This is a genomic window from Neoluteolibacter marinus, from assembly GCF_014904755.1.
Taxonomy (GTDB): Bacteria; Verrucomicrobiota; Verrucomicrobiia; order Verrucomicrobiales; family Akkermansiaceae; genus Haloferula; species Haloferula marina.
On record NZ_JACZFQ010000013.1, the window covers coordinates 57,672 to 115,342 of the forward strand.

Genomic DNA, 57,671 nt, shown 5'->3' on the forward strand with positions numbered 1-57,671 from the left:
GAAAAACTGGTTCACCTTCAGCCAGTCCTCGTTGTCGGTGTGCGACAGCAGGTGGTGGATCATGTAGTCGATGCCGAGGTTGGTGAAGCGCATCGACGAGTGGTCGTTGTTGAGCTTGAGCGTGCAGACACGGGTGGTGTCGGTCTGGAAAGCCAGCACCAGGATGTCGCACATCAGACGCATGTGCTCGCCGACGTCCTGCGGGATGCCATCGGCGGGGCGGGGGATGTTCGGCTTGTCGAGCGTCGGCCGCCAGCCCCGGAACTCGCCGCGCTTGCCGGCGTTCTCGATCCGTTGTTCGACCTCGCGGACGGAGTTGAGATACTCGTCGAGCTTCTGCTTGTCGCGGTTGCTGACCCCGCGGCGCACGTCCTTGGCATCCTCGAGCACGGCATCGAGGACGCTGCGGTCGCCTCGGCTGACGGTGTCCTTGAAGAGCCGGTCGAAGGCGAGGGCGGGATAGATTTCCAGCGGCGTCGGCGTGGTCGGCGAGGTCCACGAGATGTGCGAGCTGTAGAGCATCGAGTAGTTCTTGTGGACCGACGGATTCGACTTCTCGCAGCCGAGCACCAGGCTGGGGACCTTGGTCTCGCGGCCGTACTGCTGGGCGACGAGCTGGTCGAAGCTGGTGCCCGAGCGGATCTCGCCACCCGAAGCCAGCGGTGCCCCGGAAAGCAGGTTGCCGGTCTGCGAACTGTGGATGTTGCCCTTTTGCGCCTCGGCGTTGGTGAGGCCCTGGATGAACAGCATCTTCTCGCGGTGCGGCATCAAGGGTGAGAGGACCTTACCGAGCTCCATCGACTTGCCCTCGCCCTTGGCCCACCACTCGCGCGAGTGGAAGCCGTTGCCGGCGAACAGGACCGCCATCCGCACCGGGGCCTGGCTGGCGGGCTCCTTGCCGGTAGGCTCGTCGCCCCAGACGGTGAAGGATTCCATCCAGGGCAACGCCATGGTGACGCCGGCTCCGCGGAGAAAGGAGCGGCGGGTGAAGCGGTGGAGCGAACTCATGGGTTGTTGGGGTCGTTGGAGACAAAGTCGCGGCCGCGGATCTCGCGGAACTGCGGGCTGCGCACGATCATCTCGATCGCGATACTGACACGGTGGTCGTTTTCGGCGAGCCGCTCCTGTATTTCATCGAGGAGTGGTTCGTCGCTCAGCATCACGCCGCGGCCGAGCGCGTAGCCGAGCAGCTTCTTGCAGAACTGGCGGACGAAGTCGTCGCCGCGCTTGTTCATCAGGTAGGCGCGCAGGCCGTCGATGCCGGTGAACTCCGCGCCGTCGGGCGTCTTCGCGCTGGCGTCGATCGCCAGCCCGGCGGCGTCCACGCTGCGGAATCGGCCGATGGCGTCGAACTCCTCGAGAGAAAAGCCGAAGGGATCGATCCGCAGGTGGCAACGCGAGCATTTCGGGTCCTCGCTGTGCTGCGCGGTGAACTGCCGCTCGGTCAGGCCGGCCGGGGGTTGCTCGGGCAAGGTGGGCACGCCCTTGGGCGGGCGAGGCAGCTTCTCGCCAAGCAGGGTCTCGCAGATCCAGTTGCCGCGCAGGATCGGGCTGGTGCGCGAGGCACCGCTTTGCATCGCCAGCGTGGCGCCGAATCCCAGCACCCCGCCGCGGCCGTGTTCGCGGAGGCCGTCGACCCGCCGCCATTCGTCACCCTCGATACCAGGGATTCCGTAGTAATTGGCCAGCCGGCCGTTGACGAAGGTGTGGTCGGCGTCGAGCAGGCCGGTCACGCTGCCGTCGTTCTGGAAGAAATCGGTGAAGTAGCGAACCGGCTCCTCGTCGAGGTCGGCGCGAATCGCGGCGAAGCCGGGGAAGTGCGTCTCGCTCTTCTCATCGAGCTGGTCGAAGTCGCGGACGTGGAGCCATTGCGCGCCGAACTCGATCGCCATCCGGCGGACTTCCGGGCCCGAAAGCAGCCGCTTCGCCTGCGCGGCGAGCACGTCCGGATCGCCGAGTTTTCCCTCCGCGGCCAGCGCTTTCAGCTCGTCGTCCGGCGTGCTGCTGGTGAGGAAGTAGCTCAGCCGTGTGGCCAGTTCCAGGTCGCTCACCGGCGTTGCCCGTTCACCCGCGGCCGGCGATTCCAATTTGTAGAGGAAGGCCGGTGCCGCCAGCACCCGGGCGATCAGCAAACGGATCGAGTCGTCGTGCGGCAGCTCCTCGTCGCGCAGCTGTTGATAGAGCCCGCGCAGTTGATCCTTCTCGGGAGCCGCGAGCGGCCGGCGCCAAGCCTTGCCGGCGAAATCCAGAACCCCATCGAGCTGCGCCGGTTCCACCGCGATCCGCTCGGCTCGGAAATCCTCGGCGCGTTTCATGATGGGCTCGCGAAGCGGGTTCAGCGGGTTCTTCGCCGGATCGTTCTCGCCGCCCTGGGTGACGAATTGCCAGACCTGCTCGTAGACATCCACCTGGCGGAGGGCAGACTCGCTGACGAAGTGGAGTTCGTGCCACATCCGTTCGAGTTCGGCGGCCTGCGCGTCGTCGAGCATCAGCCGGCGGAGCTGCTCGTCCTCGCGGAAGTAGAGCAAGAGCGTCACCACGCTGTCGATCGGCACGATCCTTTCGTAGCAGAGCGCGGCAGGGAAGAGTTCGCGGAAGGCGTCGAAGCCGGGCGCCAGGTCGGCCAGTGACATCCCGTCTGGAACCGTCTTGCGCAGGGCCTCGTCCAGCTCGCCGGGCGCGGCGGGTTGTTGCCATTTTTGCGGACCACCCGGGCGGCCGACCCGCTCGATGGTCTCGAAGCGCCACAGCGCCTTCTGCCAAGTGCGGACCGTGGCGGCCGTCTCCGCGGAGCTGTTCGATTCACGCCAACGACGGCGCACCACCTCGAGCAGGGGAGAAGGTGACGGATCGTTCAGGGCGGACCACAAGGTCCGGAGATACTTCGGGCTCAGCCCGCGTTCCCCGGCGATCTCTTCAAGGTCCCCGCCGTCGCGGATCGCGAAGGTCGCTTCGAAGTACTTCTCGAGCGGGATCACCCCGGCGTCCTTCGACTGGAAGCTGACCTCCTGCACGCTGACCCGGGTTGCCTCGCCGATCTCGACGAAGCGGCCGTAGAAGTCGCGGATCGCCTTGAGCTTCTCCTCCGACCAGTCGCGGCGGGTCACTTTCTCCGAAAATCCGATGCCATCCGGCAGCAGCACCGCATGGGCGGCGACCTCCTTGCCGGCGTCGAGGTATTTGGTGAACAAGGCCGGCGACATGACCAGCGCCGCGCCGGCATTGGTGAAGCCTTCGCCTGCCGCGCCGTCGACGGGAAACTCGCGGGCGGGGTCGAGCGAATCAATGCCGGTCAAATCCCGCAAGGTGTAGGTGTATTCGGCGTTCGAAAGCCTCCGCACCACCACCGGCCCCGGATCGCCCGCGCTTTCCCGGGCGATTTCTTTCAAGGTCGCGCGAACCCAGGAACGCAGCGTCTCCTCTTCCCCGGCCAAAGGCTGGGTCTTGTCGCGCGGCGGCATCTCGTCGAGGTCGAGTTGCTCCTCGACGTGTTGCCAAACCCCGGGATCGGCGCGGATGTCCGCGACCGTTGCGAAGCGCTCCAGATCGAGGTCGCCCTTCTGTCGCTTCGCCGAATGGCAGTCGATGCAGTAATCCTCGAGGATCGGCCGGATGGTCGCCTGGAACGCCGCCTCGTCGATCGCCGGGGAAAGCGACGGGGCTCCCAGGGCGAGAAGGATCGGGGCGAGGCGTGGTTTCATTTCGCGATCGCGCTGCGGAGTCCGCGGACGCGTCCGAAACTACGGTCGCGGGCCCGCAGTTCTTCAAGTCGTTCGCCCTCGACGACCGGCATGTCTGTCATCCGGAAGGCATCTTGGAGGTTCGCGACCGGATCGACCATGCTGTAGGTGAGCCACGGCAGCCAGGTGTTCACCCCGCGGCCGCGCGGGGATGCCAGGGACACGGCCTCGGTGCACAGCCCGGTGTGGCCGTAACCGAGCGAGCCGTCGATATCGACACTCTGCCGGGTGTCGTGGAGGAGTTGGCGGGCGAACTCCGCGTAGTGACGGTCACCGGTTTTCAAATAGAGCCGGTAGTAGAGGAAAGGCGCGCCGGCAAGAAACAGGTCGGCCCCGGAGTGGCCGGTGGCAATCACACTGAAGCCGGTGGTCGCCGCGCCTTTCGGGAACACCACGGCGGGGTCGTCCTCCGGCATCGGGACGTTCCAGCAGTAGGCCCAGGTCTCGGTGAAATCCGCGGCCCGTGAAGCCGCCTCCAGCCAGCGGGCGTCGCCGGTTGCATCGTGCAGCGCGAGGAAGGCATCCAAGGCCAGGAAGCCCGCTTCCTTGTCGATGACGTTCGGATTGTCCGCCGTGCCACCGACGTAGGCGAAGGCTTCATGCACGTCCCGCCAGCAGAAGTCCCCGGCCCTAAGCGCGGCAGCGCGATATTTCCCGTCGCCGGTGGCGATGGCGAGTCCGAGCAGGAAGGGGATGGGGTGGCTGGTGTTCTGTTTGCCCCGGTCGACCGGGGTTCCGTCCTGCCGGAACTCGCGGAACCAAGAGCCGTCGGGATTCTGCTGCTTTACCAGCCAATCGCCGAAGCCGCGGCAAAACCGCAGCCACTCCGGCTTCTTGTGATCGTTCCAGGCCATGATGTCCCAGGCCCGCAGCGCACCGGTCATGCCGTCGCTGGCGACCCGGAGGAAGGTGTTGTAGTCCCGCCAGTGCGGCTTCGGGAAGGTGTCGAACCAGGTTCTCGGAAGGCCCGCGGGCGTCCGTGATTCCTTGGCCCAGAAGTCGACCATCGCCTCGCCCTGCCGGGTCATGGCGGCGTCTTGCGTTTCGATCCCGCGGCGAATGAGGTGATAGGCGAGGGGCAGTTGCTGGCCGACAAATCCCATCTGGAAGTTGAGGTGCTCCTTCCCCTCCAGCCGGCCCTCCGGGAGCTTCAGCCGGAACGGCAATCCGTAGTGGCCGTCGTGGGGACCGGCCCATGCGGCGACCAGTTTCATCCCGGCATCGTAGCTCCCGGCAATGTCGGCCCTCGTCGGAGCGGGATGAATGCGTTCGAAAGCGCTGCGCCAGACACTGCGGAGGGCGGCCGGAAAGCCGGCGTGGCCGGCGAGTTCGATCCGCAGCTTGTAGGCATGGTCGATGTCCTTGCGGACCGGGTGGAACCTCTCGCTCCACCCGTGGGTGTCCCGGCGTTGCCCGCGGGGTTTGAGGTAGGTGCGCTGGCCCTCGATACCGGGGTATTTGATGGTCAGGGCTGGTTGCGCTTGGCCGGCGATGCCGAGCGATGCGAATTGGAGGCGGGCATCCACCAGTCGCTCCGGTTTGGCGTCAGCCATGCTGGTCGAGCCATCCGGCGCCAGGTGGATCAGGGCCGCGGTGAAGCCGCTGCCGGGATCCCGCGTCATCACGAGCGGGAGCGGCATCCGGTCCTCGCGCACGACGATGCTTTCCTCCGAAAGATCCGCGGCCAGGGCGTGGGCGGGGACGTGCGCGTTCTTTCGGTAGCAGATCCCCGGGATGAAGAGTTCGCGCTCCGAGAGGCTTCGGTCGCCCGGGAGTCCGAGCTTGAAGCTGGAAACGAAGCCTTCATCGATTGCGGCCACCGATTCCACCGCGACGCGTCGTTCGAGTTCGATGGCCTCGTCCGTGGCCGTGTAGCGGTCGTTGAAAAGAAATACGCTGCCTGCAGGGGTCGTGAGCTGCCCCTGGCATTGCAAACCGGCGTTGTCCGACTCTACGGAATCATAGGTTCCGGAGAGTTCGTGGGTGCTTCCCGTCGTGGAAAGAACGGTCAGCAGCAGGGGGCCGGGCAGGGGACATTCCGCGGGCAAGCCAGCCTGGGGATTGAACCGTAGAAGTGGTGTTTCTCCCACCGTCACCGTGAGAGTGGCGTTGCCAGCCCGCAGTTCGTCGGCGCGGGTCGGGGCGGTCAAAAGACAAAGCCAGGCCGCGAGATTTCGGCATGTTGGCTGGGAAAAGTTGAGGCGGGTTCGGGTCGAGGGCCGGAACATGGGGGCAGTCTACGACCGGCAAAGAGCCACTTTTCATTTGCCCGGATGCCCTTAACCTCGCGGCCAATGGAAAACGCGGGGACGTGGAATGGCATGGGTTTGAGAACGATCCGTCGCGGCGTGGCGGCTCTGGCAGGCGTGACCCTTTTGGCCTGCGGCCTGGTGCGGGCGGAGGGCGAGGAGGCGGCCATCAAAGCGGCGGAGATTGAAGCGCGGATCGAGGCGCTCTCCACCGACCCGGCGGGCGGGGAGGAGAGCCTCAAGGTCATCGAGACCTATAAGCGGGTGCTGGAGCTTTTGGCCGAGACAAAGAAGGCCACCGCGGCGGCCGGCGACTACCAAAAGAAGCTGGCGGGGATCCCCGCGGCGCTTGAGGAGTTGGCGGCACGCAATGCCGAACCGAGGCCCGAGCCCGAGATGCCGGCTTCGGTGGATGGCTCGCTGGACGATCTCGTCCGGCAGACGGAGATCGTCAAGGCGGAGCTGGCCGAGGCTCGCAAGGCCGCCCAGGCGCATCTGGAGCTGGGCAAGAACCGGCTGCTGCGGCAGGCCGGACTTCCCGGGATGATCGCCAAAGCGGGAGCCGATCTCGGCGAATTCGCGGATGCCGAGGCACCGGCGCCATCGGATCCCGAGCTGAAGAAGGCCGAATACCTGGAGACCCTGGCCCGGCGCGAATTGCTGCGAGAGCAGACCAAACAGTACCAGGCGGAACTGCGCTATTCCGAGGCGAGCCCGGCCTTGTTTTCCGCGGAATCCGCGATGCTTGCCCGCCGGGTGGCCGGATTGAACGAATTGGCGGAGCTGCTGCAGGCCCGGGTCGATGCGCGGCGACAGATGGTGGCAAGCGACGAGGTCGAGCGGGCCCGCAAGGATCTCCAGGACGTCGCGGGCAACGCCGAGGCGGAGGCGATCGCCCGCGAGCGGCTGGAGCTGGCGGAGAGGCATGGCGGGAAGGATGGTCTGAGTGTGCGGATGGCCACGGCGGCCGCCGATCTCGCGAATCTGGAAGAATCGGTCGCCCGCGTTTCCCAGCAGTTCCTCGGAGCCCAGCAACGGGTCAATCTCCTGGAGAAGGTCAACTTGCGGATCGATCCCGCGACCGGGCGCCTGCTCCGCTCCCAGCGGCAGTCCTTGCCTTTGACCCGCAGCTTGCGCGACCAGCTGAGAAAAGCGGTCGAGAAGTCGGCGCAGGCGCAGATCGATCTGATCGCGCTCGAGGACCGGCAGTCATCGCTGCTGGCCCAGACGGCGCCCGCCGCGGACTCGGCGCCCGAGCTGAGCCGTTTGTGGAACGAGCGGATGGCCACCTTGCGGACCCTGATAGAAGACCACCAGGGCTACATCAAGACCCTGGGTGCGACGACCACTGCGGTTCGCAGCCTGATCGACGAGTCCGGGGCCTTCGCGCTGTTCGTGGACAAGCGCCTGCTCTGGATTCCCAGCACCACGCCCATCGGGCTCGACGAGCCGGCGATCGAGGCGAAGGCCATCAAGGAGATGTTCGCGCGGCGGCCTTTCGCCCCGCTGTTCCGCGACATGCGGGAGAATTTCTGGCTCTGGCTGCTGGCCGGCTGCTGCGTGAGCTACCTGGTGGTGCGCCGCCGCACCTATCGCGCCCACCTCAAGGAATGCGGGCAGCAGGCGGTCAAACGGAACTGCACCAGCTTCGTGCCGACGGCGAAAGCGATGCTCTACTCGATCAAGCTCGCCGCGCCGATCCCGCTGGCGATGTGGTTCATCTTCCTGCGGTCGGGGGAGTGTCCGGTCGGGGTGGCCCACGGGATCCGCAATGTCGCCGGCTTCCTTTCGGGCGCGATCCTGCTGCGGGTCCTGGCCCATCCCGAAGGGGTGATGGTCGATCATTTCCGCATGGAAGCGGGCCGCTGCGCGCTGCTCCGGAAGGCGTTCGACTGGTTCATCCCGACCTTGCCCCTGTTTCTCTTCCTCGCCATCGCGCTGCCCTTGGACTCCGAGGCGAGCTCCGCCGGACGGCTCTCGTTTATTGCGGTGGTGGCGGTCTTTCTCGGGCTGGTGATCCACCTGCTGCGGCCTTCCAAGGGGTTGCTCCACTGGCACGGGCGGATTGCGGACCGCTTTGCCAAGACCTGGTACATCATCGGTCTGGCGAGCACGATCGCGCTGATCGCGGGGGCGGCGGTCGGCTACTACGACTCGGTCCAGGGGCTCCGGATCCAGGCCCTGATGTCGGTCGGCCTGATCCTGGTGACCCTGTGGGTCGCCAGCATGCTGTATCGCTGGATCCTGGTTTCCCGCCGGCGCTTCGCGGTGCAGCAGGCGCTGAAACGCCGTGCCGCGGCGCTGGAGGAACGGGCGGCCAAGGAGGCGGAACCCGGGGCGAAACCGCAGAACGAGCCGTCGGTCGAGGAGGTCAAGGCGAACGCGCTGAAGGTGGTCGAAGTCGAGGAGCAGACCAACCGCCTGGTGCGCGCGGCGGCGATCACCGCGATTGCGTTCGGGATCTTCGGCATCTGGCGGCCGGCGGTTCCCGCGTTGTCGGCATTGGACCGTGTGACCTTGTGGACCGAGGCGGCCCCGGCGGAGGAAGCCAAGGCGACCGAGAACCCCGTGACCAATCTCACCCGGCCGCTGACATCGACGTCGAAGGCGGCCCCCGAGGCACAGGAAGATTCGCCCGGCGAGGTGACGCTCCAGGATCTGGTGACCGCGATCATCATCATGCTGCTGACCTTCGTCGCGGCAAGGAACATCCCGGGCCTGCTCGAGCTGATGTTTTTCCGGCACATGAACCTCAAGCCGGGGAGCAGCTTCGCCTTCACGACCACAATCCGTTACCTGATCGTGGTCTGTGGTCTGGTCGCGGCCTTCGCCCAGGTCGGAATCACCTGGGGCAAGATCCAGTGGATCGCGGCCGCGATCACGCTGGGGATCGGTTTCGGACTCCAGGAGATCTTCGCCAATTTCGTCGCCGGCCTCATCATCCTGTTCGAGCGGCCGATCCGTCTCGGCGACATCGTCACGATCGACGGGATCGACGGCAAGGTCACCCAGATCCGGATCCGTGCCACGACCATCCGGCAATTCAACAGCCGCGAACTGATCGTGCCGAACAAGGAGTTCATCACCGGCCAGCTGGTGAACTGGACGCTCAGCGACAACATCCTGCGGGTCGATGTGCCGGTCGGCATCGCCTACGGGTCCGACACCGGGCTCGCGCGGGACCTGTTGCTAAAGGTCGCCGGCGAGAACGAACGGATACTCGCGGATCCCGCCCCGATGGCCGTCTTCGACAACTTTGCCGACAGTTCCCTGGCCTTCATCTTGCGGGCCCATGTCGGCTCGGTGGACGACCTGCTCCCGGCCCGGAACGAGCTGCACTTCGCGATCGACGACGCCTTCCGCAAGGCCGGGATCGAGATCGCCTTCCCGCAGACGGATATCCACATCCGGTCGATGCCGGAGAAGCCATCGGATTCCTTGGACGACGCCAAGCCGTGACGTCGGGCCTCAATCAGGAGGGAGCAGGATTCCGTGGCGAACCAGCTCGCGGCACAGCAGCGCGACGCGTGCATGGAACTGATCGGGTGAAAGGGACACGGCTCCGGCCGGTGGAACGGCCATTTCCCCCGGCGTCGCGTCGTCCTTGCAATGGGCAAGCAGCTGGAGGAGGAAGGCATCGACCGGGCCGTCATAGGCGAGCCGGCCGGGGCTGAGCAGGCGGATGGCGATGGCCGACCATTGCTGGTCGAGCTGGGAGACGGTCTCGGCCCGCAGCCCGGGCGCAACGCCGAAGCGGGTGTTTAGGATCATCCGCTCATCGGGCTGATGGCGGGCCAACCAGTTTTCGCCCCGGCAGACGCGCTGGATGTCCTGGCCGGCGTCGGAGCGGATTTGCTCGATCCGGCGGACGTCGGAGCGGGTCCAGCGGGGGCCGTCGGACCGCTGGAGGATGAGGAACCCGGTGTGGACGCGGCGGGCGCCGAGGTCGGCGAGATACGAGATCCAGCGCTCGAGGTCAGCGGCGGGAGGAGGGGCCCCACCGTGGATGTCGCGCAACCATTGGCGGGCGTACTCCGCCGGATCCTGGGTCAGGGTCCGGAAAAGCCAGGCGTTGCACGGCTGGTCGCTGGTCCATTCGAGGGGAGCGGAGGAATTCTCGTCCCGGCCGTCGTCGTACCAGCTCAGCAGCATGATCGCGATCCCGTCCGGCGCGAGGTGATCCGGCAACGAGCGGGCGAGGTTTTCGACGAAGGCCGTGCCGGGGAGTCCTGAATCGCGGAAGGTGAACGTGGACTCCGGGGAGAGGACGAAGGGAGGATTCGCGGTGATCAGGTCGAATTGGCGGCCGGCCACCGGCTCAAGCAGGTTGCCCTGGAGCCATTCGATCGAATCTTCGCCCGCAAGGCGGGCGTTGAAGCGGGCAAAGTCGACGGCACGGCCACTGAGGTCGGTGGCCGTGACCTTGCCGCCGGCTTTGGCGAGACCCAGCGCGATCCAGCCGGCCCCGGAGCAGAGGTCGAGAGCGCGGGTGCCGGTGCCTGCCGCAGCCAGGGCACCGAGAATCCGGGTGCTGCGGCCGATGCCCATCACATGGTCGGGCCGCCCGGTGATCGACCCGGTGTGATCGGAGGCAAACCATCCGTCACCGTCCGGCTCGAGCCGTGCGCAGGAGCGGATCTGTCCCGGATCGCTTTCCACGAGCAGACCCAGTTCGAGCAGCGGTGGCAGGGCGGCTCCGAGCAGCGACTCGGCAGCGGCCCGAGGGATCCCGGCGGGCGAGGAGAACAGGCGGAGGGCAAGATCGATGCCCGGCGTTCCCGGGTCCGCGGCGAGAATGCGGCCGTCGCCGTCGAGCGGCCGGAAGTTTTTTCCCCGGTAGCCGGCCGCCTGCAAAGCCTCGCGGAGCGGCTCGGGGTCCCATGCAGCGAGTTCCTGGGCGGGAAACATCGGAGGGATCAGGGGGCCGAGCCGTGGCGGACGCGGAAGAATCCCGAGGCGAGTTGGCGCGGGACGCTGCGGGTGGTCTGCGGCCCGGTGGCGATCACCGTCGCGTGCGGCGCGAAAGGCGTGGCGAGGTCCGGGCTGTAGTCGATCTGGTATTCCTCTCCGGACACGCTCGGCCAGGTCAGGATGAGCTGGCCGGAGTCCGGATCGAGCTGGCTCGACATGATTTGGAAAAATGAGGTCGCGTCCCGCGGGTCGGTGCCGAGCCGGTATTCGTCGGTGTCCAGCAAGCCGTCGCCATCGGAGTCGGTGTCGTGGTTGCTGCTGGCGGGGTCGAGTCCCACCGAACTTTCGTAGGCATCGGGCAAACCGTCGCCATCGCCGTCAGCGGAAACCAGGCGCTTGATGTCGTAGGGCGCGGCACCGGGTGGATAGACCCGATACGTGACGCTGGCACTTTGCCAGTTCAAGGTCAGGGTCTCGGTCGGAACCGGATCCTCCCCGCCGGCCGCGGCGGGTGGTTCGGCCGACTGATCGCAGGCGACGATGAGCACCTGATGCAGGATGAGCTCCCAGAAATCCTGGCGCACGCCGTCCTGATAGCGGGCGATGTCGACCCGGACCTCGGGAAAGGGGCTGCCATCGGCACAGGCGCCCATCAGCAGCGGCGTCGACTTGTCGATCCGGCGGTGGCAGGTGAGCGCGAAACCGTCGGTGGCGACGGCGGTGGAAAGGGTCTCCACTGCGGTCCATCCCTCGTGACCGGGGTCGGTGGCTTCGCCGGGGATCCCGTCGCCGAAACGGATCCACGCCTGATAAGTCGGGGCTTCGGCCCGGGCGGCGGGCACGACCGCAACCCATGCCGCAACCGCCAGCCCGCCGAGCAGCGATTTGCCGGAAAGGCTCATGACGGATCGGGACTGAAGTCACGGGACACGACGACCGGCGCCGAACCGTCGGCCGGAACGTAGGTCCAGGTGATCTTCTCGTAGTTGAATGAGATCGACTCGGTCGGCAGCGGGTCGCCGCTGGCGCCGCCACCGGTTTGATACGAGGTCACGACGACATCGTGGAACTCGATCTTGTAGTAGTCCTGGCCTTCATTGCGGTTCGGGTCGGCCAGCGCCAGCGTCATCGACAAGCTTTCCCCGGTGGGGCTGCCGCCTCCACAAGCGAGCATCAGGATAGGGCTGGATTTGTCGATTTCCTTGGTGATCGTGATCGGCTTGTGCTGGCGGGTACCGGCCGCAGCTTCGGGGTCGCAGTCGATGCCCCACTTGAAGCTGCTGATTTCGATCCATTCCTTGTGGCCGGCTTCGGTGGCTTCACCTTTGATGTCGCCGATCTTCAAATAGCCGGCGGCATCGACGGAGTCGGTGGCCACCACGGCCGCGACCGGGGCGAACAAGGCGAGTGAGGGGGAAAACTTCGAAAGGGTGCTCATAGCACTTGATGGTGAACAAAACCTAATGGGTTTTGTCAATCGGTAAGTCCATGGAAACCAGTGCTCGAGTGTCTCGGTGCGCTGCTACCGGACGGGCCAGTCGGCGGCGTCTGTTCGGGCCCCGTCCAGGTAGCTTTTGATCTTCTCGACGATTTCCGGGTGTTCGGAGGCAAGGTCCCTGGACTCCCCGAGATCGGCGGCGAGGTCGTGGAGGACGATGGGATTCCGGATACTCTTCGACCGGATTCCCTTCCACCGCCCTTGATGGAGCACGGCTTGATGGAAGCCGCCTTCATGGAATTCCCAGTAGAGGAACTCGTGCTTGAGCTGCTTTTCCGGGGTGCCGAGGAGGGTGGGGGCGAAACTGACCGAGTCCAAGCCGGCCGGCACTTCGGCTCCCGCCACCTCGCAGGCGGTGGCGAAGAAATCCCCGAAGTAGGCGACGTGTCCCGATGCCGACCCCGCCGCGATCTTGCCGGGCCAGCGCGCGATCGCCGGCACGCGGATGCCCCCGTCGGTGAGGTCGCGCTTGATGCCCCGGAGCGGTCCGGCCGGCTGGAAGCGCGCGAGGTTGTGGCTGCTTTCGTTGTGCGGTCCGTTGTCGCTGCTGAAAATGACCAGGGTTTCGCCGGCGATCCCCAGCTCGTCGAGCTTGTCCAATATCCGGCCGACGTAACCGTCGAGGCGGGTGATCATCGCCGCCTGTCCCTTGTCGGGCTCCGGCCAGTCTTCCCCGGCGTAGGGACCGAAGTCGGGCACCTCGGCTCCGTTGTGCAGCGCCCGGTTCCGCTCGTTGTTGGCGTGGGGCATGATGAAGCTCCAGTAGAGGAAGAACGGGCCCGGATGGTGGCGCGAGACGAACTTCAGCGCTTCGTCGGTGCCGAGATCGTCGGCGTAGAGGATGCCGTCCTTTGCATAGCCACCGCCGCGTTCACCGACAGGCGTCACGATGTTGGGCAGCGGGACTCGGGTCTCGTTCCGCCACAGGTGATCCGGGTAATGATTGTGGGCGTGGACGTGGTCGAGGAAGCCGAAGAATTCGTCGAACCCTTGGTTGGCCGGTAACCCGGTGGAGGCGTCTCCGGTGCTGCCCAGCCCCCACTTTCCGATCATCGCGGTGGTGTAGCCCTCCGACTGCAGTACCCGCGCGATGGTGGTGTCCTCTTTTTGCAGGGCCGCCGCCGCGGCATGGGAATCGGGAGAATTTCCGCGGATCCGGGTGTGACCCTGGTGCTGGCCGGTCATCAGCACCGATCGCGACGGCGCACAGACCGTGGCACCGGCGTAGAACTGAGTGAAGGTCATCCCCTCCGCGGCCATCCGGTCGAGATTCGGGGTGTGGATGACTTTCTGGCCGTAGCAGCCCAGCTCCGCGTAGCCGAGATCGTCGGCGAGGATGAAAATCAGGTTCGGCCGCCCCGCCGCCCGCAGCGACGGGAGCATGGCAAGGGAAGCAAGAACAAGGGCCCTGAGCATGAACATGACCGGAATCCTCGCTTCCTGACATGGGCTCGCCAACCCAAACCTCATCCCCCGTTCAGAGGATCGATCCGGGCGCGTAAGCCGCGGCCTGCGGGTGGGCGGCTTCAAGCTCGCCGACGGCGGCGGCAAAGGCCTCGACCTGCGCAAGGGCCGCGCCGGCGTTGCTTTCACCGGCCGCGACGATGGCGGCGAGCTGCTCCTTGGAAAGCGGGATGCGTTCGTCGCCGGCGAGGCGCTCGACGAGATCGTTGACGTTGGTCTTGCCGTTGCGCAGGTCGTTCACCGTGGCGACAGCGTGCTCTTTGATCGCCTTGTGGGCGGTTTCGCGGCCGACGCCGGACTTCACCGCCTCCATCATGATGGTGGTGGTCATCAGGAAGGGCAGGTAGTGGGCGTTCTCCTTGCCGATCACGGCGGGGTAGGCGTCCATCTGGTCAAGGACGGTGAGGTAGGTCTCGAACAGGCCGTCGAGGGTGAAGAAGGCGTCCGGCAACATCACCCGGCGGACCACCGAGCAGGAGACGTCGCCTTCGTTCCACTGGTCGCCGGCGAGGCCCGCGGCCATCGCGAGGTAGCCTTTCAAAATCACGTGGAAGCCGTTGACCCGCTCGCAGGAGCGCGAGTTCATCTTGTGCGGCATGGCGCTCGACCCGGTCTGGCCGGGGGCGAAGCCCTCGCTGGCGGTTTCGTGGCCGGCCATCAGGCGCAGCGTGCGGCAAAACGACGAGGGCGCGCTGGCAAGGTCGGTCAGCGCGGCGACAACCCGGAAGTCGAGGGAGCGCGGGTAGACCTGGCCGACATTGGTCCAGACCGCCGGCATGCCGAGGTGGGCGACGACGCTCTTTTCCAATGCCGCGACCTTGGCGGTGTCGCCTTCGAAGAGGGAAAGCTGGTCCATCTGGGTGCCGACCGCGCCCTTGAGGCCGCGGACCGGGTAACGGGCGATGATGTCTTCCAGCGCGTGGAAGGCGGTCAGCATCTCCTCGCCGAACATCGCGATGCGCTTGCCGAGGGTGGTCGGCTGGGCGGCGACGTTGTGGGTGCGGGCGGTGATCAGCAGATCCGACCACTGTTCCGAGCGCTTCTTGAGGCGCGCCAGCACGGCCACCGACTTGTCGCGGATGGCCAGCAGCGAACGGTAGACTTGGAGCTGCTCGACGTTTTCCGTCAGGTCGCGCGAGGTCATGCCCTTGTGGATGTGCTCGTGGCCGGCGAGGTCGTTGAACTCCTCGATTCGCGCCTTCACATCATGGCGGGTGATCCGCTCGCGGGCCATGATCGAGCCGGGGTCCACGCTGTCCTTGGCTTTTTCGTAAGCGGCGATCGCCTCTTCGGGGATGTCGAGGCCGAGCTCGCGCTGGCCTTTCATCACCGCGATCCAGAACTCGCGCTCCAGCACGATGCGGCCCTCGGCGGACCAGATTGCTTGCAGGGCGGGGGAGGCGTAGCGTTCGGCGAGGACGTTGGGAATCACGGCGGCGAGTAGCGGCTAGCGGGACGTGGGGGGCAAGGGAAAATCGAGTCGTGGAGCGGTCGGGCGCGAGGCGGCGGATGAAGAACGCCCGAATGTCTTCAATCGGGTTTGAAGTGCCAATCCAGCGGATCAACCTTCGTCGCGACCCCTTCTCCGCGCCCGTGAAATCTCCTGCCCTCGCTTTCCTTCCACCGCTTGTCCTCCTCGCTTTCACCGCCGCAGCCGAGCCCGTGACCCCGGCCGTGGCGAATCGCGCGCCGCTGGGCCAGGGCCATTTCATCGCCCTGCCACTTGGCAGCGTGAAGCCACGGGGCTGGCTCGGGCGCCAGCTGGAGATCCAGCGCAAGGGGCTGACCGGGCACGCGGAGGAATTGCTCGACGCGGTGGGGCCGGAAAGCGCCTGGCGCGGCGGCAAGGGCGAGAACTGGGAGAAAGGTCCCTATTATCTCAAGGGTCTGATCCCGCTGGCATGGGCGCTCGACGACAAGGAGCTGCAAGACCAGGTCCGCGCCTGGGTGGATCCGATCCTCGCGAGCCAGCGCGAGGACGGTTTCTACGGTCCGGCCAACAACGATGACTGGTGGCCGCGGATGGTGGTGAACCACCTGCTCCGCGACTTCCAGGAAGTAACCGGCGATGAACGGGTGATCCCGTTCCTCGGTTCCTACTATCGCCACTTGAATGCCGGACTCGATGCCCGGCCGCTGCGGGACTGGGGAAAATCGCGGGCCGGTGATGAGATCGAGACGGTGTTCTGGCTCTACAACCGCACCGGTGACCGTTTCCTCCTCGAACTCGCCGACAAGCTCGCGGATCAGGCGTATCCGTGGACCGACATTTTCACCCGCAACCGCTTCCTGGAATTCGGCGACGATTTCCAGCCGAAGCACAACGTCAACATTCCCCAGGCGCTCAAGATGCCCGCCCTCCATTCGCTCCGCTCGGGCAAGGAAGCCGATCGCAACGCCTACGCGGCGGGCGTCGCGAACCTCGACCGCGACCACGGCACCGCGGTCGGGATCAATGCCGGCAGCGAATTCCTCGCCGGTCCTTCGACCACCCAGGGCATCGAGCTGTGCTCGATCGTCGAGCGGATGCTCAGCGACGCGAGCGTGCTGCGGGTTCTGGGCGCGGCGTCGATCGGCGACAGCCTGGAGCGCATGGCCTACAATGCCCTGCCCGGATCCCTGACCGGCGACATCCACCAGCACGTTTACTACTGCATCAATAACAACGTCGTCGCCAAGCGCGGTGGCAAGGGCTTCAACCAGGACTACGCCAACGGTAGTACCCCATCGCCGGTATCGGGCTTCCCGTGCTGTTGCTACAACTTCCACATGGGCTGGCCGAAGTTCGTCCAGAATGCGTGGGCGGCCACGCCGGACAAGGGGCTCGCGGTCCTTGCCCACGGGCCGATGGAGGTGACGGCGACCGTTGGCGACGGCCGTCGCGTCCGCTTGACGTCGGAAACGGGTTATCCGTTCAGCGACCGCATCCGGATCACCGTGGCAGCCGCCGGAGAGGTGAATTTCCCGCTGTCATTGAGGATTCCGGCATGGTGCAGCGCGGCAGTGCTGTCCGTGAACGGCAAGGCGGAAGCCGCCCCGCGGGCCGGCAGCTTCGCGACGATCCGGCGCCGCTGGCGGGACGGCGATGTGGTGAGCCTGGACCTGCCGATGCAAATCCAACTGCGGCCGGGGGTGAATGGTAGCGTCTCGGTCGAGCGCGGACCGCTGGTCTATTCGCTCGGGATCGCGGAACGCAGGGAGAGTTTCGAGACGGGCAAAGTTGAAGGTTTCGACTCGCTGGAATTGTTCCCAGAGGCGGCGTGGAATTACGGGCTGGTGATCGATCCGGCCGATCCGGCAGCCAGCTTCGAGGCCAAGGTGGGAGATGTGCCGGCGAATCCGTTCGATCGCGCGACGACCCCGGTCATCCTCACTGCCCGGGCCAAGAAGGTCGCGGAGTGGAAGCTCGCGCCCGGCGGACTGGTGGCGCTCGATCCGCCGGTCAGTCCGGTGGCTTCGACGGCCAGCGAAGAACGGATCGCCTTGGTCCCTTTCGGCGCCGGAATGCTGCGGGTGACCAGCTTTCCGGTGATCGGGGACAAGGATGCCACGCCGGCGGCCACATTCTCGGACTCGTTCGCGGCGGGGCACCATGACGGTTGGATTTTCTACGGTGGCGGCTGGTTTGTGCGCGATGGTGCCTTGCAGGCGGCCTCCAACGCCCATTCGGGGAGTTCGGGGCTGGCCGGGGTGAAGGCGGTGAACCCTGCGGCCCGATTCCGCGATCTCGCCTACGAGGGCAAGGTGACGGTGAACGAGTCGGGGGATGCCGGCCTGATCTTCCGCGTCGGTGACGCGGCGATCGGCGCGGACACCTACCGCGGCTACTATGCGGGTATCAGCGTTGAGCGCGGTGAGGTGATCCTCGGCAAGGCGGACAATGCCTGGGCCGAACTTGCGGCGGCCGCCATGCCGCTCAAGGCCGGGGATGACCATGTGATCCGGGTGGAGGCGAAGGGGAGCCGGATCCGGGTCTTCGTCGACGACATGAACCGGCCGAAGATCGAGGTGGAGGACGACAGCTTTGCCGACGGCTGCATCGGGGTGCGGCGCTACACGACCCGCCCGGAGCGCAATCCCGCATCGTTTTCCGGGCTCAAGGCCAGCGGACTCTAGGAGGCGAGGCGCCGGGCCATGCGCGGGAACAACAGCCAGTGGAAGGGGAGCACCGAATACCAGTAGGCCCGCCCGAGCAGGCCCTGGGGCCGGAAGGTCGCGGTCTGGCGCAAGGTGGACGATTCGACCTGGAATTCCAGCCACGCCTCGCCAGGGAGTTTCATCTCTGCATAAAGCATCAGCCGGCCCCGCTCGCGGTCGGCCACCACGACCCGCCAGAAGTCCAGCGCGTCCCCTGGCCGCAAGTCGGTCGGGTGCCGGCGGCCGCGGCGGAGACCGATGCCACCGGCGAGCCGGTCGATGGTCCCGCGGAGGTGCCAGGCCCAGTCCATCGAAGGCCAGCCCCGTTGGCCGCCAAGCGACCAGATGGCGTCGAGGACCTGCTCGCGGGGTGCCTGCAGGGGGACCCGCTGCTCGTCGCGCAGGACGCCGTGTTCCGGGACCTTGATCGCATCGATGAAGCGCGGCTCCAGTGAGCCGTCGTTGAGCGCGTCGAACCAACTCGAAGGCACCCGGTTCTGGGCGATCCGTGCCAAGGCCCTCTCGACCGCCTCCCGGTAACCGATCAGCCGCGGGGTCAGGAAATCCCGGATGGCGGTGTCGCGGCACACCGTTTCATTTTTCATCGAGCTGACCAGGCTGCGGGCGAGCTGGAAGCGGGTCGTCGTCATCAGGTAGAGCCACCACGACGAAAGCTTCGGGCTGAGGAAGGGGACCGGGATGAAGCGGCGCTTCAAGCCGCGGACCTCGGCGTAGCCGGCGAGCAGGTCGCGGTACCGGAGGATTTCGGGACCACCGATGTCGAAGGTCTTGCCGGCGGTTTCCGGGCAATCCAGCAGGCCGGTCAGGTAGTCGATCACGTTGCGGATGGCGATCGGCTGGCAGCGGGTACTGACCCAGCGCGGGCAAATCATGACCGGCAGTTTCTCGGCGAGGTCGCGGACAATCTCGAACGAGGCGGACCCCGACCCGACGATGATCGAGGCCCTCAGGACGGTCAGCGCGATTCCGCTTTCCCGCAGGACGTCCTCGACGTGGAGCCGCGAGCGGAGATGCAGCGAAAGCTCCCGCGATTCGTCGACCAGCCCGCCGAGATAGAGGATCCGCTGGCAACGGGTCGCCGACAGGGCGGTCGTGAAAGCGCGGGCCGTGGCTTCCTCCCGGGCGGCAAAGTCACCGCCGCCGCCCATCGAGTGGAGCAGGTAATACGCGGCGTCGAGGTCGTCGGGAAAGGCAGGCAGGCTCCCGGGTTCCAGGAAATCGCCCTCGATGACCTGGAGACGGTCACCGGCACGCTCGAAGTCACTGGCGGGAAATCTCCGGCGGTCGCGGACCACGGCGGTGACGCGGTGACCGTCGTCCAGCAAGGCCGGCAGCAGGCGCAGGCCGATGTATCCGTTCGCCCCGGTGAGCAGGAGGTGCACCGTGGAGCTTGGCACGGATCGCGGGAACTGCTCCGGAAAAGTGCGTCAGAACTCCAGCTTCCGTGGCTTCGGTGCCGGACGATTCAGCTTGTCGCAGGCCAGCTTGCAGAGCTCGAAGACCATCGGCTCGCAAATCTGGTAGATCACGCTGGTGCCCTGCTTGGTGCGCGAAACCAGGCCGGAATCATGCAGCATCTTCAGCTGCTTCGAGACATTCGCCTGGGTGGTCGGCAGGGCGTCGACCAGCTCGCCCACCGCTTTCGGGCCCTCGCGCAGTTCCTGCAAAAGGGCGAGCCGCGTGGCTTCGGAAAAGACGCGGAACAGGTTGGCGACACGTTCGAGGTCGGAAAGGGATAGCTTGGCGGCCATGGCGGACGATTGGGGGGAGATTGCCACAAAAATCCGCTTGCGCAAGAATAACCATATGGCTATATAACGATAACGAAAGCGGGACGGGCAATCACCGCCAGCGAAACCAATGAAAACGAATCTGAGTCCCCGGGAAGTCCAGGAAGGCCGTGCCGCCGGCACGGTGCAGTTGATTGATGTCAGAACACCCGCCGAGCACGGCGAGATTCACATCGAGGAAGCCACCCTGATGCCACTCGATCGTCTCGACCCGGCGAAGGTCCGCGACGGGTCGAGCGACCGCACCTGCGTGCTTGTCTGCCGCAGCGGCAAGCGGGCCGAGCAAGCACGCCAGAAGCTGGCCGCCGCCGGTTGTGAAAACCTGGCTGTTCTTGACGGCGGCGTCACCGCCTGGGAGCAGGCGGGCCTGCCGGTGGAGCGCGGTGCCGCGGTAATGCCTCTGGAGCGCCAGGTCCGGATTGCCGCAGGACTGCTGGTGCTGACGGGCGTGACCCTCGGGTTCGCCGTGCACCCCGGCTTCTTCGGCCTCAGCGCCTTCGTGGGCGCGGGGCTGGTGTTCGCCGGGATCACCGACTGGTGCGGGATGGGCCTGTTGCTCGCCCGCATGCCGTGGAACCAGCGCAGCCGCTCCTGTTCCCATTGAAGCATCCCCCGGATTAACCTCTATTACCCAATGCCATGTTCCTCCGTCAGATCACCGATTCCGCGCTCGCGCAGAACGCCTACCTGATCGGCTGCCAACGCACCGGCCAGGCGATCCTCATCGATCCTGAACGCGACCTCGACCGCTACTTCGAGGTCGCGGCGGCCAACGGCCTCGAGATCACCGCGGTCGCGGACACCCACATCCACGCGGACTACCTGAGCGGGGCCCGCGAGCTGGTCGAGCGCCACGGCGCGACCGCCTACCTGTCCGCGGAAGGCGGGGAGGACTGGCAGTTCGAGTGGGCGCAAGGCAACCGCAAGGCCCGCTTCCTCCACGACGGCGACACCTTCAAGGTCGGCAACATCGAGTTCAAGGCCCTGCTGACGCCGGGCCACACGCCCGAGCACCTGAGCTTCCTGGTGACCGATCTGGGCGGGGGGGCGGACGAGCCGATCGCGCTGTTGAGCGGGGACTTCATCTTCGTCGGTGACGTCGGCCGGCCGGACCTGTTGGAAAGTGCGGCCGGGCAGACCGGGGCGATGGAGCCGTCGGCGCGCACCTTGTACGAAAGCCTCCGTAGTACCGCCGATCTGCCCGGTCACCTGCAGATCCTGCCCGCCCACGGGGCCGGCAGCGCCTGCGGCAAGGCCCTGGGATCCGTCCCCGTCAGTGTCCTCGGCTACGAGCGCCTTTTCAATGGAGCGCTCCGCGAAGCCCTGGAGGGCGGAGAGGACGACTTCGTGAAGGACATCCTGTCCGGCCAGCCCGAGCCGCCGTTGTATTTCGCGCGGATGAAGCGCGACAACCGGTCAGGCCCGGCGCTGTTGCCCGGTGGCAAGTTGCCGGTGCCCCGCCGGATCAAGGAGGACGAACTCGACGAATGGGTCGCGACCAAGGGCCGGGCGATCCTTGATCTGCGTGGAGACCGCAGGCTCTTCATGTCCCGCCACCTGCTCGATTCCCTCTATGCTCCGCTTGATGGTGGCAAACTGCCGCTGGCGGCGGGCTCCTACGTGGAAGAAAACACCTCGTTGCTGCTGGTTGTGGACGGGGAGTCGCAGCTCGACGAGGCGGTACGCCAATTGGTGCGCATCGGCCTGGATGCAGTGGATGCCTGGATCCCCGCGATCGAAGCGACCCACGCGCATCAAATGACGAGCGCCTTCCCGCGGATCACTACTGCCGAGCTTCGCCACGTCCTGGAGGAAGACCCGGAAGCGGTGGTGCTGGATGTGCGGAGCGCCGACGAATTCGCGGCGGGTCACGTCGAGGGCGCCCTGAACATCGCCTACACCCGGCTTGCCGAACGGGCGGGTGAGATTCCCGGCCGGCGGACGATTTACGTTCACTGCGGCAGTGGCCTGAGGGCGGCGATGGCCACGGCTTTCCTTGGGGCCAAGGGTCACAATGTCGTCCACGTCGACGGCGCCTATGGCGAGATCGGAGCTCCTGCGCTCTCCGTGAAATGAACCCGCTGGCGTGGCTCGGCGCCTGCCTGATCGGCCTGTCGCTGGGGCTCACCGGTGCCGGCGGTAGCATCATCACGCTGCCGGTGCTGGTCTACCTCGCCGGCGTGCCACCCGCCGATGCAGTCGGGTTGAGCCTGTTCATTGTCGGCGTGGCGGCGGCGGCCGCGGCCGTGCAGCGCTGGCGGGCGGGGGACTTCCATCCGCGGGCGGCATTGATGTTCGCGCTTTCCGGGATGGTCGGTGCCTGGCTCGGAGCGCGGTTCACCCGCATGGTGTCGCCGGAGATCCTGATGGCGTCGTTCGCGGTGCTGATGCTGGCGGTTTCCGTCAAGATGCTGCTGGCGCGTGACGGCGACACGACGGAAGCCGCCGTTTGCCAGCCTTTCCGCTGTGTCGGCGCTGGCACCGGGGTGGGGATCCTGACCGGCTTCCTCGGCGTCGGCGGCGGATTCCTGCTGATGCCCGCCCTGATGAAATTCGCGCGCTTGCCGCTGCGGGCGGCGACGGGAACGTCGCTGGCGGTGATCGCCTTCAATGCGGCTGCCGGCTTTGCCGCCCATGCAGGAGAGCAGGATCACACCGACTGGACCCTCGCCGCGACCTTCTCGATCCTGGCTGTGTCAGGCTCGCTGGCGGGCAATGCCCTGGCGTCGCGCTTGCCGGTCCGGCACCTGCGCCGGGGATTCGGCGTGATGGTCCTGCTGACCGGTGGCTGGGTCCTGTGGCGGAATCTGGCGGGCTAGTTCTTCGGGACGATTTGCCAGACCTCGCAGATCTGGTTGCGCTCGGGGAACTTCGAGCCGAAGCGGTCCGTCTGGCCGAGATAGGCGGCCTGCACGCGCTGGCCGGGGCGCTTGGCATTGTCGAGGATGCGCGCCACCGCGGTGGCCCGGTCGGAGGACAGGACGCGGTTGGTATCGACGTTGCCGGTTTCCGAGGCGTAGCCGATCACGATCAGCAGGGCGTGGTCCGGAGCGTCGCCTGCGAAGGCTTCGATTTTGGCGAGGTCGTCGGGCGGGACCTCGGCGGACCCGGTGGGGAAGTCGATCTTGTCGAGGACGTTGGCGCCGAGTTTGACGCCGAACTGGCTGTAGGCCGTGGCTACCTCTGAGTCGGGCTTGTTCTCGAGCGCCCTCAGTCCGCGGAACAACTCGAGAGCTTCCTTGAACATCTCATCCTCGGTGCCGGCGAAGAGCGAGGCCTGGGAAAGCTTGGCTTCGAGCTCGGCCAGCCGGGCGCGGAGCAGGTCGCGGTCGGAGGTGACTTCCATCAGCCGGGCCTGCAGGTCGGCGGGACCTTCGCGGAGGCGCTGGACTTCGTCGCCGAGCTCGATGATGCGCTTGTTGGCGGCTTCGAGCTGGGATCTCAGCGAGGCGGCGTCGGAGCCGTCGATCAGGGCGCGGCTGAGCTTCTCCTCGAGCTTTGCCGCCTGGTCGCGCAGGACGCCCTGGAGCTTGATCGCGTCGGTGAGCTCCTTGCTCCGCTGCGCGAGTTCGGCGTCCTTCTGGATGATCAGGTCCTTCACTCCCTTGGCCATGGCGACCAGCGTGGCGGCGTCGTCGGTGATCCGGGCGGCGACCGCCTCGGCGGACTCGGTGGTTTCACCGTAAAGCGGCGAGAGGCCGAGCTTGGCCCGCTCCTGGTTGACGCTGGACTGGAGCATCTGGATCTTCGCCTTGGCCTCGCGCAGGGCAGGGTCGTCGCCGGCGTTGGCTCCCGCCGGTTCGGCCGGACGCGAGCGGATGGCGGTGGCAATCAGCACGCCGACGAGGGCGATCGCGATGAAACCAAGCGCGAGCACCGAGGTCGGCAGGGTCACCGCGGACTTTTCCTCGGGGTGGTGTTCTTCCACGTGCGGCTCGGTTTCGGGGGCGTCGTCGGGCGGGTTCATGGGCGCAGATTGGCGTGCGTGCTTGATTTGTCGAATCTGGAAATCATGGGACGGGGCTGCGCAGGCTCCCCGGGTCAAGGCGATGCAACGCCATCTTCCAGCATCCGGCGGAGGATCTTTGGTTCATCCGGACGGCATCAGCTCAAGAAGCTGATCCGGCGTGGATATGAGATGTTCCGGCGACTCCGCGGCGAGGGATGCCTCGGAGTTGAAGCCCCAGGTGACGGCGGCGACGGCGATCCCCGCCTTCTTGGCCGCCTTGATGTCGCGGATCTCGTCGCCGACATAGAGCATTTCCTCCGGATGCAGGGAGAAGGTCCGGCGGATGGACCGGAGATGGGTCGATTTCCCGGTCAGCTTGGAGGTCGAGGAAATGAAGTCGAACTCGTCCCGCAACCCCCGCGCCTTGAGGAAGAGGTCGACATTCGTCTCGGTGTTGGAGGTCAGCACCCCGAACGAATTGACCCGTTCGCGGAGCACCGGCAGAACGGCGTCGATGCCGTCGATCAGCGGCAGGTTGGCGATGTTGCCGCGCATCAGGGAAGTTCCGCGGGACAGCAGCGAGGGCACCCGGCGCTTCGGGATGTCGAGGTGGTCGAGCAGCTCGAGCACCGAAAAATGGCGGAGCGCGGGCAATTCCTCCGCCGCGACCTCGCGCAGGCCGTAGTCTCCTGCCAGCAGGTTGTAGATCCGGCGGCTTTCCTCGAGGGTGTTGGCGAGGGTGCCGTCGAAATCGAAGATGATCGTGCGGTAGGCCATCGGTTGGTGGAACGCTTGACGACAAAAGCCGGAAGAGGACGTCAGGGGAAAGACAAAAGAGGGCCGGAGGTGATGGGAGGCACAGGATTGCGGGATTCCTCCTTGGAAAAAGGGCGGGGGCGGATTTGCTGGGCAGATGAGGAAACGACATGTCTTGGGGCCGGTGTTGGCGGGGCTGGTGGTGCCGGTATGTCATGCGGATTTCCTGGACGATCTCGATCTGTCGGCCGAGCGGTTTGCCCGCAATGTTGCGCCCGTCTCCGGGAGTCCATTCGGTCTGCGCGGGCAGGTATTGTTAGGCGTGCCGATCTCGGAAGAACACGAGCAGGAGATCGCCGAAGCGATGCACCGGGGGGATCGGCGGGCATTGATATCGTTCCTTGAAAGCCGGGGGGACTATGCGGCGGCGCTGGCGCTCGGACCGATCGATTCGCTCGACCGGATCCGTTTGATGTTGAGGTCCCGGCAGCCGGAAGAGGCGCGCGCGGTGAAGGGCGAACTGTCGTCCAACAGCTTCCAGCAGGCGTGCCGTCCGCTTGAGGACGCGGGCGAGTGGGACTTGCTGGCGGAATTCTTCGGTATTCTCGCGGAACGGGAGGATTCACCGGACTGGCGGCGCGCCTTATGGTCGGAGGAGCTGGACGTCGCCTGGCACCGGGACCAACTCGGGGAACTTCTCAACCGGACGAAGGCGGATCCTTTGAAGCTGGCGTTTTTTCTTCACCGGCTGGGCGATCAGGACGAGGTGGACCACTTGGTGGAGGGATTGCTTGAGGATGCCGGCCCGGCAGAACTGGCGGAAATTTTGGCATTGCTGCGCGACAATCCGAGGGTGGTCGCCGCCGGGGTCGCTTGCTGGCATCGCGGGGATCTGGAGCTGGCAGAGCGCCGGGGGTTGATTGTCCCACTGATGCGAATGCCCGATCCCGATGCCTTCGCGAAGACCCTGGGAACATGGCTTGCGAATGGCGGCGATCCGGAACCTCTGGTGGACCTGATCTGGCAGGAGTGGAGGGATCGGCGAAATCAAGGACCGACCGGAATCGCGGTCCTGGGCGAACTGCAACGGCGCTTGCCCGACGATCCCCATATCAAGCTCCTACTTGCCAAGGAGTTGAGAAAATCCGACCCGGTCCGGTCCGCGGATCTGTTTGAGCAGGTGGCCGTCCTGCCGTTGAAAGCCGTGGAAAAGGCGGAGCCGGGCAAATGGTTGCAAGATGATCTCCGCGGACTGGACGATGCTGCCGGTGGTGATTTGGCCTATCTCGCGATCCGCGGCCTCGGCCTGCTGGATCGCCAGGACCGGGTGCGCGCGGTGCTGGAACGGCACGGGGAATGGGCCGACTTGCCGGTCGTGGACCGGGTCCGCTACCTGGCGGCCGGGGGGATGGATTTCGAAATGGTTGCAACCGCGACCGACGCCGCTCTCGCCGAGCCGGGAAATGCCGGGGTGAGCGGCTGGCTGCTGGCGGGGCTGGCTCTGCGTCTCGTGGACCGGGTCTTGCCGCCGGAGGTGGCGAACGTGCTGGTCGGGAAGTTCGACCAGTTGGCGGCAGGTGACCCGGGAAAAAGCGGGTTTCAGGTGCGCCGCGATGCGGAGATACTGCTGCGGCTGCTGGGTGGCACGGAGGTCGATGCCGGGGCGTGGCAGTCGAGCCTCGACCGCTTGGCGACCGAGGTTTCGGCACGTGATTCGGGTCAAGTCGAGACGCTCCAACGCAACCTCCGCAGGGCGGCGGGCCGCTTTCCCCGGTTGCAGGAGCTCATCCCGGATCATCCCGTGAAGAAGGAACCCGCGGATTCGGGCGGGGAATTGAGGAGATCGATGCAGGCAGGTGAGTGGCTGACGGCCTTTGCACCGCCGGAGATCTTGCGAATCCAGCCGGTACAAACAGGGCGATTCCTGAATATGCCTCCGGCCGCGATCATGCGGGCCGGGGTGCCGGTGCAGCTGTTGGAACGATGGTCGGAAACCTTCGCGAGAGGGGGCTTCGGCCTGCCGTTCGGGATGGCTCCGAAGGAGGACGACCGGGTGACGCTGCAGCGGACGATGAGGTTGTTCAAACCCGGGGATCCGCGGCGCCTGCTGGTGGAGATCCTGATCGCCCGTGGCATGTTCGATTGCGGTGACGCGGCGCTGAAGGCGCAGGCCGACGCGAGCTACGCTGCATTGATGGCCGGTGAAAAGGAAGCTCGCGGCACCGAAGCGTTCCGGTTTGCAGTGCTCGCGGGAAGCGGTGCGAAGGATGGGGACGTGCTCCAGATCCTGGCCGAACTGAAGGACCGGCCGGTATCGGTCCGGAGCGAATTTCTCCGGCGGATCGGATCCGGTCTGGTTCACGACCGGCGTCTGGTCGAACTGGCCCGGCGTGAGCTCAAGCTGGAACCGCCGCGGATGCAGGCGACACCGGACGAGGACGCCCGGATCCTGTCTGACCTGCAGCAGAGGAACTTGGCGGGGACTCCGGAGTCCATCGTTGCGGCAAAGCGTATTCTCGACAAGGTCGCGCTGGCAAAAGACGGTCCGAATGGCGGCGACTCGTATCAGGCGGCGCGGATCCTGCAGATGACGGGACAGTTCGACGCCTGGCTTCAGGAGATCCAGGGAAAGATGCGGCGAGCAGGCTTTGCGGAGGTCGAGATCCTGCGGGTTCTCCAAGCGATCGACCGACGCGAGCCGGAGGAGGGGGAATCGCGGGCGATTGCCAATGCGCGAAGGATCCTGGCGCTTGATCCGATGGACGCGGTGGCGGCGAGCCAGCTGATTCGTCCGGCGGTTGCCGGGGGAGACCGCGAACTGATGCTCGCCTGCATTCGGGCAATGGGCGAGGGCGCGGTCGGGCGCCTGTCGCAGGCCGACGTGCTGGGAGCCTTCGGCAAGGAGGATGCCGTGGAGGTCTTGACTTTGGTCCGGGAATTGAACCCGGTGTTGCAGATGCCGGACGGGCAGTCAGTGACAGCCCTTCACCGCTATTTCCTTTCCTCGGATCCGGGGCTGGCGGCGGAATTCCGGCGCTGGCTGGCGGCGCGGAGCAATGGACCCGTGCCTGCGCGGCGGGAGTTGGCAGGACAATTGGTCGATGCGGGACGGCGGGATGATGCGGTGGATCTGTTGGTCGGAACCTATGTGGCAGCTGCCGATTACCCCGGCTTTCCGCACACCTTTCCGCCGAAGCCTGGTGGTGAGGCGGCGAGGCGCGGGATGGCGCTCGGGGTGGAACGCCTGGAGCCGGATCTGGAGTTCCTTCTGAGTCGCGGGCTGCTGGGCGAGGTCGTGACCCGATTGGAGGCCATGGATGGCGCGGAGCACCTGGCGGTGGTAACCTTCCGGATGGCGCTGTCTCCCGATGCGGCGAACTTCGAGAGCCAGGCTTTGCCGGTTCTAGCCGACATGGGGGAGTCGTCCCGGGGAGCTTGTGTGAACCAGTGGGTCGAACTTTTCAGCGAGATGCCGGGGGCGGGGCACCTGGTGCTGCGTCTGTTGGAGGAACGTGCCGCCGGCTTGGATCGAGCGACCGAATTCTGGCTCGCCGACTTGATCCGCAAGGCAGCGGTCTATCCGGATAGCTCGACGCAGATCGGACGCTTTTGGGCAAGACTGTCGAAGGCTGCCGCGGACTGCGAAGACCCCGCGGAGAAGGCGCGGCTCGAGTCGAACATGGAATCAATCCTCAATCCGATGTTGGTTTCGTCTGACGATCCGACCTGGCGCGACTACTGGACCTGGCGCGAGCGCAGGTCAGCCCCGCGCAGACCCGCTCGCCCCATGGGTTCCAGCCCGTTTTCGACGGATTGGGTGGATCCGGTCCGGCTCGGCCAAGTCGTGTCGAAATGGCTGGCGGAACTTGATGGCGGCATTCCGGAGCAGGAGGCTGGCAGCTGGGCGATGGCGGCGGTGACGAACGGGGAGCCGGCACTGATCGATGCGGTCAAGGCGGCCCTGCCCGCCGGCGATCGTGGTGCCGCGGAACTATGTGATCTCGGGAAGGGGATCACCACGGCGGTATCCCCGGTGGTCGGAGCGGGCGCCGGAGGAGACGGGACGACACTCGTCTGGTGGAATCTCGTGGGCTTGCCCCCTGTCGATAAAACGGCAGGCATCCGGGATCTTCCTCGCTGTGCCTTCCCCTCGCTCGACGGCAAGTTCAAGTTACAGATCACGGCCGGTACGCGATCGGACCGGCTGGAGTCGGTGATGAAGATCGAGACTGTCGCATCGGCCGGCCACGCCCGCTTGAAGCTGCGGGCAGACCAACAATGGGTTGGGCTGCTATTCACCGAAGAGACAACCGGGGCGGTAAGATGGATTGATCCGATTGATATCCGGAATGGCGGAGGACCGCCGCTTCCTTTGACCGACGGGGATCTTCAGGCGCTCGGTTTTGAGAAACTGCAACCCGGTGGGCCGGGCGGGTTGCCGGCGTGGAAGGTCCGCTTTTCAGGGCCGGAACGGATCGACTTGCTGGATCGGCCTTGGACCGGAGTGGAGCCCGTATCTGTAGGCGCTTGGGTCGGCGGCGACGGAAAGCTCACCCTGCGTTGTCTGGATGGCACCGGCCGCGAGCTGCAGACGCTGGATCTGGTGGCTTGGGAATCGCCGCTGGCAGCTTGGCAGTACCGCAGCGTCCGGATGCCGGATCGAGCCAAGATCGCGCCGGATACCGAGCGCCTGGTGCTTTCCGCTTCGGTGCACGGGAACAATGACGGGCCGTTGGATTTCATGATGTCCGGTGTGCGGGTGGAGATCGGACCGGAGCCTGCCCTACCCCGGGGCTTCGAGAGGATCACACGCATCCCCGGAGTGCCGGAGGCGCTGGCGATTTCGCCTGATGAACAGCGGCTGGCGATCGGGATCCGGCCGGGCAAGCTGGGGCTGGTCGAGACCGGTAGCGGCAAGGTGGAAGTGATTCCGATCCCCTCGACGGGTGGTGAAGAAGCTGGCAGGGTCCTGCGCTTGCAATGGGGGCCGGCGGGACTGCATGCGCTATTGGGCAACGGGGTGCTCTACCGGTTTGACGAAGAACGGGCTGGTTTTACGCGGATCATGACGCTGGACGCCGGAATGTATCACAGCGACTTTTCGTCGTTCCTGGTTTCGCCGGATGAAAAATGGGTTGCCTGGAGGAGCAAGAAGGAGAGGGGTTTGGTGTTGGGCGCGACCGATGGTTCCCTGCGCCGGGAGCTCGAAACGGGCAACCATGGTCCGCGCTTTGAGTTTATCGGGGACGGGCTCTTGTTGACCGCGAACGACGGCAAACGGGCCTTGCTGAAAACTACAGGATTCCCTGAAGGCGACCCGGAGCCCGCCGAAGGATTTGCCTCATTCGAAGCACCCCGTTATCCCGGTTGGAGCGGGGGCGTGCAATTCAACCGGGATCCCGCCCATCGTGACGGGGATCGTGTCATGTTGCCGGTGGGAAATGATCTAGCGGTGATTGCGTCGGGTGGGACCATCTTTTATGTCGATGGCACGGGCAATTTGATCCGGGTGATGCCTTGAGCCTGCCGGCTCAGGATGTTGCGACCAGCGGCAGATTGGGGTCGATGTCGGCATCGAGCGGTGAGGCGTGGCCGTCGAAGGCCTTCAGCAGGGCTGCGAAGGCGATCATCGCGGCGTTGTCGGTACAGAGTCCCGGGGTGGCGGTGGCGAGGGCAATGCCCTCTTTGTCACAGGCGCCCTGGAATGCCGCCCGCAGCGCCCCGTTCAGGCTGACGCCGCCGGACAGGGCGATGGTCTTCCGGCCGGCATGGCGGGCGGCGCGCAGGGTCTTGGTGACGAGGACTTCGATCACCGCCTCCTGGAACGATGCGCAGAGGTCGGGCAGTTCCGCGGGATGGGGAGCGCCGGATTCCGGATTGCGCTCTGACAGGGTGTAGAGCACCGCGGTCTTGAGTCCCGAAAAGGAGAAGTCGAAGCCCGGTTCCTTCATCATCGAGCGCGGGAAGGCGAAGGCCTCGGGATTGCCGCCGCGGGCCACCTTCTCGATCTCCGGCCCCCCGGGGTAGGGGAGGCCGAGCATCTTGGCGACCTTGTCGAAGGCCTCGCCGGCGGCGTCGTCGCGGGTGCCGCCGAGCTTGCGATAGTGTCCCGCTCCAGCGACGTCCAGCAGCAGCGTGTGGCCGCCGGAAACGATCAGCGCCAGGTGCTCCGGCACGATGCCGGAGCCGACGAAGGGCGAGAGCAGGTGGCCCTCGAGGTGGTTGATGGCGAGGAACGGCTTGCCGGCGGCAGCGGCCATCGCCTTCGCGGCGGTCGCGCCGATCAGCAGCGACGAGGCGAGGCCGGGGCCGGAGGTGGCGGCGAAGGCATCGATGTCGCGCATGGTGACGCCGGCGCGGGCGAGCGCTTGTTCGACCAGCGGCCGCAGGTGCAACGAGTGGTTGCGCGAGGCGATCTCCGGAACCACGCCGCCGTAAACGCGGTGGAGTTCGATCTGGGAAGCGATTTCAGAGGCCAGGACCCGCGCGGCCCGGCCCGGCCGGCCGGACAGGATGGCGACCGCGGTTTCGTCGCAGGAGGATTCGAGGGCGAGGAGGAGCATGGGGCGACGCAGAGCTAGTTGGCAGTCTTGAGCGCGGCTTCGAGGGCGGGGTCCTGCCAGCCCTCGAGGAGCTTCGCCTCGTCCGGGGTCAGTGATTTCCGGCGATGGGAAAGCTGGACCTTCTCGCGGATGGCATCATCGAACTCCACCGCGATGTCCGGGGTGATGCCCTTGCGGTGGGGCGTGTTGCCCGAGGGCGTGTGGTAGGTGGCGATGGTGAGCCGCAGGGCGGTGCCGCCACCCTGCGGGATGATGTTTTGCACGGAGCCCTTGCCGTAACTGGTTTCGCCGATGATGACCGCGCGTTCGAGGTCCTGCAGGGCACCGGCGGTGAGTTCGGCGGCGGACGCGGACATCCGGTCGATCAGCACGTTGATCGGGTAGTCGCGTTTCCGGCGCTGCTTGTCCGGCGTCTTCAAGGGCTCGCCCAGCACTTCCCCGCCGCGGCCGCGGGTGGTGACCACCGGAGTGCCGGGCGGCAGGAACAGGCCGAGGATCTGGACTGTTTGATGCAGGTCCCCGCCCGGGTTGCCGCGAAGATCGAGGATCAGGCGTTTCATGCCCTTGTCCTCGAGCTCGTCGAGGGCAGCTTCCATTTCCCGGGCGCAGCTGCCCATGAACGACGCGAGGCGGATGTAGCCGGTCTTCCCGTCGTCGGTGAGGGTCGCCTCGGTGACGGTGCGGTCCTCGACCGCCATGTGGACCAGCTCCACGTCGACCGGCTGGGGGGACGCGGGCGATTTCAACTGCAGCCGTGTGGTTTCACCCGGGGCCCGTTTCAGCGAGGCGATCAATGCAGGGAGTGCCGGCGGAGGGCCGCCGTTGACCGCGAGGATCGCGGAACCCGCAAGGAGATGGGCGCGGGACGCGGGTGAGGCGGGCTGGACGTTGGCGATGTAGGGGCCGTCGTCCCGGACTCCCAGGGTCACGCCGAGCGAAGGGAGGAAGGGGTCGAGATCCGGGTGGTCCTTCAGCGCCAGGGCCATCTCGGGGTGGATGAAGCTGGAGAAGGGATCCAGGCTCGAAAGCATGCCCTCGAGGGCGTGGTTCACCAGGCGGTCGTAGGTGACCTTTTCGACATCCGGGTGCCGCTGCCGGACTTGCTCCAGGACCTGCACGAAGCGCTCGATCGCGGGGTAGGCGGCTTCATCGGGATCGGCCGGCCGGGCCGGCTCGTCTGCCAGCAAGCAGCCCGGGAGAAGGAGGAAAAGCAAAGCGCGCACGAGCCGAAGCTAGGTGCGCGCCTTGAAGATGGGAAATTGGAATTTGCGCTTTCCTCAGGCGGCATCCTTGTCGGCCCGCTTGCGTCGCATCAGCGGTGCCCGCTCGCCGAGGACGACCGGACGGTTGATGGTGACGGCCTCGACGTCGGTCTTCGAGGGGACGTCGTACATCACGTCGAGCATCAGGCGTTCGAAGATCGAGCGCAGGGCGCGGGCGCCGGTGCCGCGCTTGACCGCTTCCTCGGCCATCGCGCGCAAGGCGTCGCGGGTGACGCGGAGCTTCACGCCGTTGAGGGCGAGCTGTTTGCCGTACTGCTTGACCAAGGCGTTCTTCGGCTCGGTCAGGATCGAGATCAGCTCGTCTTCGGTTAGCTTGCGGAGGGCGGAAATGACGGGCAGGCGGCCGATGAACTCCGGGATCAGGCCGTAGTGCAAGAGGTCCTCCGGTTCGGCCAGATCGAGGATGTTGCCGCTGGCGGGGGTGGCGTCGCCGGTGGTGCCGTGGAAGCCGAGCGTGCTGCGGCCGAGACGCCGCTGGATGGTGTCCTCGAGGCCGACGAAGGCGCCGCCACAGACGAACAGGATTTTCTCGGTGTTGACCTGGATGTATTCCTGCTGCGGGTGCTTTCGGCCACCCTGCGGCGGAACGTTGCAGACGGTGCCCTCGAGGATCTTGAGCAAGGCCTGCTGGACCCCTTCTCCGGAGACGTCGCGGGTGATCGAGACGTTGTCGGTCTTGCGGCCGATCTTGTCGATTTCGTCGACGTAGATGATGCCCCGCTCGGCGCGCTCGACATCGAAGTCGGCGGCCTGGAGCAGACGCAGGACGATGTTTTCAACATCTTCCCCGACATAGCCGGCTTCGGTCAGGGTGGTGGCGTCGACGATGCAGAACGGGACGTCGAGGACGCGGGCGAGGGTGCGTGCCAGAAGTGTTTTGCCGGAGCCGGTGGGGCCGAGCAGCAGGACGTTGGACTTTTCAATCTCAACCTCGCCATATTCTTCCGCCAGGGATGCCTGGTCCTGGCGCAGGCGCTGGTAGTGGTTGTACACCGCGACCGACAGGACCTTCTTGGCATGCTCCTGGCCGATGACGAACTCGTCGAGCCGGCTGCGGAGTTCCGCGGGCGAGGGCAGCCGCTTGGTGTTCTGTGCCCGCCGGGCCTTGTTGGTCTTGCCGACGGCTTCGGCGAGCTCCTTGTCGAGGATGTTCGAACAGACCTCGACGCACTCGTTGCAGATATACACGCCGGGCCCGGCGATCAGTTTTTTGACCTCCGAGTGGCTTTTGCCACAGAAGGAACACATCGTGAGATTGGAAGCGCGAGCCATGGTGCCGGGTATAAAAAGCAGGCGCCGGGCCGAATGACCCGACGCCTGAAGATAGCGGAAAAGAACTCAGGCGTCGTCCTTTTTTCCGTCATTTGCGTCAGCAAGCGCAGCGACGGCGTCGGGAAGTTCCTTACGGCTTTCCAGGACCTTGTCGACCAGCCCGTAGGCGACGGACTCCTCGGCGGACATGTAGTTGTCACGGTCGGAGTCGTGCTCGATCTGCTCGACGGTCTTGCCGGTGTGCTTGGCGAGGATGCCGTTGAGGCGCTTCTTCAGGTTGAACATGAACCCGATGGTGCGCTCGACATCCGAAGCCGTGCCTTGGGCGCCGCCGGAAACCTGGTGGATCATGACGTGGGAATTCGGCAGGCAGAAGCGCTTGCCCTTGGTTCCCGCGGTCAGGAGCACCGAACCCATCGAGGCGGCGATGCCGATGCAGTAGGTGTTCACGTCGCAGGTCATGAACTGCATCGTGTCGTACATCGCCAGGCCGGCGGTGACGGAGCCGCCGGGCGAGTTGATGTAGATGTGGATGTCCTTTTTCGGGTCCTGCATCTGCAGGAAAAGGAGCTGGGCGATCACCGAGTTGGCGACGAAGTCGTCGATCGGGGTGCCGATGAAGATGATGCGGTCCTTGAGCAGGCGCGAGTAGATGTCGAACGAGCGCTCGCCGCGGCCATCCTGCTCGATGACAACGGGGACGTAGTAGCTGTTCTCCGGCGCGCCGCCGGCCTGGATCCTGTTCGGGAAATTACTCATCGTTGGTGGTCGTGTCGTCTGCGACTTCCTCGACGGTGGCGTGCTCCAGAATGAAGTCAATGGCCTTGCCCACCAGCATCGAGTTGCGGATGCCGGGAAGGCGTCCGCCGCGCTGGAGCTCCTTGATGAACTTCTTCGGGTTCTCCTTCCGCGACTGGGCGATGCGGGCGAGGTGGTTGACCAGCTCGTTGTCGCTGACGCTGATGCCTTCAGCGCGGGCGATTTCCTGGAGGATGAAGTTGGTCTTCAGGTTGGTGCGGGCCTGGTCGCCGGCGGTGGCGAAAATCTCGGCCTGTTGGGCGGCAATCTCTTCCTCCGACATGCCGGACTTCATGCCGCGTTCGACGAGGGCGTCGGCCTGGCCCTGGGTCTCGTGGCGGAGGAGGTCCTCCGGAAGCTCGAAGTCGACCAGGGAATTGAAGTGCTCGACGATCTGGTTGACCTTGTGGTCGTCGATGCGGCGGCGCTTTTCGACCTCGATCTGGCCCTTGGCCATGTCACGCAGCTCGGCGTGGGTCTTGCCGCCGGTGATCTTGGCGGCGAACTCGTCGTCGAGCTCCGGCAGCACGGCCAGTTTGATGCCCTTGAGGCTGACGTTGAAGACGACTTCCTTGTTCTGGAGGTCGCTGAGCGGGAAGTCTTCCGGGATGGTGAGGGCGATGTCCTTCTGGTCGCCGGTATTCATCCCCGCGACGGCGGCGGCGAAGCCGGGCAGGAAGCTGTTCTCGTCGAGCTTAATCCAGAAGCCCTCGCGACCGGCGAGATAGCCGGCGGACTTGCCGAGCGCTTCTTCCAGCGGCTGGCCGTCGAGTGTCGAGGAGTAGTCGATCACCGCGAGGTCGCCGTCCTGGGCCGCGCGGTCGGTGATGTCCTGATAGTCGGCGAAGCGCTCGCGGAGGCCTTCGAGCTGGGTGTCGATTTCCTGCTCGGTCACCTCGGCGGAGGGCGCCTTGACGGCGATGCCCTTGTACTCCGGGAGCTCGACATCGGGGGCCAAGGTCAGCACCGCATTGAAGGTGAGGGTGCCATCGGGCAGGTGGGAAATGTTCTGCGGGTTGCCGAAGTTGAGCACCTTGAGGGCTTCCTTGCGCAGGGCCTCGTCATAGGCCTGGCGAACGAGCTTGTCGTCGAGTTCCTCGGCGATCGCCGCCTGGAACTTCTTCTCGATGACCTTCTTCGGCGCCTTGCCGGGACGGAAGCCGGGGATGCGGGCTTGGGCCGCGTAGCCGGACACGATTTTCGCGCGCTCGGAATTCACTTTGTCCGAGGGGACTTCGACGCGGAGCGTGGCGATGCAGTTCGGCTGCTTTTCGACGATGATATTCATAGTGGAAATCTGGTGCGGAAACGGGCGGTGGGGCGCCGGGGGCGGGAAGCTAAGGGGGCCGCTCCGGGCTTGTCAAAGCGAAGGTGCGCCCGTTAGCAAGCCGGATCCGGACATGGGCCTTGACGGGGTATGCCCCAAAACGGTTCTATCCACGCCGTTAGCCGACACACATGGATATTTCATCCCTCCTTAGTATTCGGGGCGCGTCCTTGCTGGCGCGCCGGGTGGTTCTGGCGACGCTCTTCTTCCTCGGTCTCGCCGCGACGTCGGTGAAGGCGCAAGACATCGAGGGGAAGAACGTCTCGAACGTCGAGATCCGCTACAACGGTCCTCGTACCGTCGATGAAGCCCGCTTGCGGAACTTCATTTCGATCGAGTCCGGCCAGGCCTACCGCAGCGAGAAGGTCGACAACGACATCACCAAGCTCTACGAGTCCGGCCTGGTCAGCGACGTGCGTGTTTTCGCGGAGCCGGCCGGCGAATCGCTGAAGGTGATCTACGAGGTGACCACCCGCCCGGACTACGTGGCGATCGGCTTCGTCGGGAATTCCGTTTTCAGCGACCAGAAGCTGGCCAAGGAGACCAAGCTCAAGCCGGGCGGCATGGCGAGCGACGAGGTGATCCTCAGCGCCCGCCGCAACATCGAGGAATACTACCGCGGCTACGGCTACCCGGACGTGACGGTGACCCATCGCACCCAGCCGAGCGAGACCGGCAGCGGGGTGGACCTGATCTTCATCATCGACGAGGGCGGCAAGAAGGAGATCCACAAGATCCGCTTCGAGGGCAACAACACCTACGACAGCCGCACCCTGCGCAAGCAGATGAAGACGAAGGAAAAGGGCTGGTTCTCCTGGCTCAGCAAGTCCGGCCGCTACGAGAGCCAGGAACTGGATTCCGACGTCGAGGCGGTCCTCGACTACTACCGCACCCGCGGCTATCTCCGCGCGAGCAGCCCGGGCCCGCGCCTCGATCCCGTGAAAAACGGCAAGGTCGATCTGGTGATCCCGATCAACGAGGGTGAGAAGTACACGGTGGCGGGTGTCGGCTTCGGCCGCATGACGGTGTTCAAGCCCGAGGAACTCTACCCCGCGCTGACCCTGAACGGCGGTGACGGTTACTCCTCGAAGAAGATGCGGGACGACATCAAGATGATCCGCAGCTACTACGGTTCCCGTGGCTATGCCGATGCCTCGGTCACCCCGGACATCCGCGATGCGGGGCCGAACAAGGTGAACATCGTCTACCGCGTCACCGAAGGATCCCGCTACCGCGTGGGCCGGGTGAACATCGAAGGCAACACCAAGACCAAGGACAAGGTCATCCGCCGTGAAATGCCGCTCAAGCCGGGCGACTATTTCAACTCGGTGGAGCTTGAGACCGCCAAGGCCCGCCTCGAGAACCTGCAGTATTTCAGCGACGTCCAGGTCGACGGCCAGCCGGGCCGCGGCGGTTACCGCGACGTCAACGTCCTCGTCGAGGAACGCCGCACGGGATCGATCAGCGCCGGTATCGGCTTCAGCTCGATCGACAGCATCGTCGGTTTCGTCAACCTCGAGCAGACCAACTTCGACATCATGAACCCCTGGGCGTTCACCGGTGGCGGCCAGCGGTTCGGTGCGAACCTCCGCCTCGGCAGCGAGCGCACCGACATCGGCATCTCGCTGGTGGAACCTTGGTTCATGGACCGCCAGCTCGCACTGGGTGGTGAGCTTTTCTACAAGGACTCCCAGTACTACTCGGACTTCTACGAGCAGACCAACGCGGGTGGTGCGATCTTCGTCCGCAAACCGATCGGCGAAAAGGCCTCGCTCAAGCTAGAGTATCGCCTCGAGCAGGTGCAGATCGACCTGGATCCCGCGGTGACCACGCTTTCCGCCGCCTCGCCTTTCGGTCCTTCCTTGCTGTTGCCGGAAGACGGCGATTACATCCGCAGCGCGATTTCGCTCAATTACGTCTACGACAACCGCGACGCGGTGATCGAGACCCGCTCCGGCGAGAAGTTCGACATCGGCCTGACCGTGGCGGGCAGTGTCCTCGGCGGCGACGTCGATATCCTCGGTCTCTCGTTGCAGGGCCAGAAATACTGGAACCTCGCCTGGGACTCGATCCTCTCCTTGAACGGTGAGCTGGCCTTCGTGGACGCCACCAGCGGCTCGGTGCCGATTTTCGACCGCCTGTTCCTCGGTGGCGGCCGGACCCTGCGCGGCTTTGAATTCCGTGACGTCGGTCCGCGCGATCCGGTGACCGGTGAAGTGGTGGGCGGCCAGTCGCTTGGTTTCCTTTCCACCGAGTACACGGTCCCGATCATCGATAACGTCAGGGCCGCCGTGTTCTACGACCTCGGCTTCGTCAACGACGGGGCATGGGATCCGAGCCCGAGCGATCTCTACCACGACTTCGGCGTGGGCGTCCGGCTGAAGTTGCCGATCAGCCCGGTTCCCATCGCGCTCGACTACGCCGTGCCGATCGACAGCCCCGATCCGGTGGCGGACAAAGGCGGTCAGTTCAACTTCTACCTGAACTACCAGTACTGATCCTCGATTTTCGAAAAGGGCTGCGGGTAACCGCGGCCCTTTTTCGTGTCCGGGGGATCCCGGCTTCAGGCAAATCCGAGGATCTTGGCGACTCCCGGCTTTCCGGTCAGCGGTAACTCGGTGGCGGTGAACGCGGCTTTGTCCAGATATCCCAGGGCGGCGAAAAGCCCGTCATTTCCGGGGAGGGGGGCCACGCTGGTGAGGACTCCGGATGGCCGTGTTTCGCCCGCGAGTTCGTCGCCCGCGACTACGCCTTCCTCCACCAGGAAGGTCGCAAGCCTGCGGTTCACCCGGCCCGCGCTTTTCATCCGGGAGAGCACTTCCTGCCCGATGTAGCAGCCCTTGTGGTAGGAGATGGCCGTGCGGTCGAGTCCTGCCTCCGGAGGGAGCATTCCGGGTGCGAGTTCCGCTCCCCAGGCCGGAACTCCGGCCGTGATCCGGCGGGTTTCGACTTCGTCATGCGAGAGGAAGGTCACTTCGGGGTTTGTTCCTGCGGGAAGCCAGAGGTCGTGGCCCACAATGCCGATTCGATTGGCTTTCCTGGTAAATCCAGGGGCTTCCGGGGGGGGGCAGGGGGAGTCGACCAAGTGGATCAATTGCCACGCGGACGAGAGATTCTCCACTTCCACATCATCTGCGATGAGGTAGCGGGTCAGCCGGTTCTCGAGTTCCTCAGCCTGCTCGGGCGGGCCTTCGATCCAGATCGACTCTTCGGGGCCACGGAACACATGGACCATGGCTTGCAGCTTTCCCTTTGCGTCGGTGACGCAGGAAGGCAGCGCCTCGTCGGTGAGATGGCGGACATCCTGGGTCAGTTGTCCGTTGAGGTAGCGCGCGGCATCCGGACCCTGGAAAGAGAGAATGCAGCGCCGTTCCAAGGGAAGGCTGATGGTCTTCATGTGTTGGGGTGAGGGGGCGCAAGGGACAGTCCTGATTCCCGACGGGTGACCGCGCGACGTCGCACCGGCGGTTGGGGGGGCAACCGGATGGCGGAGAATCCGAAGTCGCCCGTTGGATCAGGGCGACTCCTCGCGTTGCAGGGCAAGCTTTGCCAAATTGGCGGCTTGGGAGGTAATCTCCGTGATTTGCGGGTGGGTTGCCGGCTGGCCGTCCAGCACCATTTCGGTCCGTAGCTCCGATAGGATCTCGACCATGTCGAGGAAGGTCTTCCGCTCGGAGATCTGCGGTTCGAGGCCGCTGATGACGCCGGAATAGTAGTCCGCGATGTCCTCGCGCATGATATGGCGGGCTCTCTCAGGACTGAACTGCGTGTCGACGGCGGAGGATGATACCTGGAGGGCGCGAATCCATCCCCCGAGCGAGATCAGGTGTGCAAGGTCGGCATCGCGCAGGCTCACGAGCTCCAGTTCCACGTCTTTCTGGGTTGCGGCGAGTTCCTTCTTCAGCTGGACGACGTCTTGCTTGCGAGCGCTTTCCAGGAGGCTGGCAGCATGCCGGTTGACCCTTTCCCCGGCACCCAGGCCCTTGCCGTAGCGGGTGAGGTCGGCAGCAAGGCTCTCGACCTTGCCCAGTTCACCCGCTTGGACGACCAGAAATCCGTCCGCGATCAGGAATCCCAGTTCCACGGCCAGATCGGCGCGGTTCATGGGCATGTTGGCCGGCGTTTCGCGCTGGAACTTCAGCGTCGGCAAGGGCGCCAGAGCCTCCAGCGACTCGAAGATCCTGGCGATCGAAGGAGCGGTGAACTCGTTGATCGCGAGTTCCTCCCGAACGTGAGGATCCTCGAGAAGGTCGGCCGGGATGTCGGGTTTGGGTGCCTCCTGGGCGGCAACCGGGAGCCAGCCCGTCATGGCAGCGAGGGCAGCAGCGAGCGGCAAGCGTGAGATGTTCACCGGGGAAGGCTGGCATCGGAAGAAGTTTCCCGCAACTGGCAATGCACGGACGGGGAGGGCTTGGTAGGCCATGATCCCGGCTTGACTTGAAGGTTAAGACGTGTTGGCCTCCGGCCGCCCGGATTCTCTCAATTTCAGGCGCTTGCCGGGTTTCCGCCGGCCTCCACCATCCCGAGCCCATATGGATCTCTCCTCGCCTCTCTGGTACTTCTCCTACATCCTCGTCTTGATCGGTCTCGCCGGCTACGGATTCCACCGGTTGTGCATCGTCTACCTCTACCTGAGGCACTCCCGGAACAAGCCCGAGCCCAAGGAGCTGTTCTCGGAACTGCCGTTGGTGACCATCCAGTTGCCGGTGTTCAACGAAATGCACGTGGTGGACCGCTTGCTGGAGTCGGTGTCACGGCTGGACTACCCGCAGGACAAGCTGCAGATCCAGGTCCTCGACGATTCGACGGATGAAACCACCGAGATTTGCCGCGTCGGGGTCGAGAAGCTCCGTGGTCAGGGCTTTGATGCCGAGCTGATCCACCGCACCGACCGCACCGGCTTCAAGGCCGGTGCGCTGGAAAACGGTACCCGGTTCGCGAAAGGGGACTACCTGTTCATTTTGGACGCGGACTTCGTGCCGAACGCGGACGTTCTCCAGAAGACGATCCACTATTTCACCGACCAACGGATCGGGATGATCCAGACGCGCTGGGGACACCTCAACCGCACGTTCAACGTGTTGACCCGGATCCAGGCGATGTTCCTCGACGGTCACCTCGAGCTGGAACAAACCGCCCGCAATCGCAGCGGCCGCTTTTTCACCTTCAATGGCACTGCCGGTATCTGGCGGAAGTCGTGCATCGCCGACGCCGGTGGATGGGAGCACGATACCCTGACGGAGGACATGGATCTCAGCTACCGCGCCCAGCTGAAAGGGTGGCGCTTCATTTTCCTCAATGATGTCGAAACTCCGGCCGAGCTGCCGGTCGACATGGATGGTTTCAAGAGCCAGCAGCACCGCTGGACCAAGGGGTCGATCCAGGTTTGCAAAAAGGTCTTGCCGGCAATCTGGAGGGCGAAGGTGCCCCTCTACATCAAGATGGAGGCCACGGCGCACCTGACCTCGAACTTCGCCTACCTGATGCTGATCTGCCTGTGCTTCCTGATTTATCCGAACCAGCACGCGGCCCCGGATTTCGGGTCGTTGACACACTACATCATCAATGTGCCGATCTTCTTCTTCGCGTCGGTTTCGGTGATCGTGTTCTACCTCACCTCCCAGAAGGCCCTGCGCCCCAACACCTGGTGGAAGGAAGTTCCCTACCTGCCGCTGCTCCTCGCCCTTGGCATCGGGATGTCGATCAACAACGCCAAGGCGGTGATCGAAGCGATTTTCAATCATCAGTCGGCGTTCGTCCGCACCCCCAAGTACGGCATCGACCAGAAGCCGAAGGCCGATTGGAAGCGCAGCAGCTACAAGGCGATGAAGACCCTCACGCCGGTGGTGGAGCTGTTGTTCGGCTTCTTTTTCCTGTTTGTGGTCGTGGAGGCCGCGATGCAGGGCCGCTGGTCGTCGGCAATTCTTCTGCTTCCCTTCCCCATCGGATTTTTCTATACTTCCCTATCGTCATTGGCACGCATGCTGCCCTCCGGCCGCGTGACCTCGGACGAGACTGCTGAAAACATTCCTCACGACTCTTAACATCACCCATGATCAGGCGAATCCTGCATTCCGCCCTTCTTATTGCCTTGGCGATGCCAGCGGCGCTCTCCCTGAGCAGCTGCGGCACCGGGAAAGACACCCGCAACCAGATGGTAGTGAGTGTCCGCGACCAGCGGATGCTGCTGATTCACGACGGCAAGCCCGTCAAGACCTACACCGTCTCGACCTCCAAGTTCGGGATCGGTTCGAGGACTGGGAGCAACTGCACACCGCTCGGTCGTCATGAGGTCGCTCGGAAAATCGGTGACGGTGCCCCTCCGGGAATGGTGTTCAAGAGCCGTCGCGCAACCGGTGAAATCCTCAAGCCGAACCAGCCGGGCCGCGATCCCGTGGTCAGCCGGATTCTTTGGCTCAATGGCAAGGAGCAGGGGAATCGGAATACCTTCGGGCGCTGCGTATACATCCACGGCACGCCTGAAGAATGGCGGCTTGGAACCCCGGCTTCCTACGGATGTATCCGAATGGGGATGAAGGATGTCGTTGATCTCTACAACCGAGTTGGCGAGGGCGCGGAAGTCCGCGTGATGCGCGGATCGCTGCTCGATACCTGGGAAGGTCAGGAGTACGCGCGCCAACACTCGACTGAAAAACTCCTCGGGGTCGCAAAAAGGTAATTACTTCCCGCGAGACAAGCTTGACAGGCGGGCTTCTCCTCCTAAATTGCCGCCCCCGCGCGACCTTGGTCGCTTCAACCGTCCGATCTTTCTACCATGGCCAATCACAAGTCCGCCCTCAAGCGAGTCCGTCAGACCAAAGTCCGCACGGAGCGCAACCGCGCCCGCAAGCAGACCATCAAGACGCTCCGCAAGAAGACCCTTGCCGCCGTCGTCGCTTCCGACAAACCGCTGGCCGGCCAGTCGTTGTCGGAGTTTTCTTCCGCCGTCGACAAGGCCGCGAAGAAGGGCTTGATTCACAAGAACAAGGCGGCAAATTTGAAGAGCAAGGCCGCCAAGGCCATTGCCTCCATTGCCTGAACCGCTTCCGGACGGTTTTTGTTTTTTGAAGCGGCTCCGGTTTCCGGTGCCGCTTCTTCATTTAGGTTGGAAAGACCATGAGCATGCCCAGCAACGAATCCGATTCCCGCGAAGCCAAGGCGGCCAAGATCGCCGCCAATCCCAGCGGCTACAAGGTTTGTGAGGGCTGCGATTCGATTGTGGGCAGCAGCGTGGTGCTTTGCCCGAATTGCCACAGCTACCGGTTCGATCCGGCGCCGGATGTCGTGAGGCGTCAGGCGCTTGCCTTGGGTTCACGCGAACAGACCTCGGTGACCGCCGGAGACCTGACCTGAGGGAGTTGGCACCCCTGGTGAGGCCAACGTCATCATGACTGGTGCGATGGCAGCGTGGCGAGTCCTCCCCGTCGTTGCCGACGGCCGATGCGGGGGCGAATTGCGGTGCAGGAATGAGCATGTCAGGAAGAACGCGAAAAAATTTGAGAAAATCGGGAACAAATTCCTCATTGCAGGGTTCTCAGGACAGGCTATCCAACGAGAGTCCAATCAATCACCATAAACAACGACCCATGAAATTGCTGATCAGTTCATTCGCCGCCGCGCTTCTCTGCTCGCCGCTCGCCTTCGCAGATTGCGACAAGTGCAAGGATAAGGAAACCAAGGAAGAGACCGTTGCTCTCGCCGGCAAGTGCAAGGACGGCGACTGCGACAAGGAGGAAGACACCGCCCTCGCCGGCAAGTGCAAGGACGGCGACTGCGACAAGGAGGAAGACACCGCCCTCGCCGGCAAGTGCAAGGACGGCGACTGCGACAAGGAGGAAGACACCGCCCTCGCCGGCAAGTGCAAGGACGGTGACTGCGACAAGGAGGAAGACACCGCCCTCGCCGGCAAGTGCAAGGACGGCGATTGCGACAAGGAGGAAGACACTGCCCTCGCTCACTGCGGCAAGTGCAAGAAGGACAAGGAGCACGAAGAAAAGGAAGAAGGCACCCTCGCCTGATCCCATTCGGACCCTTTCGATTTTCTCGAGCCGCCGGACCCCCGGCGGCTTTTTTGTGTCGGGTATCAGCCGCGGGGATGGAATTTCTTGTGCACCGCTTTCAAGCGGGCGCCATCGACATGGGTGTAGATTTGGGTCGTCGAGATGTCCGCATGGCCCAGCAATTCCTGGATCACCCGTAAATCGGCCCCGCCTTCCAGCAAATGGGTCGCAAAGGAATGCCGTAGCAGGTGGGGGTAGATGCTTTGTTCAATCCCGGCGAACGCAGCCCTTTCCTTGACGATCTGACGGACACGGTCCGGTGACAGGCGCGTGCCGCGGACGCTGATGAATACTTCGGAGGAGGTCCGTTTGGTGACCAGTTGCGGACGCTCATTGGTGAGATAGGCTGCGATGGAATCCCTGGCGCGACCACCCACTGGAACGATGCGGGTCTTGTTGCCCTTGCCCGTCACCCGGATGAATCCTTCGTCCAGATCCAGGCCTTCGAGCCTGACGGAACAAAGTTCGGAGAGTCGGAGGCCGGAGGCGTAGAACAACTCAAGCATCGCAAGGTCCCTACGCCCGAGTGGTTGGTTGGGATCGATGGAATCCAGCAAGGCCTTTACTTCGCACGGATGCAGCGTTTCGGGGAGGTGTTGTTCCGGGCGGGGCGAAAGCAATGGTTCCGCCGGATCCATCGGAAGTCTTCCGCGGGCGGCGAGCCAGCGGAAGAAGATCTTGAGGTGCACGGTGGTGATCCGCAGCGACGATGCTGCCAGCCCATCGCCCTTCCGGGCCGCCAGAAATGCAGTCAGCTCGTCGGTGCCAACATCGGAAAGAGGGAGGGATTGTTTCTCCAGATGGGTAGCCAGTGCCTCCAGCGATTGGCGCACGGACAACTGGTAGGCGGCCGAAAGCCCGCGCTCGGTTGCCAGGAACAGCATGAACCCGTCGATCTCAGCCTCCACGCCCCGACTATGAATGGATTGGAGTGAAACGCGAGCCGGGGCTGTTGGTGTTCAAGGACGCTTCTTTGCCCGGTGTTCCCCGTTCTGATGGAGAACGAGTCCGGTGACGGGGGTTGCCGGCGACTCTCGTTCGAACTCGATTTCCGCATCGACCACATCGTAGGCAAAATGGCCGGGCTTTGTCTGGAAGACCGGGTAGGGAGGCTGGCCGGTAACCTGGGCAAACAAGGTATGTCCCTTGATCGACACGGTGATCACCTGATCCGGCGAGAGCTCGTATTCGCCGGTGAGTTCCTTCCATTCGTCGACCGCCGGAAACTGTAGTTCGGGAACCGGCTGGTCGATCCGGCGGGCCGCGAGTTCACGGCCGTTTTGCAGAAGTGTCAGCGACGCCACCTTTTCATCCACGCGCTTGAACTGGATCTCGGCGGCGATCGATTGGTAGCGGAACCGGTCGTCCCCGACCGGCTTGACCGGGGCGAAGGGCTGGCCGGTCAACCGGATCCGGAGCTCGTCATCGACCCGCAGTACCGTGAAAATGGCCTTTGGACCCATTTGGTAAACGCCCACGTATGCGTCGAGCTCTTCCGCCGGCAGCTCCACCGTGGCGACATTCCCGAGGGGCGCGTCACGGGTGGCACGGACCACCGATTCGGCGGGCATCGCGTCGTTGTTGATCAAGACCACCCTCACCGTTTCCCGGGCGGGAATGACCTGCAGCATGGAGCGGTAACCGCCGGTTCCACCGCTGTGTTCGAAAACCGGATCCCCGTCGATCTTGCCGATGATGATGCCCAGACCAATCTCCGCCCCGAAGTCGTTGTAGGGCGCCCGCGTCTTCATCGCCTCTTGGGTCGGCTCGGCGAGCGCCGAATTCCGGGGGGCGAGCAGTGCTTTCCCGAAGACCAACAAGTCGGCGGCCGTCGAGCGCAGTGCTCCGGCTCCGGCTAGGGCTTGGAAATGCCACGAGTGATGTTCCTTGGCGCCGCGGTGGGGTGGCGCCAGGCGCTTTTCCTGGAATTCGCTCAAGGTCACGACGGTGTCGCTCATGCCAAGCGGGGTGGTGATCTTCTCCTTTACCAGTTCCTCCCAGGGCTTTCCGTGGAGCTCCGAAAGCAGGTCTCCGAGCAAGCCCATTCCGAGATTCGAGTACGCGGCAGGGTACGGGGGCTCTCCTTCAATCACGGCACCCGCCAGGTAGGCGTGGAGGAGCTGCCGGTCGTAGTTGGCGTAGGGATCATCCGAGGCGTCGGGGTTCGGGCCGATGTTCCCCGGCAGGCGGGGCAGGCCGCTGGTGTGGGTGGCGAGCTGCAGCAGGGTGATGTTGCCGACCTTGGAGTCCTTGAATGCGATCTCGCCGCCCAGTAGTTCCTTCAGCGTCGATTCGTAGCGCACTTTCCCGTCCAGCACGCTGTCGGCCAAGAGGATCCCGGTGAAGACCTTGCTGATGGAACCGATTTCGAACAGCTGCTTCTCCGGTGCGATTCCGGCAGGCCCCGACGTGCCATGTTCCGAGAAGGAAGCCTTTCCCTTGATCCATTCACCGGTGACGATGCCGCCGGCTGGGAGATGGCCCGCGATTCCGGAAGCCGCTTCGGCCAAAGGCTTGTCGGCCAGCGCCGGGAGAATTGCGGCGAGGAGGAAAGAAAGGGAGAGGGCGCGCGACATTCGGCAATCCTTCGCCGCCGGGAGGCCGAAGACCAGTTCGGAATCGCGGGGTCAGCGGAACAGCAAGACCGGCACCTGGCAGGTGCGGATCAGACTGGTCGTGGTGCTGCCGAGGATCAACTGACGTACCCTTGAGTGGCCGTAGGCGCCCATCACCAGGAGGTCGGCCGAGCGCTTGCCAAGCTCCGCGGCGATCACTTCCTCCGGCTCGCCCGGGAGGAGATCGGCCGTGACCGCAAAACCGGCTCCTTGGAGGCCGGCTGCCGCGGCCTTCAGCGACCGCTCCAGCTCGCCACCGGGTTTACCGACGGCCACCAAATGGCATTCCATCCCCCGCAGGAGCGGATCGGTGGCGACGTGATGAACCGCCTTGAGGGCGCTCGAGCCGCCGTCGAAAGCAATCAGGAAGCGACTCGGCGCCTTGAATTCACGGGCGGCCACCAGTACCGGGATCGAGGCGCTGCGGACCACCCGCTCGAGGTTGCTGCCGAGGTGCCCCTTGGAAAAGTCGGCGTGTTCTCCGCGCTTGCCGATCACCACGATGGCTGCGTCCTTTTCGAAGTTCTCGACGGTTTCCACGACCGAGCCATGGCGTTGGGTCAAGGTGGCCTTGTCGCCGAGCTGTTTGCCGGCATCGTCAAGGATCGCCTTGCCGCGCAGGCGGGCGACGCGGGCGTGGGACTCGTCGAGCTTGGCCAGCTCGTCGAGCAGTTCGGCGTTCGCGTCGAATCCGATCGTTCCGCTCAAGTCGCCGCCGGCGAGGTGTTCGTCGCGCTCGATGACATGGAGCACGTGGACACCGGCGTCGATCCTGCCGGCGGCCCAGGCCGCGTGCTGATAGATGCTGGGGGCGTAGAGCGAGCCGTCGGTACAGGCGAGAACGGTGGACATGGTCATCTTGGATTTCAGTGTTCGAGCATCCGCTCCAGGGCGTCCGGCTTGTCGTGGATGGCCAGCTTGTCGACGATGGTGGCGCTGGCCTCGTTCATGCCAAGGATTTCCACCTCGGTGCCTTCGCGGCGGAACTTGAGGACCACCTTGTCGAGGGCTCCGACCGAGGTCAGGTCCCAGAAGTGCGCGTGGGAAACGTCGATCACCACCTTGGCGACGGCTTCCTTGAAGTCGAAGCCGGCGGCGAAGTCATCGGCGGAGGCGAAGAAGACCTGCCCGCGCACCGTGTAGGTGCGGGTTTCCCCGTCGAGCTCGCTGGTGACGCGGATGACCTGGGAGACCTTGCGGGCGAAGAACAGGGCGCTGAGCAGCACTCCGACCCCGACCCCCAACGCGAGATTGTGGGTCCAGACGACGGTCGCGACGGTGGCGAGCATGACCGTGCTGGTGGTCTTGGGATGGACGGTGAGGTTTTTGAAGGAGGCCCAGTTGAAAGTGCCGATCGACACCATCACCATCACCGCGACCAGCGCGGCCATCGGAATCAATTTCACCCAGTCGCTGAGGAGGAGCAGCAGAAGCAACAGCACCACCCCGGCCGTGAGGGTGGAAAGCCGGGTGCGTCCGCCGGATTTCACGTTGATCACCGATTGGCCGATCATCGCGCAGCCGGCCATGCCGCCGAAGAGACCGGCGACGACGTTGGCGATACCCTGTCCGCGGGCCTCGCGGTTCTTGTCGCTGGTCGTGTCGGTGAGTTCATCGACGATCTGGGTGGTCATCAGTGACTCCAGCAGGCCGACCACCGCGAGTCCGATCGAGTAGGGGAAGATGATCGCCAGGGTCTCGAGGTTCATCGGGACCTGCGGCCAAAGGAAGGGCGGCAAGGTGTCGGGGAGTTCGCCGAGGTCGCCGACGCGGCGGACGTCGAGCTTCATCACGACGGCGATGACCGTCATGACCAGGATGCAAACCAGGGGCGAGGGCACTGCCTTGGTCAGGCGAGGCAGCAAGTAGATGATCGCCAAACCGCCGGCGACCATCGCGTAGGTGATCCAGCTGACGCCGTCGATGCCCAGGTTCAGCTCGGGCAGCTGGGCCATGAAAATGAGGATAGCAAGGGCGTTGACGAATCCGGTCATCACCGACTTCGAGACGAAGCGCATCACGTCGCCGATCCGGATCATGCCCAGGATAAACTGCAGGACCCCGGTGAGGAGCGTGGCCGCCAGCAGATACTGGAGGCCGTGCTCCTTGACCAAGGTGACCATCAGCAGGGCCATCGCGCCGGTGGCCGCGGAAATCATGCCGGGGCGGCCGCCGACGAAGGCGATTACGATCGCGATGCAGAACGAGGCGTAGAGCCCGACCTTGGGATCGACGCCGGCGATGATCGAGAAAGCAATGGCTTCGGGGATCAGCGCGAGCGCCACCACGATGCCGGCGAGCAGGTCGCCGCGGAGGTTGGAAAACCAAGCGGAATGAAGGGAGCGGGAAGGCATGGAGGCAAGGGAGTTCCACGGCGCCAGAGCGGCGCCTTCCGGAGCGGGGGAAGCGTCCCCCCGGGCTCGGGCGGCGGATGCTCCGGGCGAAGGCCCCGTGGAACAAGGTTTTTCTCCCCGCGGGAGAGCAGCTTCAGTCGAGCCGGAAGTTCGGGCTCTGGCTGAGGAATCGCTTGGGATTCTCGAACAAAACCCGGTCGATTTCCGCCGCGCTGTGTTGCCGTTTCTTCATCTCGAAGCCGCACTTGACCACGGCCAGGGGATCGGAGACGCCCCAGTCACAAGCCGAGTTCAACCACAGCCGGCTGCTGTCGCAGGTTTCCAGCATGTCGATCGCGCGGTTGGGGGTGCACTTGCTTTCCGGGTAAAGCGTCATACCGGCCCAGTAGCCCTGGTCCTGGACGATCCCGACCGTGTGCTCCTCGACGTGGTCGATGATCACCTTGCCGCGGTCCAGTTTCGAAAACGAGGCGAGCGAATCGAGGATCAGCTTGGTACCCTTGAGCTTGTCCTCAAGGTGAGGGGTGTGGATTAGGATCGGCAGGTCGCGGTCGAGCGCGAGCTGGACGTGTTCCTCGAAAATGGCGAGCTCGCTCCTGGTGTTCTTGTTGAGGCCGATCTCGCCGATCCCAAGCACGGTCGGCTTGTCGAGGAATTCGGGGATGATGGCCATCACCTCGCGGGCAAAGCCGGCGTCCTCGGCTTCCTTGGGGTTGATGCACAGCCAGCAGAAGTGCGGGATGCCGTATTTAGCCGCCCGTTTCGGCTCGTACTCGGTGAGCTGGCGGTAGTAGTCGTAAAATCCGGCCGGGGACGAGCGGTCGAAACCAGCCCAGAAGGCGGGCTCACAGAGCGCGGCACATCCGGCGAGGGCGAGCTTTTCGTAATCGTCCGTGGTGCGGCTGACCATGTGGGCGTGGGGCTCGATGTACTTCATGAAGATCAGACAGGGAGTTCCGGGATGAACGGGTGATCAGGCCTGCGGGGCGCCGAAAGCTCCCTGGAAAGTGGCTTTTTCAGCGGGTTCGGTGGAGTGGTCGGAGAGCGCCTCGAGGACGGCCCTGGCCCGGTCGGGGCGGTCGGAAAGGAGGATCGGCAGCGCCTTCTTCAGGCCGTCGAAGCGGAAATCGGTCTCCCCGGGGTGCCGCTCGATCCGGTCGAGGAAGGCGGCGATGTCGATCAACTTGTACCGCGCATCCATGAAGTGGAGGTCGAGGATGTCCTTCTTGCTGGGCATGGCGGCACTCTACGTCCGGATCCCCGCGATTCCCACAGGGAAAATCCGCGGAGATCTCCTGCGGCAATCTAAACCTTCCACCGGCCGGCGACATCCTGTGTATTGAACTCCATGGAGTCCGCCAAAGACCCGGGCGAGGAGGGGTTCGTCACCGAGTTGACCAATCACCAGACCGCCATGCTCGCCTTCATCCGCTCCCTGATGCCCGGGTCGTCGGGAGCCCGGGACCTGCTGCAGGAGGTCAATGTGATCCTGTGGCAGAAGCGGGCCCAGTTCGAGCCCGGCTCCAGCTTCAAGGCCTGGTCGTTCCAGGTCGTCCGCTATCACCTGATGAACCACCGGCGCCGGCTCGCCTCGAAAGGGTGGCTGGTCTTTGACGACGATCTGGTCGAGCGGATTTCGCCGGCACTGGAGGCCGATCCCGACGAACTGGAGGCGCGCCATCAGGCCTTGCGTCAGTGTCTCGAGCGCCTGCGGCCGAAGGATCGGGCGCTGCTGGAACACCGCTATGCCAGCGGTGCCCCGCTCAGCGAATACGCGGCATCGATCAAGCGCAGTACGGGCACCCTCAAGGCCACCCTTTTCAATCTCCGGCGGACCTTGAGGACCTGCGTGGAACGGCGATTCCAGGACCAGGGACTCCCCTTGCCATGAAGTTATCCGACCAGCAACTGGTGGCGGAAGCCTTCGAGGGGACGCTCGACGAGGCTGGATTCCGCAAGCTCCAGGACCGGCTGCGCGCCGAGCCCGGCTTGTTGGCTCTCTATCGGGAGCAGGCGATGCTGCATCATTCCCTGGCCGAGGAGTTCGATGGCCGGCGGATGATCGGCGGCGAACCCCGGGATCTCGCGGCAAGGTCACGGCGGCTGCCTTTGCTGGTCGCGGTGCTCTGCCTGACGGGACTGATATTCGCAGCTTGGAAGTGGCTCGGCGCACCGCACGGGAACGAGGAGGTGTTCGCGGGAAATCCTGAGTCCCCCGTTGCGCCCGCGGCCCCATCCTCCGGGATCATCGAGGAGCGGGTGCTGTTGCGCGATCGATTTGACTCCGGACCGCCGCTTGCCGGCCGGCAGCCTGGGACGGGCGAGAGCCATTGGCGCTTGGAGCGGGGTGCTCCGGAATTGACCGGGGATCATCTCGACGGGAGCAACTACGAGGCCTATTTCACGCTGCCCGCCGACGGCTTGTCGGCGGAGTTCCCGGTGCTGTTAGTCACGGTGACGACGGCCGCTCCGGCCGGGCCGCCCTTCCACTCCCCAGGGTGGGCCGGCGTCAGCCTTTACCAGGACGGCTATGAAATCTGCTTCTTCGGCGACAGTTACGGCAACGGCGGGACCTGGTCACTGGATGTCAAACGCAGGCTGCCCCCGATCATTTCGACGCCTCCCGTCCAGGGGGCGCAGACGATGTCCTTGAGCTACGACCGGCGGGACGGCACCGTGGGGCTCTATCAAGGAAGCACGGCCGAAGGAGCGCCCCTCGCGGCCTCGAAGTTGCTGCCCGGCTTGAAATTCGACCAGGTGCGGATCGGGGCTTCGGAGGGCGCGAGCTTCCCCGTTGCGCTCCTGGAGCTTCGTTCGGCCAGCGGCTTGCCGGAGTGAGCGGCGCGCGGATCATTGCTGGCGAAACCTCCCGGCGGTGAAAGAATGTCGTGTTCAATCCCGTCCCGCCTGTCGAACGCATGCGTCCCTTTCTCGCCCTGGCCTGCCTGTTTTCCGCGGTTTCCGCCGAAGAACCGCACTGGGCCTATGTACCGCCGGTGAAGGCCGGGGTGCCGGAGGGGGCTCATCCGGTGGACGCCCTCCTGACGGCCACCTGGGAACAGGACAAGCTCGTGCCCGCGCCGCTGGCCGAGCCGCGGCAGTGGCTGGCGAGGGCCGCGTACACGTTGACCGGCCTGCCGCCGACGGACGGGCAGTTGCGGCGCATCGAGTCGAACCCCGACGAGGCGACCTGGGCGGCCCTGATCGATGAGTTGCTGGCGAGCCCCGCCTACGGCGAGCGCTGGGCCCGCCATTGGATGGACGTGGCCCGCTACGCCGACACCCGCGGCTACAATTTCGATCAGGACAACCGCTATCCGTTCGCCTACACCTACCGCGACTGGCTGATCCGCGCCTTCAACGAGGATCTTCCCTACGATAGCTTCGTGAAACTCCAGGTCGCGGCCGATCACCTGGTGGACCGGCCGGACCACCCGGATCTCGCTGCACTGGGCTTTTTGACGGTCGGCCTGCGCGGCGGCGGAGTGGAAACGATCGACGACCGCGTCGATGTGGTGACCCGCGGGTTCCTGTCGAGCACCGTCGCCTGTGCCCGCTGCCACGATCACAAGACCGACCCGATTTCCACCGAGGACTACTACTCGCTCTATTCCATCTTCGAGAACACCGACGAGCCGGAGGAAAAGCCGGTGATCGGCAAGCCGGCGGACGAGGCGGCGTTCCAAGCCTATCAGGTCGAGGTCGGCAAGCTCGAGGACGCCGACCGCGCCGTCCGCCAGCAACTGGTCGACCATGTCCGCTCGAAAGAGGCGCTGCCGAACTACCTCGAGTTGGCGTGGAGGGCGAAGAAGGAGGACTGGAACCATGGCAAGGCCACCAGTGAAGGGTTCAAGCGCGGCCGCCTGCGGCCGAACGCCCTGCTGCGCTGGCGCGACTTTCTCAATGAACATGCCTGGAGCGAAGGCGCATCCCCGCGCCTGAAGCTGTGGGCCGAGGGAATGGATGCCGCCGCGGACGACGGTGCGAGGAAGGCGCTCTGCGAGGCCCTCGCCGGGGAATGGCTGGGCGCGGGGGAGGGAAGTGAACTCGCCGGGCTGTCCGCCAACGGCGGCTGTCCGCTCAGCTACGGCGTGGACCGCATCAGCCAGTTCATGGACGTCGAGGATGGCAATCAACGACGCCAGCGGGTCGGGGCGATGAGCAAGTTGATGGCCGAGCACCCCGGCTCGCCGCCGCGGGCGATGTCCCTCGGCGACCGCCCGGAATGGTCGAAGGCCGTTGTCTTCAAACGGGGCAACCCGGCGAACCGCGGGGAGCCGTTCGAGCGCCACTGGCTCGGGTTTCTCGGCGGCGGGCCTTTCGCTGAAGGCAAGAGCCCGCGGTTGTCCCTCGCGGAAAAGATCGCGGATCCGTCCAACCCGCTGACCGCACGGGTCATCGTCAACCGGGTGTGGGCCTGGCATTTCGGCGCACCGCTGGCGGAACCCGGGGATTTCGGGCCGCAGACGCCGGTTCCTCCCTTGCTGTCCTTGCTCGATACCCTCGCGGTGGAGTTCGAGGAAAGCGGATGGTCGCTCAAGCAGCTGCAACGCCGCATCCTGACCTCGCAGTCGTTCCGGCGTGGTGCCGAGGGGGCGGCGGAAAACGACCGGATCGACGAGGCCAACACCCGGTTCTGGAAGTGGAACCGGCGGCGGCTGGATTTCGAGTCGATGCGCGACCGGGTGCTGGCGGCGGGGGGCTCGCTTGACATCGGGAGCACCGGCGGGCGTTCGGTCCGGCTGGAGGATCCCGCTGCCGATGCGCGGCGCAGCGTGTATGCCTTTGTCGATCGCTATGCCCTGCCGGGCACCTTTGTTTCCTTCGATCTGCCCCATCCCGACCATCACAGCCCGAAGCGCGTGGACACCACGGTGCCGCAGCAGGCGCTCTATTTCCTGAACGGCCCGATGGTGCTGCGCCAGGCGGCGAAGCTGGCGGCGGATCCGGCGTTCCGCGACCTGCCGGACGACCGGGCGAGGGTTCACCTGATCTATCAGAAGTTGTTCCGCCGCGTGCCGTCGGACGACGAGGTGCTGCTGGCCCTGGATTGGATCGGCAGTGCGGCACCGGCCGACTATGCACCGCCCTTGGGGGGCTACTGGGAAGTCCGTCACGCGCCGGACGGCGGTGCTCCGACCGATTCCCTCGAAGCCTTCCCGATTTTTGCGGACGGCGTGTGGAAGACCGGTCCGGATCCGGCGACGGCACCGGTGCGCTGGCTGAATGCGGGCCCGAACGGCGGGCATGCCTCGGCTCACCACGTGATGGTCTTGCGCTGGCGTGCCGCCGGCGCGGGGCAGGTGAAGATGAGCGGCAGCTTGCGACGGACCCAGAAAGGCGGCGACACCTTGGCCTGGCGGATCGACGGCAAGGGAATGGTCCAGTCCGAGGGGCAACTACCCGCGGAGGCGAGCGCTGAAATGGAAGGCAGCTGGGTGACCGTCGAGGCCGGTGACGCCCTCGATCTGGTGATCCGGGCGCCGCAAGGCGACGCTTGTGGCGGCGTGGCTTGGACCGTGAAAGTCCAGGGTCGGGAAAACGACTCGGCCGGCCTGGTGGAGCTGGGAGATTTCGCCTCACAATTCCCGATCTCGAACGATCCCCCTGCCGCCGCCGCGGCGCCGGACCCGTGGGCCGACCTGATCCAGATGCTGCTCGCATCGAACGAATTCCACTTCATCGACTGATTCCATGTCGCATCACAAGCTCACTGCCCGGGACATCGTCCTCGACCGCCGCGACTTCCTGCAGCGCTGCGGGATGGGTTTCGGCGGCATGGCGCTGGGCGGTCTGCTCGGCGGGCAAGCCTCGGGCATGACCCCGCAGCCGCACTTCGCCCCGAAGGCGAAGCGGGTGGTGCACCTGTTCATGAACGGCGGGCCGTCGCAGGTGGACACCTTCGACCGCAAGCCGAAGCTGCAGGAGTTCCATGGCAAAACCATGCCGCTGGACGGGCTGAAGACCGAGCGCCCGACCGGTGCTGCGCTGCGGACTCCGTTCGAATTCAAGCGCTACGGTGAGTCCGGGCTCGAGGTCAGCGAGCTGTTCCAGCACACCGCCCGCCATGCCGATGACCTGTGCGTGATTCGTTCCATGACCGCGGACGTCCCGAACCACGAGCCGTCGCTGATGCTGATGAACTGCGGCGACGGGCGGCTGTCGCGGCCGTCGATGGGGTCGTGGATCAGCTACGGTCTCGGCAGTGAGAACGAGAACCTGCCGGCCTATGTTTCGCTGTGCCCCGGCGGCATGCCGATCAAACGGGCCGAGAACTGGCGTTCGGCCTTCTTGCCCGGCTCCTTCCAAGGGACCTACCTCGACAGCTCGATCGGCGAGGTCGACAAGATGATCGAGAACCTGCGCAACCCGCTCTCCCGGGACAGCCGCCAGGCCCGGCAGCTGGATTTCCTCCGCAAGCTGAACGAGCGCCACCTCGAGTCGCATGGCCATGACCCGCAGCTCGAGGCGCGGATCCGCAGTTTCGAGTTGGCCTACCGGATGCAGAGCGAGGCGACCGATGCCTTCGACGTCATGAAGGAGCCCCAGCACGTCCGCGATATGTACGGGCCGGGCCCTTTCGCCCGCCAGTGCCTGATGGCGCGCCGCTTGCTGGAGCGCGGTGTCCGCTTCATCCAGCTCTGGCACGGCAACGGTCAGCCGTGGGACAGCCACGATGACATCGAGGACCACCGGCGGCTTGCCGGCGAGTGCGACCAGGGAATCGGTGCCTTCCTTTCGGATCTGAAAATGCGCGGCCTGCTCGACGAGACCTTGGTCCTGTGGGGCGGTGAATTCGGCCGGACGCCGGCGGTGGAACTACCCCAGGCTGGATCGAACAAGGGCGTGATGAAGGGCCGGGATCACAACCATTACGGCTTCACGGTGTGGATGGCGGGCGGCGGCGTGAAAGGCGGCCATGTCCATGGTGCGACCGACGAGTTCGGCTACAAGGCGGTCGAGAACCCGGTCCATGTGCACGACCTTCACGCGACGATGCTGCATTTGCTCGGCTTTGATCACGAGCGTTTGACCTACCACTATTCCGGCCGCGATTTCCGTCTGACGGACGTCCACGGGAAAGTGGTGCAGGACGTCATAGCCTGACGTCCCGCCGCGGTTCATCGGCGCGGGCCGCCCGGAGGAGGGCCATTGGGACCGCCGCCTCCCGGAGGACCTCCACCGCCGGGGCCTCCGCCGCCGCGTTGACCGTCGCCTTCGCCGGGCAGGCCGGCTTCCTCGGAGCTCAGCTCGCCGTCGTCGTCCTCGTCGAGGGTGGCCAGCGACTCCGGTGCGGCTGCGATTTCTTCCTTCGAAAGCTCGCCGTTGCCATCGGTATCGAGGGCGGTGAGCAGCGACGATGGACGCGGTGGCGGCGGAGTGTCGCCTTCGCTGTCGCGGTTGCGGCGCTGGCGCCGTCCGCTGTCGGGAGGCTCCGGCTTGAGTTCTTCGGCGCTGACCGTGCCGTCGCGGTTCTTGTCGAGTTTCAGGAGTGTCTTGGAGGCGTTCTTGATTTCGCGCGAAGACACTTCTCCGTCGTGATCCTTGTCGATCGTCATGGCGACCGGATCCGGTGGCGGGCCGGGTGGCATTTGCGCCGCGGCGCTGATCCAGGATCCGGCGAGAATGATTGGAATGAATGGGGTTGCTTTCATGGCGCTTCAGTGACGATGCCACGAAACACCAGGAATGTGTGGATCTGATGTCGATCCGCCCGGGAATTGTAAGGTTGGCGTAAAATCCAATGCTCTCCCTCTTCCCGGTCAGGACACCAGGCCGAGGGTGGCGTCGGCTTCGCCGCGGATGGCGCGATACAGATCGGCATCGTCGGCGAGCTTGTGGCCGTAGGACGGAAGCATGGCCTTGAGCTGATTCTTCCAGCCGGCAAGCCGTTCGGGGAAGCACTTCTCGATGATCTCCACCATGACATCGACGGCCGTCGATGCACCCGGGGAGGCACCGAGGAGCGCCGCGAGGGAGCCGTCGGCGGCGGCGACGATCTCGGTGCCGAACTGGAGCACTCCGCCCTTTTCCGGGTCCTGCTTGATGATTTGCACGCGTTGGCCGGCGGTCGACAGGTGCCAGTCGTCGAGCGAGGCGTCGGGGAAGAACTCGCGCAGCGCGTCGAGCCGGTCCTGCGGCGATTGCATGACCTGCTCGATCAGGTAGCGGGTCAGGTCCAGGTTGTCTTTCCCGACCGCGAGCAGGGGCACGAGGTTGTTGAGCCGGACCGAACCGGGGAGGTCGAAGAGGGAGCCGGACTTGAGGAACTTCGGTGAGAAGCCGGCGAATGGACCGAACAGGAGCGAGCGCTTGCCGTCGATGATGCGGGTGTCGAGGTGGGGGACCGACATTGGCGGCGCGCCCACCGCGGCCTTGCCGTAGACCTTCGCCCGGTGGCGGCCGGCGAGATCGGGATTGTCGCAGACCAGGAACTGGCCGCTGACCGGGAAACCGCCGAAGCCTTTTCCTTCGGGGATGCCCGACTTCTGCAGCAGGGGCAGCGAAGCGCCGCCGGCCCCGACGAACACGAAGGGCGCCTTGACCGAGCGGTTGATATTTTTCGCCAGGTTGCGGACCGTCAGGTGCCAGCGGCCGTCCTTGCTGCGCTTGATGTCGCGGACCTGGTGCTGGGTCGCGAGCTTGATGTTCGGCTGCGATTCGAGGTGATCGACCAACGCTTGGGTCAGTGCGCCGAAGTTCACATCGGTGCCGCCGGCGGCGTAGGTGACCGCGATCGGCTCGGAAGCCGGCCGGCCTTCGAGCAGGAGCGGCGACCACCGGCGGATGCTCTCGGGATCGTCGCTGAACACCATGTCCGAAAAGAAGTGGTGCCGTGACATGGTGTCGTGGCGGCGCTTCAGGAACGCGCGGTTGGCGCTGC

At 65.1% G+C, this 57,671-nt stretch carries 43 protein-coding genes (2 of these 43 cut by a window edge); 16 read left to right on the plus strand and 27 right to left on the minus strand.

Translation table 11 applies throughout. The features are described 5' to 3' along the window. The 3 genes in view from IG178_RS03285 to IG178_RS03295 are tightly spaced (each overlapping or abutting the next) and all read right to left on the minus strand, a layout consistent with a single transcriptional unit that may run on beyond the window. Positions 1–1,008 carry the 5' portion of a DUF1552 domain-containing protein gene (locus tag IG178_RS03285; protein WP_226894703.1) on the minus strand. Its footprint begins 300 nt before the window's first position, so the window shows 1,008 of its 1,308 coding nt (coding positions 1–1,008); the start codon lies at positions 1,006–1,008; its stop codon lies off the left edge, out of view. After that, positions 1,005–3,701: a DUF1592 domain-containing protein gene (locus IG178_RS03290; protein WP_193211079.1), complete on the minus strand. Its 2,697-nt coding sequence runs from the start codon at positions 3,699–3,701 to the stop codon at positions 1,005–1,007. The genes IG178_RS03285 and IG178_RS03290 overlap by 4 nt, the downstream gene beginning before the upstream one ends. Further along, positions 3,698–5,890 carry a hypothetical protein gene (locus tag IG178_RS03295; RefSeq protein WP_226894705.1) on the minus strand — a complete coding sequence of 731 codons (2,193 nt, stop codon included), beginning with the start codon at positions 5,888–5,890 and terminating at the stop codon, positions 3,698–3,700. Before IG178_RS03295 ends, IG178_RS03290 begins: the two co-directional genes overlap by 4 nt. 198 nt (positions 5,891–6,088) lie before the next feature. On the opposite strand from IG178_RS03295, the gene IG178_RS03300 reads away from it, so the two are divergent. Next, a complete protein-coding gene (locus tag IG178_RS03300) occupies positions 6,089–9,448 on the plus strand; it encodes a mechanosensitive ion channel domain-containing protein (protein WP_343225921.1) in 3,360 nt (1,119 codons plus the stop codon). Positions 9,449–9,457: 9 nt separating this feature from the next. Here the strand turns inward: IG178_RS03300 and IG178_RS03305 are convergent, their stop codons facing one another. The 5 genes from IG178_RS03305 to purB all read right to left on the minus strand — a co-directional run bounded on the left by IG178_RS03305 (position 9,458) and on the right by purB (position 15,294). Continuing rightward, positions 9,458–10,897, minus strand: a complete 1,440-nt coding sequence (locus tag IG178_RS03305; RefSeq protein ID WP_193211082.1) for a methyltransferase — start codon at positions 10,895–10,897, stop codon at positions 9,458–9,460. Positions 10,898–10,905: 8 nt separating this feature from the next. Beyond that, positions 10,906–11,802 carry a type VI secretion system tube protein Hcp gene (locus tag IG178_RS03310; RefSeq protein ID WP_193211083.1) on the minus strand — a complete coding sequence of 299 codons (897 nt, stop codon included), beginning with the start codon at positions 11,800–11,802 and terminating at the stop codon, positions 10,906–10,908. Next, complete coding sequence (locus tag IG178_RS03315; protein WP_193211084.1) at positions 11,799–12,338, minus strand: Hcp family type VI secretion system effector; 540 nt, start codon at positions 12,336–12,338, stop codon at positions 11,799–11,801. The genes IG178_RS03310 and IG178_RS03315 overlap by 4 nt, the downstream gene beginning before the upstream one ends. An 84-nt stretch (positions 12,339–12,422) precedes the next feature. Then, the gene (locus IG178_RS03320; protein WP_226894707.1) at positions 12,423–13,814 is read right to left on the minus strand and encodes an arylsulfatase; all 1,392 of its coding nucleotides are present in this window, start codon (positions 13,812–13,814) and stop codon (positions 12,423–12,425) included. 61 nt (positions 13,815–13,875) lie between these two features. Next, positions 13,876–15,294: an adenylosuccinate lyase gene (purB, locus tag IG178_RS03325; RefSeq protein WP_193211086.1), complete on the minus strand. Its 1,419-nt coding sequence runs from the start codon at positions 15,292–15,294 to the stop codon at positions 13,876–13,878. 161 nt (positions 15,295–15,455) lie between these two features. Here purB and IG178_RS03330 point away from each other — a divergent pair, with 161 nt between their 5' ends. Continuing rightward, entirely contained in the window at positions 15,456–17,978 is a 2,523-nt protein-coding gene (locus IG178_RS03330) for a beta-L-arabinofuranosidase domain-containing protein (RefSeq protein ID WP_193211087.1), read from the plus strand. On the opposite strand, the gene IG178_RS03335 is transcribed toward IG178_RS03330, so the two are convergent. Together IG178_RS03335 and IG178_RS03340 are read right to left on the minus strand one after the other, a co-directional pair. After that, the gene (locus tag IG178_RS03335; RefSeq protein ID WP_193211088.1) at positions 17,975–19,402 is read right to left on the minus strand and encodes a DUF2867 domain-containing protein; all 1,428 of its coding nucleotides are present in this window, start codon (positions 19,400–19,402) and stop codon (positions 17,975–17,977) included. The genes IG178_RS03330 and IG178_RS03335 overlap by 4 nt on opposite strands. A gap of 45 nt (positions 19,403–19,447) precedes the next feature. Then, positions 19,448–19,771, minus strand: coding sequence for an ArsR/SmtB family transcription factor (locus tag IG178_RS03340; protein ID WP_193211089.1), 324 nt, complete (start codon positions 19,769–19,771; stop codon positions 19,448–19,450). Between the two features lie 109 nt (positions 19,772–19,880). On the opposite strand from IG178_RS03340, the gene IG178_RS03345 reads away from it, so the two are divergent. The 3 genes from IG178_RS03345 to IG178_RS03355 are packed head-to-tail and all read left to right on the plus strand — an operon-like array spanning position 19,881 to position 22,629. Continuing rightward, positions 19,881–20,414, plus strand: coding sequence for a rhodanese-like domain-containing protein (locus IG178_RS03345; RefSeq protein WP_193211090.1), 534 nt, complete (start codon positions 19,881–19,883; stop codon positions 20,412–20,414). A gap of 35 nt (positions 20,415–20,449) precedes the next feature. Continuing rightward, complete coding sequence (locus IG178_RS03350; RefSeq protein WP_193211091.1) at positions 20,450–21,886, plus strand: MBL fold metallo-hydrolase; 1,437 nt, start codon at positions 20,450–20,452, stop codon at positions 21,884–21,886. Further along, positions 21,883–22,629: a sulfite exporter TauE/SafE family protein gene (locus IG178_RS03355; RefSeq protein WP_193211092.1), complete on the plus strand. Its 747-nt coding sequence runs from the start codon at positions 21,883–21,885 to the stop codon at positions 22,627–22,629. Before IG178_RS03350 ends, IG178_RS03355 begins: the two co-directional genes overlap by 4 nt. On the opposite strand, the gene IG178_RS03360 is transcribed toward IG178_RS03355, so the two are convergent. Together IG178_RS03360 and IG178_RS03365 are read right to left on the minus strand one after the other, a co-directional pair. Continuing rightward, on the minus strand, positions 22,626–23,777 hold the full coding sequence (locus tag IG178_RS03360) for an OmpA family protein (RefSeq protein ID WP_193211093.1): 1,152 nt from the start codon (positions 23,775–23,777) through the stop codon (positions 22,626–22,628). The two genes, IG178_RS03355 and IG178_RS03360, sit on opposite strands and share 4 nt — an antisense overlap. A 123-nt stretch (positions 23,778–23,900) precedes the next feature. After that, complete coding sequence (locus tag IG178_RS03365) at positions 23,901–24,536, minus strand: HAD-IA family hydrolase (protein WP_193211094.1); 636 nt, start codon at positions 24,534–24,536, stop codon at positions 23,901–23,903. 136 nt (positions 24,537–24,672) lie between these two features. Between IG178_RS03365 and IG178_RS03370 the strand changes: the two genes are divergently transcribed. Next, positions 24,673–30,036, plus strand: coding sequence for a hypothetical protein (locus IG178_RS03370; protein ID WP_193211095.1), 5,364 nt, complete (start codon positions 24,673–24,675; stop codon positions 30,034–30,036). Between the two features lie 10 nt (positions 30,037–30,046). On the opposite strand, the gene tsaD is transcribed toward IG178_RS03370, so the two are convergent. The 5 genes from tsaD to tig form a co-directional block, all read right to left on the minus strand. Next, a complete protein-coding gene (gene tsaD, locus IG178_RS03375; RefSeq protein ID WP_193211096.1) occupies positions 30,047–31,078 on the minus strand; it encodes a tRNA (adenosine(37)-N6)-threonylcarbamoyltransferase complex transferase subunit TsaD in 1,032 nt (343 codons plus the stop codon). 14 nt (positions 31,079–31,092) lie between these two features. After that, entirely contained in the window at positions 31,093–32,301 is a 1,209-nt protein-coding gene (locus tag IG178_RS03380; RefSeq protein ID WP_193211097.1) for a S41 family peptidase, read from the minus strand. 54 nt (positions 32,302–32,355) lie between these two features. Continuing rightward, positions 32,356–33,633: an ATP-dependent Clp protease ATP-binding subunit ClpX gene (clpX, locus tag IG178_RS03385; protein WP_193211098.1), complete on the minus strand. Its 1,278-nt coding sequence runs from the start codon at positions 33,631–33,633 to the stop codon at positions 32,356–32,358. A 66-nt stretch (positions 33,634–33,699) separates the two neighbouring features. Beyond that, entirely contained in the window at positions 33,700–34,392 is a 693-nt protein-coding gene (locus tag IG178_RS03390; protein ID WP_193211099.1) for an ATP-dependent Clp protease proteolytic subunit, read from the minus strand. Beyond that, positions 34,385–35,719 carry a trigger factor gene (gene tig / locus IG178_RS03395; RefSeq protein ID WP_193211100.1) on the minus strand — a complete coding sequence of 445 codons (1,335 nt, stop codon included), beginning with the start codon at positions 35,717–35,719 and terminating at the stop codon, positions 34,385–34,387. Before tig ends, IG178_RS03390 begins: the two co-directional genes overlap by 8 nt. Positions 35,720–35,889: 170 nt before the next feature. On the opposite strand from tig, the gene bamA reads away from it, so the two are divergent. Next, a complete protein-coding gene (gene bamA, locus IG178_RS03400; protein ID WP_193211101.1) occupies positions 35,890–38,256 on the plus strand; it encodes an outer membrane protein assembly factor BamA in 2,367 nt (788 codons plus the stop codon). 65 nt (positions 38,257–38,321) lie between these two features. On the opposite strand, the gene ygfZ is transcribed toward bamA, so the two are convergent. Then, positions 38,322–39,155, minus strand: coding sequence for a CAF17-like 4Fe-4S cluster assembly/insertion protein YgfZ (gene ygfZ / locus IG178_RS03405; protein ID WP_193211102.1), 834 nt, complete (start codon positions 39,153–39,155; stop codon positions 38,322–38,324). Positions 39,156–39,272: 117 nt separating this feature from the next. Further along, positions 39,273–40,109 (minus strand): hypothetical protein, encoded by an 837-nt coding sequence (locus tag IG178_RS03410; protein ID WP_193211103.1) that lies wholly within the window; start codon positions 40,107–40,109, stop codon positions 39,273–39,275. A gap of 181 nt (positions 40,110–40,290) precedes the next feature. Here IG178_RS03410 and IG178_RS03415 point away from each other — a divergent pair, with 181 nt between their 5' ends. The 5 genes from IG178_RS03415 to IG178_RS03435 all read left to right on the plus strand — a co-directional run bounded on the left by IG178_RS03415 (position 40,291) and on the right by IG178_RS03435 (position 43,776). Further along, positions 40,291–41,802: a cellulose synthase family protein gene (locus IG178_RS03415; protein WP_193211104.1), complete on the plus strand. Its 1,512-nt coding sequence runs from the start codon at positions 40,291–40,293 to the stop codon at positions 41,800–41,802. Between the two features lie 8 nt (positions 41,803–41,810). After that, on the plus strand, positions 41,811–42,437 hold the full coding sequence (locus IG178_RS03420) for a L,D-transpeptidase (RefSeq protein WP_226894711.1): 627 nt from the start codon (positions 41,811–41,813) through the stop codon (positions 42,435–42,437). A 96-nt stretch (positions 42,438–42,533) separates the two neighbouring features. Continuing rightward, positions 42,534–42,797, plus strand: a complete 264-nt coding sequence (gene rpsT, locus IG178_RS03425; RefSeq protein WP_193211105.1) for a 30S ribosomal protein S20 — start codon at positions 42,534–42,536, stop codon at positions 42,795–42,797. A 77-nt stretch (positions 42,798–42,874) separates the two neighbouring features. After that, on the plus strand, positions 42,875–43,111 hold the full coding sequence (locus tag IG178_RS03430) for a hypothetical protein (protein ID WP_193211106.1): 237 nt from the start codon (positions 42,875–42,877) through the stop codon (positions 43,109–43,111). A gap of 233 nt (positions 43,112–43,344) precedes the next feature. Continuing rightward, positions 43,345–43,776, plus strand: a complete 432-nt coding sequence (locus IG178_RS03435; RefSeq protein ID WP_193211107.1) for a hypothetical protein — start codon at positions 43,345–43,347, stop codon at positions 43,774–43,776. 65 nt (positions 43,777–43,841) lie between these two features. On the opposite strand, the gene IG178_RS03440 is transcribed toward IG178_RS03435, so the two are convergent. The 6 genes from IG178_RS03440 to IG178_RS03465 form a co-directional block, all read right to left on the minus strand. Next, positions 43,842–44,726, minus strand: a complete 885-nt coding sequence (locus IG178_RS03440; protein ID WP_193211108.1) for a tyrosine recombinase — start codon at positions 44,724–44,726, stop codon at positions 43,842–43,844. Between the two features lie 51 nt (positions 44,727–44,777). Further along, positions 44,778–46,394 carry a serine hydrolase gene (locus IG178_RS03445; protein ID WP_193211109.1) on the minus strand — a complete coding sequence of 539 codons (1,617 nt, stop codon included), beginning with the start codon at positions 46,392–46,394 and terminating at the stop codon, positions 44,778–44,780. Positions 46,395–46,445: 51 nt separating this feature from the next. Beyond that, positions 46,446–47,285: a universal stress protein gene (locus IG178_RS03450; RefSeq protein ID WP_193211110.1), complete on the minus strand. Its 840-nt coding sequence runs from the start codon at positions 47,283–47,285 to the stop codon at positions 46,446–46,448. A 14-nt stretch (positions 47,286–47,299) separates the two neighbouring features. Beyond that, positions 47,300–48,787, minus strand: coding sequence for a SulP family inorganic anion transporter (locus IG178_RS03455; protein ID WP_193211111.1), 1,488 nt, complete (start codon positions 48,785–48,787; stop codon positions 47,300–47,302). Positions 48,788–48,920: 133 nt separating this feature from the next. Further along, complete coding sequence (locus IG178_RS03460; RefSeq protein WP_193211112.1) at positions 48,921–49,724, minus strand: TatD family hydrolase; 804 nt, start codon at positions 49,722–49,724, stop codon at positions 48,921–48,923. A gap of 36 nt (positions 49,725–49,760) precedes the next feature. Then, entirely contained in the window at positions 49,761–50,024 is a 264-nt protein-coding gene (locus IG178_RS03465; protein WP_226894713.1) for a hypothetical protein, read from the minus strand. Between the two features lie 111 nt (positions 50,025–50,135). Between IG178_RS03465 and IG178_RS03470 the strand changes: the two genes are divergently transcribed. From IG178_RS03470 to IG178_RS03485, 4 genes are all read left to right on the plus strand, one after another. After that, positions 50,136–50,678, plus strand: a complete 543-nt coding sequence (locus IG178_RS03470; RefSeq protein ID WP_193211113.1) for a sigma-70 family RNA polymerase sigma factor — start codon at positions 50,136–50,138, stop codon at positions 50,676–50,678. Continuing rightward, entirely contained in the window at positions 50,675–51,625 is a 951-nt protein-coding gene (locus IG178_RS03475) for a hypothetical protein (protein WP_193211114.1), read from the plus strand. Before IG178_RS03470 ends, IG178_RS03475 begins: the two co-directional genes overlap by 4 nt. Before the next feature lie 80 nt (positions 51,626–51,705). Then, positions 51,706–54,477: a DUF1549 and DUF1553 domain-containing protein gene (locus IG178_RS03480; RefSeq protein ID WP_193211115.1), complete on the plus strand. Its 2,772-nt coding sequence runs from the start codon at positions 51,706–51,708 to the stop codon at positions 54,475–54,477. A gap of 4 nt (positions 54,478–54,481) precedes the next feature. After that, positions 54,482–55,894: a DUF1501 domain-containing protein gene (locus tag IG178_RS03485; protein ID WP_193211116.1), complete on the plus strand. Its 1,413-nt coding sequence runs from the start codon at positions 54,482–54,484 to the stop codon at positions 55,892–55,894. A 14-nt stretch (positions 55,895–55,908) separates the two neighbouring features. On the opposite strand, the gene IG178_RS03490 is transcribed toward IG178_RS03485, so the two are convergent. Together IG178_RS03490 and mqo are read right to left on the minus strand one after the other, a co-directional pair. Beyond that, positions 55,909–56,442 (minus strand): CREC-EF hand family protein, encoded by a 534-nt coding sequence (locus IG178_RS03490; protein ID WP_193211117.1) that lies wholly within the window; start codon positions 56,440–56,442, stop codon positions 55,909–55,911. Between the two features lie 108 nt (positions 56,443–56,550). Continuing rightward, positions 56,551–57,671: the 3' portion of a malate dehydrogenase (quinone) gene (mqo, locus tag IG178_RS03495; RefSeq protein WP_193211118.1), read on the minus strand. It continues 376 nt past the right edge of the window; the window shows 1,121 of its 1,497 coding nt (coding positions 377–1,497); its start codon lies beyond the right edge, outside the window; its stop codon occupies positions 56,551–56,553.

Excerpts from the sequence above, each read along its gene's own strand:
- IG178_RS03290 (WP_193211079.1), bottom strand. The coding sequence starts at position 3,701 with ATGAAACCACGCCTCGCCCCGATCCTTCTCGCCCTGGGAGCCCCGTCG.
- IG178_RS03305 (WP_193211082.1), bottom strand. The coding sequence starts at position 10,897 with ATGTTTCCCGCCCAGGAACTCGCTGCATGGGACCCCGAGCCGCTCCGC.
- IG178_RS03310 (WP_193211083.1), bottom strand. The coding sequence starts at position 11,802 with ATGAGCCTTTCCGGCAAATCGCTGCTCGGCGGGCTGGCGGTTGCGGCA.
- IG178_RS03315 (WP_193211084.1), bottom strand. The coding sequence starts at position 12,338 with ATGAGCACCCTTTCGAAGTTTTCCCCCTCACTCGCCTTGTTCGCCCCG.
- IG178_RS03320 (WP_226894707.1), bottom strand. The coding sequence starts at position 13,814 with ATGCTCAGGGCCCTTGTTCTTGCTTCCCTTGCCATGCTCCCGTCGCTG.
- IG178_RS03340 (WP_193211089.1), bottom strand. The coding sequence starts at position 19,771 with ATGGCCGCCAAGCTATCCCTTTCCGACCTCGAACGTGTCGCCAACCTG.
- IG178_RS03345 (WP_193211090.1), top strand. The coding sequence starts at position 19,881 with ATGAAAACGAATCTGAGTCCCCGGGAAGTCCAGGAAGGCCGTGCCGCC.
- IG178_RS03350 (WP_193211091.1), top strand. The coding sequence starts at position 20,450 with ATGTTCCTCCGTCAGATCACCGATTCCGCGCTCGCGCAGAACGCCTAC.
- IG178_RS03355 (WP_193211092.1), top strand. The coding sequence starts at position 21,883 with ATGAACCCGCTGGCGTGGCTCGGCGCCTGCCTGATCGGCCTGTCGCTG.
- IG178_RS03360 (WP_193211093.1), bottom strand. The coding sequence starts at position 23,777 with ATGAACCCGCCCGACGACGCCCCCGAAACCGAGCCGCACGTGGAAGAA.
- IG178_RS03365 (WP_193211094.1), bottom strand. The coding sequence starts at position 24,536 with ATGGCCTACCGCACGATCATCTTCGATTTCGACGGCACCCTCGCCAAC.
- IG178_RS03370 (WP_193211095.1), top strand. The coding sequence starts at position 24,673 with ATGAGGAAACGACATGTCTTGGGGCCGGTGTTGGCGGGGCTGGTGGTG.
- tsaD (WP_193211096.1), bottom strand. The coding sequence starts at position 31,078 with ATGCTCCTCCTCGCCCTCGAATCCTCCTGCGACGAAACCGCGGTCGCC.
- clpX (WP_193211098.1), bottom strand. The coding sequence starts at position 33,633 with ATGGCTCGCGCTTCCAATCTCACGATGTGTTCCTTCTGTGGCAAAAGC.
- IG178_RS03390 (WP_193211099.1), bottom strand. The coding sequence starts at position 34,392 with ATGAGTAATTTCCCGAACAGGATCCAGGCCGGCGGCGCGCCGGAGAAC.
- tig (WP_193211100.1), bottom strand. The coding sequence starts at position 35,719 with ATGAATATCATCGTCGAAAAGCAGCCGAACTGCATCGCCACGCTCCGC.
- bamA (WP_193211101.1), top strand. The coding sequence starts at position 35,890 with ATGGATATTTCATCCCTCCTTAGTATTCGGGGCGCGTCCTTGCTGGCG.
- ygfZ (WP_193211102.1), bottom strand. The coding sequence starts at position 39,155 with ATGAAGACCATCAGCCTTCCCTTGGAACGGCGCTGCATTCTCTCTTTC.
- IG178_RS03415 (WP_193211104.1), top strand. The coding sequence starts at position 40,291 with ATGGATCTCTCCTCGCCTCTCTGGTACTTCTCCTACATCCTCGTCTTG.
- IG178_RS03420 (WP_226894711.1), top strand. The coding sequence starts at position 41,811 with ATGATCAGGCGAATCCTGCATTCCGCCCTTCTTATTGCCTTGGCGATG.
- rpsT (WP_193211105.1), top strand. The coding sequence starts at position 42,534 with ATGGCCAATCACAAGTCCGCCCTCAAGCGAGTCCGTCAGACCAAAGTC.
- IG178_RS03430 (WP_193211106.1), top strand. The coding sequence starts at position 42,875 with ATGAGCATGCCCAGCAACGAATCCGATTCCCGCGAAGCCAAGGCGGCC.
- IG178_RS03435 (WP_193211107.1), top strand. The coding sequence starts at position 43,345 with ATGAAATTGCTGATCAGTTCATTCGCCGCCGCGCTTCTCTGCTCGCCG.
- IG178_RS03445 (WP_193211109.1), bottom strand. The coding sequence starts at position 46,394 with ATGTCGCGCGCCCTCTCCCTTTCTTTCCTCCTCGCCGCAATTCTCCCG.
- IG178_RS03450 (WP_193211110.1), bottom strand. The coding sequence starts at position 47,285 with ATGTCCACCGTTCTCGCCTGTACCGACGGCTCGCTCTACGCCCCCAGC.
- IG178_RS03455 (WP_193211111.1), bottom strand. The coding sequence starts at position 48,787 with ATGCCTTCCCGCTCCCTTCATTCCGCTTGGTTTTCCAACCTCCGCGGC.
- IG178_RS03460 (WP_193211112.1), bottom strand. The coding sequence starts at position 49,724 with ATGAAGTACATCGAGCCCCACGCCCACATGGTCAGCCGCACCACGGAC.
- IG178_RS03465 (WP_226894713.1), bottom strand. The coding sequence starts at position 50,024 with ATGCCCAGCAAGAAGGACATCCTCGACCTCCACTTCATGGATGCGCGG.
- IG178_RS03470 (WP_193211113.1), top strand. The coding sequence starts at position 50,136 with ATGGAGTCCGCCAAAGACCCGGGCGAGGAGGGGTTCGTCACCGAGTTG.
- IG178_RS03475 (WP_193211114.1), top strand. The coding sequence starts at position 50,675 with ATGAAGTTATCCGACCAGCAACTGGTGGCGGAAGCCTTCGAGGGGACG.
- IG178_RS03480 (WP_193211115.1), top strand. The coding sequence starts at position 51,706 with ATGCGTCCCTTTCTCGCCCTGGCCTGCCTGTTTTCCGCGGTTTCCGCC.
- IG178_RS03485 (WP_193211116.1), top strand. The coding sequence starts at position 54,482 with ATGTCGCATCACAAGCTCACTGCCCGGGACATCGTCCTCGACCGCCGC.
- IG178_RS03490 (WP_193211117.1), bottom strand. The coding sequence starts at position 56,442 with ATGAAAGCAACCCCATTCATTCCAATCATTCTCGCCGGATCCTGGATC.